Annotated in this window: 38 protein-coding genes (1 of these 38 only partly in view); 23 read left to right on the forward strand and 15 right to left on the reverse strand. The window is 52.4% G+C overall.

The annotated features are described in order from the left end of the window. Positions 1-9, reverse strand: partial view of a formate dehydrogenase accessory sulfurtransferase FdhD gene (locus tag BCS36_RS00245; RefSeq protein WP_291300927.1) — the 5' end (the start) only. 870 nt of this gene lie to the left of the window's left edge; 9 of the gene's 879 nt are visible here — the first part of the coding sequence; its start codon is at positions 7-9; its stop codon lies off the left edge, out of view. A gap of 294 nt (positions 10-303) precedes the next feature. Between BCS36_RS00245 and BCS36_RS00250 the strand changes: the two genes are divergently transcribed. From BCS36_RS00250 to BCS36_RS00265, 4 genes are all read left to right on the forward strand, one after another. Then, positions 304-804, forward strand: coding sequence for a hypothetical protein (locus BCS36_RS00250; RefSeq protein ID WP_291300928.1), 501 nt, complete (start codon positions 304-306; stop codon positions 802-804). A 39-nt stretch (positions 805-843) separates the two neighbouring features. Continuing rightward, the gene (locus BCS36_RS00255; RefSeq protein ID WP_291300929.1) at positions 844-1,848 is read left to right on the forward strand and encodes a GNAT family N-acetyltransferase; all 1,005 of its coding nucleotides are present in this window, start codon (positions 844-846) and stop codon (positions 1,846-1,848) included. A gap of 574 nt (positions 1,849-2,422) precedes the next feature. Further along, entirely contained in the window at positions 2,423-3,100 is a 678-nt protein-coding gene (locus BCS36_RS00260) for an outer membrane beta-barrel protein (protein ID WP_291300930.1), read from the forward strand. Positions 3,101-4,175: 1,075 nt separating this feature from the next. Next, positions 4,176-5,612, forward strand: a complete 1,437-nt coding sequence (locus BCS36_RS00265) for a DnaA/Hda family protein (RefSeq protein WP_291300931.1) — start codon at positions 4,176-4,178, stop codon at positions 5,610-5,612. Positions 5,613-6,066: 454 nt separating this feature from the next. Here the strand turns inward: BCS36_RS00265 and hybD are convergent, their stop codons facing one another. The 6 genes from hybD to BCS36_RS00295 all read right to left on the reverse strand — a co-directional run bounded on the left by hybD (position 6,067) and on the right by BCS36_RS00295 (position 13,175). Beyond that, positions 6,067-6,591 carry a HyaD/HybD family hydrogenase maturation endopeptidase gene (gene hybD, locus BCS36_RS00270; protein WP_291300932.1) on the reverse strand — a complete coding sequence of 175 codons (525 nt, stop codon included), beginning with the start codon at positions 6,589-6,591 and terminating at the stop codon, positions 6,067-6,069. Positions 6,592-6,680: 89 nt separating this feature from the next. Then, on the reverse strand, positions 6,681-7,385 hold the full coding sequence (gene cybH / locus BCS36_RS00275; RefSeq protein ID WP_179981223.1) for a Ni/Fe-hydrogenase, b-type cytochrome subunit: 705 nt from the start codon (positions 7,383-7,385) through the stop codon (positions 6,681-6,683). A 53-nt stretch (positions 7,386-7,438) separates the two neighbouring features. Then, entirely contained in the window at positions 7,439-9,253 is a 1,815-nt protein-coding gene (locus tag BCS36_RS00280; RefSeq protein WP_291300933.1) for a nickel-dependent hydrogenase large subunit, read from the reverse strand. Positions 9,254-9,264: 11 nt separating this feature from the next. After that, a complete protein-coding gene (locus tag BCS36_RS00285) occupies positions 9,265-10,371 on the reverse strand; it encodes a hydrogenase small subunit (RefSeq protein WP_291300934.1) in 1,107 nt (368 codons plus the stop codon). 334 nt (positions 10,372-10,705) lie between these two features. Beyond that, complete coding sequence (locus tag BCS36_RS00290; protein WP_291300935.1) at positions 10,706-12,307, reverse strand: (Fe-S)-binding protein; 1,602 nt, start codon at positions 12,305-12,307, stop codon at positions 10,706-10,708. Positions 12,308-12,320: 13 nt separating this feature from the next. Then, positions 12,321-13,175, reverse strand: a complete 855-nt coding sequence (locus BCS36_RS00295) for a respiratory nitrate reductase subunit gamma (RefSeq protein WP_291300936.1) — start codon at positions 13,173-13,175, stop codon at positions 12,321-12,323. Between the two features lie 961 nt (positions 13,176-14,136). Here BCS36_RS00295 and BCS36_RS00300 point away from each other — a divergent pair. Both BCS36_RS00300 and BCS36_RS00305 read left to right on the forward strand, forming a co-directional pair. Then, the gene (locus tag BCS36_RS00300; RefSeq protein WP_291300937.1) at positions 14,137-14,403 is read left to right on the forward strand and encodes a transposase; all 267 of its coding nucleotides are present in this window, start codon (positions 14,137-14,139) and stop codon (positions 14,401-14,403) included. Further along, positions 14,397-15,179 (forward strand): IS3 family transposase, encoded by a 783-nt coding sequence (locus BCS36_RS00305; protein WP_291300967.1) that lies wholly within the window; start codon positions 14,397-14,399, stop codon positions 15,177-15,179. The genes BCS36_RS00300 and BCS36_RS00305 overlap by 7 nt, the downstream gene beginning before the upstream one ends. A 79-nt stretch (positions 15,180-15,258) precedes the next feature. On the opposite strand, the gene BCS36_RS00310 is transcribed toward BCS36_RS00305, so the two are convergent. The 6 genes from BCS36_RS00310 to BCS36_RS00335 all read right to left on the reverse strand — a co-directional run bounded on the left by BCS36_RS00310 (position 15,259) and on the right by BCS36_RS00335 (position 23,604). Then, positions 15,259-16,533: a DVU_1553 family AMP-dependent CoA ligase gene (locus BCS36_RS00310; RefSeq protein WP_291300938.1), complete on the reverse strand. Its 1,275-nt coding sequence runs from the start codon at positions 16,531-16,533 to the stop codon at positions 15,259-15,261. After that, positions 16,533-16,934: a C-GCAxxG-C-C family protein gene (locus BCS36_RS00315; RefSeq protein ID WP_291300939.1), complete on the reverse strand. Its 402-nt coding sequence runs from the start codon at positions 16,932-16,934 to the stop codon at positions 16,533-16,535. The genes BCS36_RS00310 and BCS36_RS00315 overlap by 1 nt, the downstream gene beginning before the upstream one ends. A gap of 38 nt (positions 16,935-16,972) precedes the next feature. Further along, the gene (locus tag BCS36_RS00320) at positions 16,973-17,161 is read right to left on the reverse strand and encodes a DVU_1557 family redox protein (protein ID WP_291300940.1); all 189 of its coding nucleotides are present in this window, start codon (positions 17,159-17,161) and stop codon (positions 16,973-16,975) included. Positions 17,162-17,176: 15 nt separating this feature from the next. Further along, positions 17,177-19,432 carry a pyridine nucleotide-disulfide oxidoreductase/dicluster-binding protein gene (locus BCS36_RS00325; RefSeq protein WP_291300941.1) on the reverse strand — a complete coding sequence of 752 codons (2,256 nt, stop codon included), beginning with the start codon at positions 19,430-19,432 and terminating at the stop codon, positions 17,177-17,179. 124 nt (positions 19,433-19,556) lie between these two features. After that, on the reverse strand, positions 19,557-20,663 hold the full coding sequence (locus BCS36_RS00330) for an NAD(P)-dependent alcohol dehydrogenase (RefSeq protein WP_291300942.1): 1,107 nt from the start codon (positions 20,661-20,663) through the stop codon (positions 19,557-19,559). A 115-nt stretch (positions 20,664-20,778) separates the two neighbouring features. Beyond that, complete coding sequence (locus BCS36_RS00335; RefSeq protein ID WP_291300943.1) at positions 20,779-23,604, reverse strand: molybdopterin cofactor-binding domain-containing protein; 2,826 nt, start codon at positions 23,602-23,604, stop codon at positions 20,779-20,781. Between the two features lie 479 nt (positions 23,605-24,083). Here BCS36_RS00335 and BCS36_RS00340 point away from each other — a divergent pair, with 479 nt between their 5' ends. The 12 genes from BCS36_RS00340 to BCS36_RS00395 all read left to right on the forward strand — a co-directional run bounded on the left by BCS36_RS00340 (position 24,084) and on the right by BCS36_RS00395 (position 34,213). Next, positions 24,084-26,078: a sigma-54-dependent Fis family transcriptional regulator gene (locus tag BCS36_RS00340; protein WP_291300944.1), complete on the forward strand. Its 1,995-nt coding sequence runs from the start codon at positions 24,084-24,086 to the stop codon at positions 26,076-26,078. Between the two features lie 441 nt (positions 26,079-26,519). Continuing rightward, a complete protein-coding gene (locus BCS36_RS00345; protein ID WP_291300945.1) occupies positions 26,520-27,740 on the forward strand; it encodes a site-specific integrase in 1,221 nt (406 codons plus the stop codon). A 190-nt stretch (positions 27,741-27,930) separates the two neighbouring features. Continuing rightward, positions 27,931-28,893, forward strand: coding sequence for a hypothetical protein (locus BCS36_RS00350; RefSeq protein ID WP_291300946.1), 963 nt, complete (start codon positions 27,931-27,933; stop codon positions 28,891-28,893). Positions 28,894-29,479: 586 nt separating this feature from the next. Continuing rightward, complete coding sequence (locus BCS36_RS00355; protein WP_291300947.1) at positions 29,480-29,698, forward strand: hypothetical protein; 219 nt, start codon at positions 29,480-29,482, stop codon at positions 29,696-29,698. A gap of 125 nt (positions 29,699-29,823) precedes the next feature. Then, complete coding sequence (locus tag BCS36_RS00360) at positions 29,824-30,252, forward strand: hypothetical protein (protein ID WP_291300948.1); 429 nt, start codon at positions 29,824-29,826, stop codon at positions 30,250-30,252. After that, on the forward strand, positions 30,236-30,499 hold the full coding sequence (locus BCS36_RS00365) for a hypothetical protein (protein WP_291300949.1): 264 nt from the start codon (positions 30,236-30,238) through the stop codon (positions 30,497-30,499). The genes BCS36_RS00360 and BCS36_RS00365 overlap by 17 nt, the downstream gene beginning before the upstream one ends. 74 nt (positions 30,500-30,573) lie before the next feature. Further along, on the forward strand, positions 30,574-31,341 hold the full coding sequence (locus tag BCS36_RS00370) for a DUF3987 domain-containing protein (protein WP_291300950.1): 768 nt from the start codon (positions 30,574-30,576) through the stop codon (positions 31,339-31,341). 2 nt (positions 31,342-31,343) lie between these two features. Beyond that, positions 31,344-31,790, forward strand: a complete 447-nt coding sequence (locus BCS36_RS00375; protein ID WP_291300951.1) for a DUF3987 domain-containing protein — start codon at positions 31,344-31,346, stop codon at positions 31,788-31,790. Further along, entirely contained in the window at positions 31,790-32,401 is a 612-nt protein-coding gene (locus BCS36_RS00380) for a DUF3987 domain-containing protein (protein ID WP_291300952.1), read from the forward strand. The genes BCS36_RS00375 and BCS36_RS00380 overlap by 1 nt, the downstream gene beginning before the upstream one ends. A gap of 487 nt (positions 32,402-32,888) precedes the next feature. Beyond that, entirely contained in the window at positions 32,889-33,545 is a 657-nt protein-coding gene (locus tag BCS36_RS00385; RefSeq protein ID WP_291300953.1) for an inovirus-type Gp2 protein, read from the forward strand. 88 nt (positions 33,546-33,633) lie between these two features. Then, positions 33,634-33,912, forward strand: a complete 279-nt coding sequence (locus BCS36_RS00390) for a hypothetical protein (RefSeq protein WP_291300954.1) — start codon at positions 33,634-33,636, stop codon at positions 33,910-33,912. A 76-nt stretch (positions 33,913-33,988) separates the two neighbouring features. Then, complete coding sequence (locus tag BCS36_RS00395; protein WP_291300955.1) at positions 33,989-34,213, forward strand: hypothetical protein; 225 nt, start codon at positions 33,989-33,991, stop codon at positions 34,211-34,213. A 58-nt stretch (positions 34,214-34,271) separates the two neighbouring features. On the opposite strand, the gene BCS36_RS00400 is transcribed toward BCS36_RS00395, so the two are convergent. Then, complete coding sequence (locus BCS36_RS00400; protein ID WP_291300956.1) at positions 34,272-35,516, reverse strand: MBL fold metallo-hydrolase; 1,245 nt, start codon at positions 35,514-35,516, stop codon at positions 34,272-34,274. Then, positions 35,513-36,466, reverse strand: a complete 954-nt coding sequence (locus BCS36_RS00405; protein WP_291300957.1) for a hypothetical protein — start codon at positions 36,464-36,466, stop codon at positions 35,513-35,515. Before BCS36_RS00405 ends, BCS36_RS00400 begins: the two co-directional genes overlap by 4 nt. 615 nt (positions 36,467-37,081) lie before the next feature. Here BCS36_RS00405 and BCS36_RS00410 point away from each other — a divergent pair. From BCS36_RS00410 to BCS36_RS00430, 5 genes are all read left to right on the forward strand, one after another. Continuing rightward, on the forward strand, positions 37,082-37,357 hold the full coding sequence (locus tag BCS36_RS00410) for a type II toxin-antitoxin system Phd/YefM family antitoxin (protein WP_291300958.1): 276 nt from the start codon (positions 37,082-37,084) through the stop codon (positions 37,355-37,357). After that, positions 37,354-37,701 (forward strand): type II toxin-antitoxin system RelE/ParE family toxin, encoded by a 348-nt coding sequence (locus BCS36_RS00415; protein WP_291300959.1) that lies wholly within the window; start codon positions 37,354-37,356, stop codon positions 37,699-37,701. Before BCS36_RS00410 ends, BCS36_RS00415 begins: the two co-directional genes overlap by 4 nt. A gap of 462 nt (positions 37,702-38,163) precedes the next feature. Further along, positions 38,164-40,770 carry a type I restriction-modification system subunit M gene (locus BCS36_RS00420; RefSeq protein ID WP_291300960.1) on the forward strand — a complete coding sequence of 869 codons (2,607 nt, stop codon included), beginning with the start codon at positions 38,164-38,166 and terminating at the stop codon, positions 40,768-40,770. Continuing rightward, positions 40,763-41,983: a restriction endonuclease subunit S gene (locus BCS36_RS00425; RefSeq protein WP_291300961.1), complete on the forward strand. Its 1,221-nt coding sequence runs from the start codon at positions 40,763-40,765 to the stop codon at positions 41,981-41,983. Before BCS36_RS00420 ends, BCS36_RS00425 begins: the two co-directional genes overlap by 8 nt. 11 nt (positions 41,984-41,994) lie before the next feature. Next, on the forward strand, positions 41,995-45,132 hold the full coding sequence (locus BCS36_RS00430) for an HsdR family type I site-specific deoxyribonuclease (RefSeq protein WP_291300962.1): 3,138 nt from the start codon (positions 41,995-41,997) through the stop codon (positions 45,130-45,132). Positions 45,133-45,272: the final 140 nt, after the last annotated feature.

Genomic DNA, 45,272 nt, shown 5'->3' on the forward strand with positions numbered 1-45,272 from the left:
AACGGGCATGATGGCTGTGGTCTCCGGTAAAGATTGCAGGCGGCAGAAGGGCCTTTGTGATGGAAATGTCCTGGCCAGATTGTAATCAGCGCCTTGGTGCGGCACTTGCCAACTTTAGCCAAAATGCGTTGAAAAACAAGCGCAATGGGCCGGTTTTGACCAGTTGCGCGGTTTGCATATTTTTTGTGAGGCTGCCACAATATAGGTCATGATTTGCCGGGAATGAAGATAGCCTGAAAAAGGAAGCTTTTCATTACCCGTTTGCTCACATATACATAAATGAGTGGCACACTGGATATATGCATGCCACATCATGAAATTCTTGAAAAAGGAGACATTATCATGAAAAAACTGCTGCTCTGCCTTTTTCTTTTGCTTCTGGCCGCTCCTGTTGGCGCGGACGGAGGCGAACTGGTCTGGAAAGAGTTTGAAGCCAAATGGATGAAAGCCTTCACCCCCGGTTCCGTTACGGTTCAGGATCAGGGGCAGGTAAAAATATGCACGTTGGAAGAAGGGGTTACGGCCACATTTTTTCTGAACACGGACGACATGGTCGAGCGGGCCGTTGTGGTCAATACGGCCGCGTCTTCTGCCCGTTATTTTGAGGGCATAGCGCAGACCATCAAGGTTCTTGCCGGGCAGTATCCCCAGGCGGAGGCCGTCAGTGCTGCCTTTGCCACGGTGCAGCCCGCCACCCTCTGGCGTGCGGTGGGAAACTTCTGTTTTGAGCGCACGCAGGACTCGGATACTGGCTGGTTTTTTTACGCCAGCCGTAGTGAACAGTGCCCTACGGAAGTCAGGTAGGGTCTAACGTCATTAAGGTATTTGCGGGATATGGGCCCTATGGAACAGCTTTCGTTTCATGAGCTTGAGGGGCACGCCGGGTGGCAGCGGGCTGCCCTGTACTCAGGACAGGCAGACCCCTTCTGCTGTACGCCCGCCTGGCAGCTTTCCTTTCATGAGGTTTTTGCCCCTGAGCGCCGCCTTCTTGTGCGGCATGAGAACAGGCTCGACGCAGACAGCGTGCTGGTGTTCGCCGAACAGGCGTTTTCAGCCGAATCCCTGTTGCTGACGCCCATAGACACGTTGTGGTTTTTTAGCTCGCCTTTGCTCGGGTCCCATGCCGTGGACATGCTGGACAACCTGCTGGACGAGCTTGCAGGCAGTCACAAACCGTTCTTTCCGCGTATTGTCATCAGTGGTTTGCAGCCGGGCAGCGTTTTGCCGCGCCGCTTGCTGCGGACTTTCGGGCGCAGGTTTGATTTTTTTATGCATTCTGAAACCGTACAGTGCGCAGCGTCTCTTCAGGGCGGGCTGGACGGCTTTTTGTCTCGCAGATCCGCCAACCACAGGGCCAAAATGTCCAAGGGGCGGCGGCGCGCCCAGAACCGGGGCATTGGCTATGAGCGGCATGTGCCCGCCTCGGAGTCAGAAGCGCAGGCCGTTTTTGCGCGTATGCTGGCCGTAGAGAATAAAAGCTGGAAGGGCGAAGGGCAGTGCGGCATGGCCGAAGAACCCGCCCGCAGCTTTTATGACGCGATGTTGCGGCGGCTTGCCCCGACACGCGGTGCGCGCGTCATGTTTGCCGTGCACGAGGGCCGCGATGTGGGCTTCATTTTTGGCGGCATGGCGGGCGATGTATACCGGGGCCAGCAGTTCAGCTATGATTCTGACTGGAAGGAAGCGGGCATCGGCAACCTGCTGCAGGTCGAACAGGTGGCCTGGCTGTGCGAGCAAGGTGCGGCCCGTTACGACATGGGGCCGTTGACCGGCCCGCGCATGGGCTACAAGGCCCATTGGACAGAGGCGCGCCTGCCCATACAGACATGGCTGATGGTCAAAAAATAGCCAGCCGCACCGTATTCAACCTTTTCATCCACAACGCCTGATACCTGCCTGACGTTCCTGCACCGCTTCTACGCCCACTCTTTCCTGTGCTTGCACATGCCCAACCCTGCCCGCGTTTGTCAGCGTCAGGTTCTGCGCTGCGCAGATTTTCGTGCGCCTGGCTTCCTCACGCCCGGAGCTTCCGCCTGAGCCAGTCCGGCAAACGTGTCCGTGCAAGAGTCCTGATGCGTTACGGATACGTGTGGGCAGCGCCCGCCCGGGTCATGCCAGGGCATGTTGTTCGACGTCCGTGTTGTGGGGCGCTTGGCAAGTATGCGTGCAAGGGCGGGAACGGCAAAAACGCGCCCGAGACGTGCCTGTGCGGCCTGTGTCGCAGGCTGGGTGCGGCTTACGGCGCGGCGCGCAGATTTCATGCGTTGGGAAGGCCCCGGCCAGTGCTGACGGGCTGCAAATCCTTGCTATACGGGCCTGCGAAAGGAAAAATGTAGAAAATTTATTGACATTTTCTAATGAATGTCCGAAATTTAAGGCTGCCCTCGAATAAAAACTGAGGGTAAGTACTAGGAGGACTGTCATGAAACGTTTTATAGTTGCTATGGCACTTGCCCTTTCGTTGGCATTGCCCGGCTTGGCCGCTGCCGAAGGCACCGGCATGTACCTGGCCCCCAAATTTCTTATGAGCATCCAGAGCACCGGACAGATGGAACGCAGCAGCGGTCTGGCCGGCAGTGGTGTGGACGACTACAACCAGTTTACCCTGGGTGGCGCTCTGGCCCTTGGGTACGATTTCTGGCCCCAGCAGATGCTGCCCCTCCGTGCTGAAATCGAATTTGCCCTGCGTGGCAACAGCGAAAAAAGCTGGAGTGATGGCGGTTCGAACCTGCGTGACATCAAAGGCGTGTGGAACAATTCCACCCTGTTTGCCAACGTGTTCTGGGATTTTCATAACGACAGCGCCTTCACCCCCTACGTGGGCGGTGGTCTTGGCATGGCGTTCAACTACACCGGATACACCTTCAAGGGCAACGACGGCAGCAAGTTTGAAGCTGATGATCGCTTCACCAACTTCGCCTGGAACGCGGGCGCCGGTGTTGCTTACAACATCAATGAAAACTTTACCGTTGACGCTTCTTACCGCTTCGTGAGCCTTGGCTACAATGAAGTGAGCTCCACCATCGGCGGCGTCAAGTATGAAGTTGGCAACCGCCCCTACAACAATGAATTCCTGCTTGGCCTGCGCTACGGCTTCTAAGGCAAACCGGCGCTAACCAAGGCCGCAAGGCCTGGTAACCTGCCCCGTTTTGCAGCAGGCAGCGCTTTGTAAGGCTGAATGCCTGCATCTCTGCCGGAGGTGTAGACCGTTTTTTCAGTCGCGGCTTCTGGCCGCAATGCCACCGGTTTTGAAAGCCCCCCGGAATCTTCGGGGGGCTTTCACTTTGTACGCCCCGGGAGTACTTCGGGAACACACAAACATATCTAAAAACCTCAGGTTCGTTACGCCTCTCATCGCAACGCCCGCCAGCGCGGCTGACAGCATTGCCAGTCGTTGCACGCAGTTTTCCCTCTCCATTTCGCACGCCCCAGCGACCCAGGCAAAAGATGTGAACAGCGCAGGAACCTCGCCCACCGTGGTGAAGCGCCGTGGGCATTGCATGCCAATTCCGGACATCCGCCCGAAGTAGAGCGTATGCGGGAAAGCGCGGAGCTGCGCCGGTTCATTATCCACAGTTTGTGCGGCAAGAGCCCAGGCTGCCAGAGCGCCCTCATTACATGCATCTGCCTGTATGGGGCCTGTGTGTTTCACGCTCAGGACGCCCTGTGGAACGGACGCTTGCCTTTACCTACGCCAGTATGATTTCAAACTGAAGCTGTCTGGAATCGTTTGGGTGATGAACTAAAAAACGTCAAGAATTTCTATATAGTTTTTGTGTGTGGCGGGGTATAAAAAAGTAAAATTTCCTGTCTCAGAAGGAGTGAAAAAAAGTAAAAAAATGTTTTTTCCCCCTTGACAATCAGCCTGCCCTTATGGTTCGGAACTTTTGGTGAACATGCTAAAAAAATGGAGTATACGTAAGAAAACAAGAGTAAATTGAAAGTATAAATGTTAAAAACAATGACAGTTTTTGTTAATATAGGTTATCATATTTTTAAAACCCTTGTGGGCTAAGGCTTTTCAGCACGGCCCGAACTGACCGGTAATTATAAAAACATAAAGCATTTCTGCCGATTATCCGTCGTTGCTATTGGGGAAAGCAAATAAGCGTTCTGCCCCAAACTGCCAGTATTCATCAATTGCCCGCCAACCTCCTTTTACGCTACAAGGCCTCATGCGAGAAAAATGGGCTGAAATTTCTGAAAATCTCAAAAAAATGCTTAAATCCGGGCTTTTCAAAGTCTGGATTGCTCCTTTGCATGCCAGCGTTGACGAAAAAGGGTTGCACCTTGTGGCCCCCAATTCCTATGTGGCCAGCAGGCTGGAAAGCATGATGCTAACGACCTTGAAAGAGGCCGCTGCTCCAGTATTGGGCCTTGAACCGGGACAGGTCAGCGTGCGCATCACGGCTGCCGGTCAAGAGGCTGAAGCGCCTGCCCAGGAGTCCAAGGCTTCTGCGGCCAAACCGCAGGCTGCGCTGGCGACGCCCGAGGTCCGGCATGAACCTTCTGCGGCGGCAACGCCTGTCTTGCAGCAGGCCTCACTTCCCCTTGTTGCTCCAGCCATATTTCGCAACACGCAGAACTGGCGCTATTCCTTCGCTGATTTTGTTGTAGGCCCCACCAATAATATGGCCGTGGCCGCAGCGCAGGACGTCAGCCGCAGGCATGGCTGTGTTCGCACCCTGTTTGTAAATTCCGCATCCGGGCTTGGCAAAACACACCTTGCTCAGGCAGTGGGCCGCGCCATCAACGAAGAGGGCGGCAATGCTCGCGTGGGCTACCTCACCGCCGAGGAATTTGCCTCGCGCTTTGTCACCGCACTGCGCGCTCAGGACATTGAAGGCTTTAAAGCCCGTTTTCGCGAACTTGACGTGCTGCTTATGGAGGACGTGCACTTTTTCCAGGGTAAGGAAAAAATGCAGGACATGGCCCTGGCCGTCGTCAAAAACCTTCAGGCCAAGGGCGGCCGCGCCATATTCACATCGTCCTTTTCGCCGCGCGAGTTGCAGCGTGTGGACAGCCAGCTTGTATCGCACTTCTGTTCGGGCATTTTGACAGACATGGGCCGTCCCACCAAGGACATGCGCTGCGACATCCTTGGGCAGAAGGCCAGAAGTTTTCAGGTGCTTTTGCCGGACTCGGTTTGTGAACTGCTTGCCAGCCGCCTCAATGGCGATGTGCGCCAGATGGAATCCTGTCTCAACAGCCTTATTTTCAAGGCGCGTCTGCTCAACTGCGGCCTGAATCTTGATCTGGCCATGGAAGTGCTGAGCCAGTACGCGGACGTCGCTTGCGGCCCGGATTTCTCCATCATAGTGCGCCTTGTTTGCGAGAGTTACGGTCTCAACGAGCGTCAGCTGGCCTCCAAGTCGCGCCGCAAGGAATGCGTAACTGGCCGCAATACAGCTTTTTATCTGGCCCGTAAGCATACGGAAATGACCCTGGAAGAGATTGGCGAAAAATTCAATCGTCGTCACTCCACTGTCATCAAGGGCATTACCTCACTGGAACGCGAGCTTTCCAAACAGTCCACCGAGGGGCGGCGTATTGCCCGCGCGGTGTCGCTGATTGAGCGCAATGCCGGTCTTGCCAGCGCACGCGCCATGTAGCCACGTATAACGTGGCCACGCCTCTTAAAAATTGCGGCCCGTTCCAAAAGGAGCGGGCCGTTTTTTTACGGGTTTAGCCAGTTGACGCGTTAAGGCGCGAAGCAAAAGACCACCTGCATGACAGGTGGTCTTTTGCTTGTGAATGCAGCATGTCAGGAAACCGTGTCGCTGGTAATATATACGAACAACATATACTCGCAACGTGTGAGAATGCCGCTGCTGGGCTAAAAAGCCCGGGCAGGCTCTGCTGCGCCTTTTGACAGTGCGCTCCAAGCCGCACGAACAAGCAATAAGGGTTTTAGGGGGTGGGGGCGTGGGGGAGGAGACCCTTTTGCAAAAGGGTCTCCTCCCCCACAAAGCATTTCAACAAGTGCATCAACAAGCGTACCAGCATTGCGATAAGCGCGCCGCCGCCCCCACAAACCATTCCAAAGTAACATTGCTCAACTGCGCCCTACTGGAGCAAGGCATCCAGCGCGGAGGCCGACAGGCGGCGCGGGTCATTCCGTCGGACGGGCTCAACCCCCCAGCGCCGCAGAATTTCCAGCGCCATGTCTTCCCCTTTGTTCAGGCATTGGGCCACAGCGGGCGAAAGGGGCGCGCCCAGCGTCATGGCCGCAGGCTGCGCACCAATAAGGGCGCAGTGGTCGGGCATGTTGCCGCGCAGCGTGGCAAGACCGAGAACTTCAGAAAAACTGTTCTGATGCGGGCCGATCTTTTGGGCAGTGAGATAGGCGGGCACCTGATCCCGCAGCACCATCTGCCCCGGTTCCAGGCCAAAATCCACAGCATCCAGCACCAGCAGCTTGTCCGCACGTTCAACGTGGGTCAGCAGGGTTTGCCCCTGGGTGCCGCCATCAACTATGTCCACATGGTCGGGGAAGTCCCAGTGAGAATAGAGGTTTTGCGCCAGCCTGACGCCGTAGCCTTCGTCGCCATAGAGAATATTGCCCAGTCCGATGATTACTACCGCTTCCATGAAGTGTCCTGTTACGGTGCAGGTTGTGCCTGCAAGCAGAGGGCGGCCCCACTCGTGCGGGACCGCCCTGGTATATGGTCTTAAAGGGCTTAAGGCTTGCGCCGCTCCCTGTAGCCGCTGAACATGCCGGAAACCAGGGTGGTTTTGCCCATGATTTCTTCGCGTATGACCATGTAGATATGCACGGTCACAAAGGTGACCAGCAGCAACATGCCAAGGCGGTGCAGGCTGCGCAGCTCCTGGTCATTGCCGCCGATCCAGTAGGCGAAGTCCAGCACAAAGAGGAAGGGCCTGAAAAAGGCCTGATGGCTGCTTTCAGCGTACATGCCAAGGCCTGTAAGCATGATGACAAGCATGAAGACCATGCCCACGGCCATTCCGGCCTGGGCAAGGGGGTTGTGCCCGATATAGGCGCGTGGTTCCTTATCCAGAAAAAGGTACCAGCGTATGTCGTGCCACAGTTCGTTCCACCAGGTTTTGCGCCAGACCGGCAGGATGATCAGCTCGCGCGAGTAGCGGTTGCCGAAAAGGCCGTAGATGTAGCGCAGTACAGTGGATATGATGAGCACAAAGCCCGCGATGAAGTGCGCCATGCGGGTATAGCCCATGTAAAAGGTGTCGTAGGCGGAGGTGCCTGCCACGGAAAGCCAGGGTTTGCCAATGATATAACCCGTGACAATGAGCACGCACACGCAGATGACCATGACCCAGTGCCAGATGCGGATGGGCAGCTGGTACACATATATGCTCTTGCCCAAAGGCATTTCAGGCGGATTTTCTTTCATCTCGCTCATGATGGTTCTCCTACGCTTGGGGCGCTTGTGCGCCGGGGCGTCAAAGGGCGAAGCTACATGCCCCGATCCATGCGCACAGTGAGCAGGTCTTTGCCGTCAGGCCCGATAATGTGGGTCGAGCAGGCCAGGCACGGGTCAAAGCTGTGGAGCGTGCGCAGGATTTCCAGAGGTTGTTCCGGAATATCCATATGCGTGTTCATAAGCGAGGCCTCGTAGGCGCTCAGCTGGCCGTCGGGGCTGCGGGGCGCGCCATTCCAGGTGGTGGGCACCACGCACTGATAGTTTTCGATCTTTCTGTCCTTGATCTTGACCCAGTGGCCAAGCGCGCCGCGCGGAGCTTCAGTAAAGCCCACGCCCCGCAGTTCGGTGGCGGGCCAGGTTTCGGGCTTCCACTTGGCGGTATTGGCAGTGGTGCGTATGCCGTTCTTGAGGTTGGCAATAAGCCTGTCATAGAAATAGCGCATTTTTTCCGCAGACCAGGCCAGCTCCAGAGAGCGGGCGGCGATGCGGCCCAGGGTGGACTGCAGCACGGTGACGGGCACGCCGCCCGCACGGCCCAGAAAGTCGTCAACCAGGCCCTTGATTTCGTCATTCTTGCGGGCGTAGCCGATGAGCATACGGGCCAGAGGGCCGACTTCCATCTGGTGTCCGCGCCACAGGGGCGTCTTGAGCCAGGAGTAGCGGTCTCTTTCGTCCACCTGCTTGAGGTCAGTGGGCGTTCCCTTGATGTTGGGGCCGGGGTTGTAGTGCGGCTCGGTGATGCCTTCCCAGGGATGCAGGCCGGTCTTGCCCGCAGGATAGGTCTTGTACCAAGAGTGGTTGACCGTCTCCTGAATTTCTTCGGGATTGGTGAGGTTTACGGGAAAAACCTGATCAAAGTTGCCGTTGATGATGGCCCCTGGGGGCAAAAGCAGACTTTTATCTGTGTAATCATTGGCAATGCTGGGGATGCCGCCGTAAGCCAGTACCGAGAGCTTGGACAGCCCGCCGCCGATATTGAGCCAGTCGCCATAGAAGCTGGCCAGGGCCAGCGTGTCGGGAATCACCACCTGCTGGGCAAAGGTGCGGCAGCGTTCGATGACCTGCAGGATGAAATCCAGGCGTTCCTGATTGATGACGTCGGCAGCGCCCACGCCGTCAATGTTGAGCGAGCAGGGCACGCCGCCCACCAGCCAGTTGGGATGCGGGTTTTTGCCGCCGAAGATGGTGTGAATGTGCACCACGTCCTTCTGGAAATCCAGAGCTTCAATATAGTGGGCCACAACCATCAGGTTGGCTTCGGGCGGGAGCTTGTAGGCAGGGTGTCCCCAGTAGCCGTTGGTAAAGATGCCGAGCTGATCGGAATTGATGAGCTTGAGCAGCTTGTCCTTGACGGATTTGAAGTAGCCCGGCGAAGAGTTGGGCCAGGGCGACAGTTTTTGCGCCAGCTCCGAGGTTGCCTTGGGATCGGCGGTGGAGGCCGAAACCACGTCCACCCAGTCCAGACCGGTCAGATGGTACAGGTGCACCAGGTGGTCATGGTACATGAGGCAGAGCTGCATGAGGTTGCGGATGATATTGGCGTTATCGGGGATATCAATGCCCAGGGCGTTTTCAACGGCATGTACGGAAGCCAGGGCGTGGGTGCCCGTGCACACGCCGCAGATGCGCTCGGTAAAGGCCCATGCGTCGCGCGGGTCGCGGCCTTTAAGGATGATTTCTATGCCGCGGAAGATGGTGCCGCAGGAAACGGCATTGGTGATGACGTTGTCGTCATTGATGTTCACCTCGCAGCGCAAATGCCCTTCAATGCGGGTCACAGGGTCCACAACGAGGCGGCGGCCCGCGTCAACAACAGTATATCCTTGCGTATTGTATTCGTAGGACATGGGTGCGTTCCTTAGCTCTTGCTGGTGTCGTCGTTAGCTTCCGGGGTTTTTTTCTTGTCGCAGCAGGCATGGCGAACCATGGTCGCCGCGCCGTGAATGGCCACGCCTGCCGCCACGCCGGCCACTGCGGCAACACCCACGGTTTCGGCCGTGGAGTTGGTGCCCATGTGCGGGATGGTGGTGATGCGGTCATAGAAGGACTGCTGATCCCAGAAGTTCTGTTCCGAGCAGCCGATGCAGCCGTGCCCGGACTGGATGGGGAAGGAAACGCCGTTGTTCCAGCGGGTGGAAGGGCAGGCATTGTACGTGGTGGGCCCTTTGCAGCCCATTTTGTACAGGCACAGGCCGGAACGCGCGCCCTCGTCGTCCCACGACTCAACAAACTGCCCGGCGTCGAAGTGGGCGCGGCGGTAGCACTGGTCATGCACGCGCACGCCATAGAACATTTCGGGCCGCCCCTGTGAATCAAGGCTCGGCAGGCGGTCATAGGTGATGATGTAGGTCAGGATGGAACTCATGACCTCAGGAATGGCCGGGCAGCCGGGAACCTTGATCTGCGGTTTGTTGGGAAAAAGCTTGTGCAGGGGGGTGGCGCCGGTTGGATTGGGCGAGGCCGCCTGCACGCAGCCCCACGATGCGCACGTGCCCCAGGCCACAACGGCCTTGGCATGCTCCACACCCTGTTTGAGCTTTTCGTAAAAGGGCTTGCCGCCGTCAATGCAGTACATGCCCTGTCCGTTCAGAGGCACATTGCCTTCAAGGGCCAGAATATACTGCCCCTTGTATTTTTCGATGGCCTGCTCGTAGGCGGCGTTGGCCTGGTCGCCAGCGGCCGCCATGATGGTATCCTGGTAGTCCAGAGCGATCATTGAAAGGATGATGTCCGCCGCAAGAGGGTGGGCGGTGCGCAAAAAAGATTCGGTGCAGCAGGAACAGGAGAGTCCGTTGATCCAGAGCACCGGCAGACGAGGTTTGGTGGAAAGGGCCTGGGCAATGGCCAGATCCGCGCCGGGGCCAAGCCCCATGGCAACGGCGGTGATCGCGCAGAATTTCATAAAATCTCTGCGGCTTACGCCCTTATTTCGCAAAACCTCGGCGGTTGTTTCAAGACGAGCCATAGTTACCTCAACGCTTGCTGGTTGGAAGTGAGCCGTGAGGGTGCGTTATGCAGCAAAGGAGGGAAGCAGTCCGGCTTCCCCAGACCATAAAAGCTACTGTTAAGGTTATAGTTCCACTTGCCCAAAGGCAAGAGAAAAATGATTTTGCAGACTTGCGACCTTAATGACAGTTTTTGCCAAAGAGTATGCCGCGATAAATAAGTAAGTATTTAGCTGTATATAGATAAAGCTATTTAGTGCGGGCTGTTGTTTGCGGCGTAAAAAAAGGGGGGCCAACGCCCCCCTCTGATCAGCACAGGCAAGCGTGGCTGCCTGTCGCGAATCCTTTCAATTATTACTCAGCGCCTTCTTCACCTTCAAACTTGATGAATCCGGGTTCCACGTTGGTCATGGCGTTGACAATCAGTTCCACCAGACCGCCATAGGCGAAGTTGTTCTTGGTGTACAGATCATTGTGCTCAAGGATTTCGCGAATCTGGCCCTTGCAGTTGGAGCAGGGGGCGCAGATGTACTTGCGAGTTTCGGGGCCAAGGCAATCCTTGAAGGCTTCGCTGATCTGCCACATCTTTTTGCGGCCGGAGATGTTGCCGCGCCATTGCTCGATGTTGTTGCGGGTCATGATGGCAAAGCCGGAACCGCCGCCGCAGCAGTAGTTGTCCACACCGTGGTGGGGCATTTCACGGAACTGGGGCGCGATTTTGCGGATGATTTCGCGCTGGGGCTCAACAATGCCCATGAGGCGCACCACGTTGCAGGGGTCGTGCAGGGTCACGGGAAAGTCATTGCGCGAGGGGTCAAGCTTGAGGCGACCGCTCATGACGATGTCACGCAGGGTGACGTAGCAGCTTTCGCGCGGAACCTGGTATTCAAAAGGAATAACGCGGTCGGCAATAACCGTAAGGGCTTTGTGGGCATGGCCGCACTCGCCGATGACGATTTTTTTCACGCCAAGTTCCTTGGCGGCCATCATGTGTTGCAGGGCGATACGGGCGGTCTGCGCGTCGTCGTAGAATACGCCGTAGTTCACGCCGTCATAGGCAAGAGCCTTGCTGGAAAGCGTCCATGAAAGGCCCGCTTCCTGAAAGATGAGGGAGAAGGAAGCGATGTTTTCAGGCCAGGCCATGATTTCACCGGCATTGTGCAGCAGCATGATGTCCGCGCCCTGCACGTCAAAGGGCGTGTGGATGCCCACGCCGGTGATTTCTGTGTAGTCTTCATCAATGAATTCGACGTTTTCTTTCACCACTTCGGACGTCATGCCCGTGGAAGAACCGGCCTTCATGTGATTCATGGTGCCGCGGTCGTGCAGTTCGCGGGGGTAGATGCCCAGTTCCTGGCTGAACAGCTTGCGGATCTCGCGGGCCAGCAGGCCGTTGTCAACGCCGATGGGACAGGTCTGGGCGCAGCGGCGGCACAGGTTGCAGCGGTAGGCCAGTTCGCCCAGACGCGCCACGGTCTTCCAGTTCAGGTTCATGTCGCCGTAGCGCCATTTTGCCAGAGGTTCCTTCTTCACATACTGCTTGTAGATGCGGCGGAAGATTTCGGAACGGAAGTTGGGGCGGTACATTTCGTTCTCGCCCGACATTTCATAGAGATGGCAGGCTTCAGAGCAGGAGTTGCACTGGGCGCAGTAGTCCATGCTGGTTTCAAGCATGGGCAGGAAGGTCCAGTTGTTTTCCTTGGTGAACAGCTTGCGCATGCCGTCGAGGAACTTGTTGACCAGCTCTTCCTCTTCTTCACGGTTCTTGGGCTTGGGGATGTTCAGCACACAGACTTCATCAAGAATACAGGCCGTGTTTTCCTTCTGCTCATCGGTGAAGGGTTTCCAGGGCATGGTATGCATATCCACAGCCAGATCGGGGATTTCCTTCAGGTCAATGCTGACCATCTGCCCGTCGACGGTGGAAACGTCAGTCAAACGGAGGTTGTCTTTCATGTCTGGACTCTCCCTAGTCTTCTTTCTTTTCTGTGGGGTTGGTCGTGGCGACGTCTACCCAGCTCTTGGGGGCGCCATCACCTGAAATATGCTTGGCCGACCAGGTCACATTGAACTTGAGGGCCTCAAGGATTTTCTGCTTGTTCTTCTCGCTGCAGCTGGTGGGCTCATCGCCCCAGCGGATGTCATGATAGGTGAAGTACTTCATGAAAACGTGCCCCATGTGCGTCATGGGAATCCAGATGAGCAGGAAGAAGCCCACCAGCAATTGCAGGCTGAACAGCATGCTGGTCTGCGGGGCGAAGTTGAGGGTGATCAGGTTGTAAATAAAGGTGCGGGCCAGTTCGAAATACGAGGGAGAGAAGGCCCAGGCGGCCAGGCCAAGAAGGCCGAAAACGATGAAAATGATCAGGTTGAAGTAATGCTCGGGCGTGCTGTAGCGGCGCAGGCCGTCATCGTTGCGGCGCCTTTCGATAAGGCCGATGCCGCCAATGATGATGCACAGCGTGCCGACAAGCACCATGGCATTGATGACGTTGCCCACAAAGATCATCACTCCGCCCTGCGGGTTCAGGCCGAAAAGCTGGGCAAAAGCAGCGCAAAGCACGACTATCGTGCCGCCCATGAGCATGTACATGCCCACATGGAAGGGATACGAGCGCACCCACAACTTGATGTTGTGTTCAAATGTGGCATGCAGAAAAAGCACTTCAGTGAGCAGTGCCTTGATGTCGCCCCAATGTGAAATGTGGCGCGGCTTGGTCCACCAGTCCTTTTCTTCCATAAAGCTGCCGCCGTAGACGGTTTTGCTGCCTTCATGCGGGACGGGGTAAAGTTCCCAGCGCACATGCAACGGGCTGGCGGCCATATAGGACCTGATTTTCAAGTATGCCATGCAAATAAAGCCGGCTACCGCCAAATAGCCCAAGATGTAAAACAAAATGGTCATGCGTTTTCTCCCGTAGGGTCAAGATGCCGCTGAAACGTGGGTTCGACGGGCCCGGCCCAGCCGTGCGCCGCTAAAAGCCCGGCATGCGTCTGCTTGCCTGCAACCTCTCCTTAAAAGGTACCGGGTATGCGATTATGGCGGACAGCCTCTGTTGAGAACTGATCACAATAAGCCATGAAGTCAAGTTTCCCGGTGGCACTCCTGATACCTTAAATCAAAAAAAATGCAAAGATTTCATAAGGATTGATCATGACAATTTTAATCAAGATTAAGATAATTTTATTTAAGTAAATCAACAAGATTAAGCCCAAAATTTTGTTTTAGGCAAGCAGAAATTTTTTTTTCTGTGGCAAGAGTAAAAGCAGCAATTGCGGATGCTGTCTGACTGCTGAAATAGTACTAAAAAACTATGAAATAAGTTGAATGAATGATCAATCCATGTAAATTGCCTGCCAATAGAGTCGGTTAAAGAGACGGGGTTAACCAAGCACTATGATAAGAAAAGACAGTAGACAATAATAACCAATGTTTTCTTTTGCTTGGCAAAATGGCCCTACAATGATGGTAAGCGGTAGGCAGGATGTCCAGCCGGGATTGGGGAGCCTTTGTTGGTTGCTTGAGAGGCAGATCAAGAAGCGTCACGCAAGCGTGACGCTCAAAGGGGGGCTGGCGTAGTGCCCGGACTTCATGCGCAGCACGGGCAGGGGAACGGAAGAGGTTGGGGCAGAACAGGTGTGGCGGCCAGACTGGAGGGCTGGGCGTAGGGTACAAGGGAGCGGCGCGAGGAGGTTCAAGAAGGAATCAGGGTGGTGGCTGTATACTGCCCCCCATTAACAAGGCAGCCCTGTTAAGGTAGTTTTCTTCAAGCTCTGGAGGAAACATGAAACGCCGTATCTGGGACAGCAAAAGTAAAGCCCGCATCGTGCTTGAAGGCTTGCAGGGGCGCTCTGTGGCAAGCCTTTGCAGTGAATATCAAATCACTCAGAGCATGTACTACCGCTGGCGAGATACGTTTTTGGCCAATGCCGCCCAGGCATTCGAAGCCGGCACGACCAACCGCCGAGAAGAACGCCTTTCGGCAGAGAACCAAAAGCTTAAGCAAGCCGTTGGCGAGTTGACGCTGGAATTAAAAAAAACCGACTGGTAAGCGGGAGGCGTCGAACCGCCCAGGTTCAGCTTCAGCGCGATGCCGAGCTCTTGCCGTTGATCGAAGCCCTTAAAATGGAGCATCCTTTTTGGGGCTACCGCCGCGTGTGGGCTACCCTTCGGCATAAAAACGGCATGAACGTCAACGCCAAACGGGTGGGACGCTTAATGCATCTGCATGGACTGGGAGTTAGGAGAGCAGTTTTGCGGGCAAAGCGCACTCCCACTGGAAGCAAAACGCGTGCTGTTCGGCCCTGCCAATGGTGGGACGTCGATATGACCAAGGTCATGACGGAAAGTGGCTGGGTGTATGTTGTACTGGTAGTGGACTGGTTTTCTAAAAAGATCGTCGGCCACCATGCTGCCTACCAAAGTCGAAGTCACGAGTGGCTACAAGCCTTGGAAATGGGCATTCAAGCGCACTTTCCCGAAGGCGTCCGAGAACAGGGTTTGAGCCTGATGAGTGATAACGGCTGCCAACCAACGGGAAAGGCTTTTGTACGTGAGTGCGCGATACTAGGCATCTCACAGGCATTCACTAGCTATAACAATCCCAAAGGAAACGCGGATACTGAACGGACAATGCGCACGATTAAGGAAGAACTTTTCTGGCTGCATGAATGGCGCAGCCTTGAGCACTTGGTCGACGCACTTTCCAGCTGGATAGAAATCTTTAATACCACATACCTGTACTCGGCGCTTGGCTGGAAGACCCCGAAATGCGTGCATCAGCAGGCTGGTAAAAAACGGAAGGATACTCCCTTAAAGGCCGCTTGATTCATGGGGGGCATTACAAGCGCACTGCCAGGAGTTCTCTGAGTGTTATTAATTTTTCGTTTTTTTGAGTTCTCGACTCTTACACGGCGTGATTGCGCTGGATAACCCTTTTGGCCGGAGAAAGAGGCAGACACGTGTTCTGATGCAGTGTGAAGGGCTTGGGAATAGCCCCGCATTCTTCAAGGGCATCCCGGACTTTCTGAAAGCTGGCGTCGGGCCTCGTACAGACTGAAAGCTCAAGGGTAAAATCATCACGCAGAACTGCTGTATAATCCAGAACTTCCGGCAGAGCGAACAGGATTTCATCCAGCATATGAATGGACAATCTGCCGCCGCCGGAAAAATGCAGATCATTGTCAAAGCGTCCCGCGATGCGGTCAAGCCGGGGCAGGTCACAACCGCAGGGGCACGGGGTGTTCAAAAGGCGGCCCCGGTCGCCCGTACGGTACCGTATAAGCGGCATGGCTTTGCGTCGCAGTGTGGTAATGACCACCTCCCCCCACTGGCCTGGCGGTAAGGCCGCGCCTGTCAGTGGATCTACGATCTCAAGCAGGAGGTCGTCATGTCGCCAGTGGTACCCTTGGCGCGCGCAACATTCCACCCCTCCGCCCAAACCGCTTTCAGTGCTGCCGTAATGAGTGAATACCTCGCTGCCCCACATCCTTTCAATACGGGCAATAATTGAAAGCGGCACATAATCCGCACACAGCAGTACTCTGGTGGGGCGCAGCCCGGGATGCGCATGGGCTACACGCAGAATAGCCACAGGCTGCCCCAAAAGGCAGTCAGGGTGTTCTTTCGGAAGCGCGGGCAAAGCAAAAAAATCAATTTTTTCCGGCTGGCGTGGAAAGCCATGCAGCGCTACCCTAACGCCATCCCGGCCCAGAGCGTTATGGAGCAGGTCTACTGTTCCGCCTTCCGTATTGCCGGGCAGAAGGATATGAACCAACCCACCGGGGCTGACCATATCGCGCATGCCTTGGGCAAAAAAATCCATGCATCGTGCCAGATCGTGTTCGCTAAAAAAAATTCTTTTGTGGCGTCCGCTGGTGCCGGATGTGGCGAGTGTAATGATACGGGCCACTTCCCCTTGTGAGACGCAGACAAGGCTTGCAGGCGCATGGCGCAAGTGTTCCGCTGTGGTGAAGGGCAGCCGGGGCAGATCCTCTGTCGTTTTCAAGTCGCAGCCCTGAATGTGACGCAGCGTTTGCCTGTAGTGCGGAGCTCGTTGCGCCCAGGCAATCTGCTCACGCAGTCTGTCCATCTGCCAACGTGCAAGACTTTGCGGCGACAGTGCGCCTCCAAGTCCGGTGGAGCGGGCCACAAGTTCTCGAACCGAGGAAGTGCGCATCATCAGGACTCAAACCCAAATTCCGCCAGAATTTCTCTGACAGCCTGCCATGTCTCTACAACCAGGGGCATGCATATGTCCGGCCGCAATACGCCCCCCGTGATTTCCATACAGGTTTGGCCTGAAAATTTTTCGCGACTGATTTGATCGTACCATTCCAGCAGTTGTGGAATCATCAGCGGAGCATTCCGGGGGCCTCCCACGAGAGCCAAAACCTGGGCAGCGGACGTAATGCAGCCACATGCCTCCCCTGCGTACATACCCTGGCACAGGCCGGATGCCGCCGCCACCATAGAAGGATTTTCTTCATCACGTAAACGCAGGCCCATAGTCACGATGGCCTGGCTGCAGCATAGACCTTCCTGAAGAAGCGCCTGTATGTCCTTTGCATCACTGTCGCTCATATGGCGTTGTCTCCCATATTGTTTTTGGCCCGAGTGCCTCATTTGTCCTCAAGAAGCTGTTCAACGGGGATCATGCGGTCGCGGACGAGATTCTCCGGCAGGTATACCATGCCGCATTTCGGACATCGCGGAACCTCAGCCGAAAACGTATGCTTAAGGTAGCTGAAGTTGGTTTTTACCATCTGCAGCGGCAAGTTGCAGCTATGGCACAAAAGCTTGTCAGACATGAACGCTCCCTGGTCTTACAGGCTGTCTTCAATGGTCATGCGGTGGTTGTACACGTTATAGACAATAATAGCGCCGTCTTGCGTGCCGTATTCCACCCAGCAGGTCGTCAGTCCCAATGATTTGTGTCCTGTGAAACGGCCTGTAGCGGGATTGAACACTTTTTTTCCGGTACGTTCACAGTAATCGATCACCTGGGCCACTTCTTCTTCAAGAATGAGCAGCCATTGCATTTTTTCCTTGAGCTGTTGGGTAAAGGTTATTTGCATGTCTGGGCCGCCTTGTGGCTGTGGGGTACGGGGCTGCCCCCCTATATTTTCATAGTAATTTCTGAGCCATATCCTGTTGCGACGCCGTTCGCTGATTGTGGGCGGTCTGCGGAAAGGGGAGTTGCCCGTGAAGAGCAGGTCGAGAATATGCCTGCAGGGCTTGCCGCTTAAGGCAAAACTATCGCGACAGTTGGTGCAGTAAGTGATGTATTCCCGCTCAGCCAATGCGGCCCGCTGCGCTGCGACTTCACGCACGAATTCCGGCCTGACGGCATGTACCTGCCCGCCGAATCCGCAACAGCGGGCCAGCGGGCCGCCTACAGGAAGTTCGTGCACCGTAAGTCCCATTTGCACGACCAGCTCTCTGATATCCTTTTGCAAACCGGGATCATCGCGGCTGGAGCAGGGGTCATACACGGATATATCATGCCCCCTGCAAGGCTGATCGCTGCTGCGCGGCAGGTCTGGCATACCGGCTAACAGCTGAAAAAGAGAAATGCTCCGTGCCTCAGGAAAATAGCGTGAAAATGTTTTACGGCAGGTAGGGCATGCCAGCACCAACTGGGGCTTGCCAAGGCTGAGCCAGGTTTCGCGCACTAAATCCAGAGCCGTATCGCGGAGACTTTCGTTGCCCGCCCATTCGGCAGGGACGCCACAACAGCCCAGCAACAGAGCCGTGCGGGGGTATCGCGTCAGCAGAGCCGTACAGCTTGCCGTGACATAGGCCGGGTCTGAAGCGCCAAGCTGGCAGCCAGGGAAAAACAGATACTCAACCGAATGGCCGGTATATGGCTTGTACAACAGAGCCGCAGGGCCATTGGAAAACTCCATATCCCTGAGCCAGAAATCATGATAGGCCGGGGGCAGAGCCTTATCCAGGTGAAGGCTGCGCCGCGCTTCCAGAAGGCACTGCTCCATATCCACATTCTCCGGGCAGACTTTTTTGCAAAGACCGCATTGGAGACAGGAATTCAGCATCTTCATCCCCACGCGCTGGGTGATGTTTTCTCTGGGCCCCATAGAAGATATGGTATCCTGCACCATTTTAGGGGGATAGGAGCGGAAAGTCTGCATCAGATCGCACTGGTCATGACACAGGGAACAGTTGCAGCGCAGACAGCGCAGGCTTTCGGCCTGCACCGCCTCGGGGCAGGTTTCTCCTTCTTCCATAGCTGTAGGCGCAAACGGCAGGGGCATCTGGTAAAAAGCCTGGCGTACCTGGGGCTTCATATAGGTTTCAGGCATGCCGTCCATAGCTCCGCCCTGAAGAAATTTTTCAATGGAATAGGAAGCGCGGATGCCGTGTTCAATGGCCTCGATGGGATTACAGCCCAATATTTCTCCCCCCACGAAAATTCCTGTTTGCGCAGACCCCAGTGAATTGACGTCAAGACCTTCAAGCAAACCGAAATCTTCCCCCCCCTTGCCTGTAGCCACATATGTGGCGTCGGCCTTCAGTGAGTCCAGTCTCTTTACCTCCGTGGAAAAATGCATACTGCACTCCACCTCTGAAAACTGCCCGGCGATTTCCTTCAGGTAAACTTCTTCGGGCATGCGATGGCGCAGGCTCCCTCCTGGCTGTTCTTCCCTGTCATACAGCAGAACGCCGTAATTGCGCGAAGCCAGCTTCAGGGCGCAGCTCAACCCGCTCAGCCCGGCGCCGATCACTGCCACGGTGTACGGCTTGGCAGGAACATTGAAAGAAATGGGAGCGGCGTTTTTTGTATGCGCCACACAGGCTGCCTCGACGGACCTGAGCAGAATTTCCTGCCCAGCGCCGCGCCGCACGCAGGCTTCGCGGCAGGGTTCATGACAGATGGCGCTGACGATGGCAGGAAAAAGCACATGATTGCGGTAAAGCCTGTAGGCGCTGGTAAAGTTTTTTTTCTGCACCTTGTCCATAACTGCCCGAACATCCACGCCAAGCGGGCAGGCGCAGGAACAGGGGGGAGGGCAGTCGCGGAAACAGGCCTGCGAAAAAGCCTTGAAATTTTCTATGCTCATAAGCGCCGTCCGTTTGGCATGGCGAAAATACAGGGGGCACGTTGTGTCTGTGGCGCTCCGCGCCCTCCGCAAACCTTCGGAGGGCCTTGCCGGGAGTCGCGTCCGGCCGGAGCAGCCTTTTTGGTCAGGACATTTTGACAACGGCCTTTATGGCGCGGCCTTTTTCGCTGTCTTCAATGGCCTGGTTGATTTGCTCAAAGGGATAGAAGGTAATCAGCTTGTCCAGAGGAAAGCGTCCCTGATGGAACAGGGCTATAAGTCTGGGCAAAAAGCGTTTGGGCACGCAGTTGCCTTCAACGGCGCCCATGATGGTTTTGCCCTGGTTCATAAAGGTCACGGCATCCAGATTGATGCGTGTGCCTTGCGGCGAAGCGCCCACGATGACGGCCTTGCCCCTGATGTCCAGACAGTCCACCTGGGCATTGAGCAGGGCTTCCCTGGCTGTGGTGTCGAGGCTGTAGTTCACGCCCCTGCCGCCGGTGGCCTCGCGCACTGCAGTGACCAGATCGTCAACCTTGGCGCTGTTGATGGTGTGCGTGGCGCCCAGCTCTTTCGCAAGGGCGAGCCTTTGCTCATTACGGTCCACGGCCACTATGACAGTGGCGCCGCACACCCGGGCAGCCATCACCGCGCTGAGGCCGACAGACCCAGTGCCGAAAACCGCCACGCTATCTCCTGGACGGGCGCGCATGACATTCATGACCGCACCGGCCCCCGTCTGTATGCCGCAGCCAAGCGGGCCGAGACAGTCCATATTTTCCGTGGTCTCTAGCTTTACAAGATTGTCCGGGCGGGTAAGGGCGTATGTGGCGAAAGAGGACTGCCCGAAAAAGTGGCTGTGAATTTCTTCATGCCCGTTGCGGAGCGCGGTGCTGCCGTCCAGTCTCCGGGAGGCGAAGTTGTAATCCCAATAGTGATGGCACAGGCCGGACGCGGCGTCCAGGCAGGTGGGGCAAACGCCACAGGAACTATAGGATATGATGACAGGGTCGCCAGGGGCGAAGCCGCTTACGCTCTGGCCGATTTTTTCAACAAACCCTGCTCCTTCGTGTCCCAGCACAACAGGCTGCGGTACGGGATACACCTGATCGCGCATGGCCATGTCAGTGTGGCATACGCCGCAACTGGTCACTCTGACGAGCACCTCATTGTCGCGCGGTTCTTCAATGTCCAGTTGCTCGAAGCTCAGGGGATGCTGGGGGGCGCGGCAGACGGCGGCAGTGATTTTCATTGCTGTGTCCTCGTGGTAAAAGGTGAAGACTGCGAAGCGACCATTTTGGCAAAAAGATGTTATTCACACCGCTGTCTGGTCCCCGCCGAAGCACGGCGGGAACCAGACAGAGCCTTTACACCGGGTTTTCGGCGATATCGTCCAGGGCGTCGTAAAGGTCAGAGCCAAGAAAGTACTTTTTGGGCTTGAGGGACTTTCCCGCAGCCTTGGCTTCCAGCGCGGCCTTGACTTTTTCAGGCCGTGCCGGGAGCTCATAGATGCGCACCCCTGTTGCGTCATAGATGGCATTTATGACCGCCATATGGCTGGATGACTGGAAAAGCTCGGAGCAGCCCGAAGAGCCGAAGGGGCCGTCGGCACGCGGCGTTTCAAGGAACATAAGCTCCATATTGTCGGGGATGTCCTTGATGTAGGGAACGCCCGCCCCGGCAAGCGTCGCGTGGCGCTTGAAGTCGGAGTAGTCCTCGGAAAGGGCGTAACCGATGGTGTGGGACAGGCCGCCATAGCCCTGTCCCTCCACAGCCAGCAGATTGCCGATCTTGCCCACGTCGCCGGCGCAGCGCATGCTGAGCACTGTGGTCTTGCCCGTTTCCACCTCCACCTCCACCTCGGCGAGGAAAACGCCGTAGGTCAGGGCCTGTGTTGGATCACCTACCCCCGTATTGGGGTCGAGAGCACTGAGGCCGGTGCCGGTGACGTCAAATACGCCCACATATTTTACGGGAATGTTATCCGCCAGCATCTCCGCGTAGCTTCTGTAGCTGCCATCCGGCTTGCGCATGGCGGAAAGCAGCTGATTGGCCGCGTGGATAGTGGCATTGCCCACCATATAGTGCAGGCGGCTGCCTGCGGCGATGCCAGAATCCGGGCAGACATGGCTGTCGTTCTGCACCAGAGTTATCTGGCCGGGAGCAAGCCCCAGAGGTTTCAAAGCCTCGTGCGTATGGGTGAGCGTGCCGATATCGCCGCCCTGCCCCTGGTCCTCCCACGTATTATAATGGGTAACAGTGCCATCAGGGTTCAGTTCCAGCGCCACCTCGCAGTGGTCGTGGGGGCCGAGGGTGCAGGAGAATCCGCCGCACACAAGACCGACGCCGCGTTTTCTGCTTTCGGTGCTGCACGTCCTGGCATCTTCAATGGCCTTGTCGTAGTAGGGCTTGATCATATCCATGAGCGTCTGCATGGGATATTCCCTGAAAGGCACGCTGTTTATGTTCAGGTCGCCTTCACGGGCTATGTTTTTGTATCTGAATGCAAAGCGGTCCATCCCCATTTTTTCGGCCAGCATATCCACAAGCGCTTCGGAGCAGGTGTATGCCTGCGGCGAACCAAAGCCCCGGTAGGCAGTGCCGTAATTATGGTTGCTGTGCGCTATGCGGCACAGGCCCGACACATTGGGAATCGCGTAAGGGAAGCCCATAAAGCGGGCCACTTTTTCGATGATATGATCCGACACCTCGGTGTAGGGGCCGTGGTCTATGCCGGTATCGAATTCCAGCGCGGTGAGCAGGCCGTTTTCATCACAGGCCATGCGTCCATTGGTGTACGAGGCTGTGCGTTTGCCGCTGAAATGCTGGTGTTCTTCATAGGACATGGTAAGCGTGAGGGGATTGTCCACAAGCATCAGGCAGGCCCCCATTATGGCGTAACTGCCGGGGGACGCGGCCCAGCCAAAGCTGGCTCCCGTGGGGTTTTCAATGATGCGCACGCGCTCCACATCCATGCCGATGCCGCCGGCAATGCCCGCCCGGTGCCAGCCCACGGCCTGGGTCTTGCAATGAATGGTCAGGTTGCCTTCCGTATCCCAGTAGCCCTGGAGGGTGTCGCCCTCAATACTCAGGTGGGGTTCGCGCTGACTGTGAAAACTTCCTTCCACTGAGCAGAATGCTTCATCAATGGCGTCTTCGGCTCTTTGCCCTTTGAGTACAGGCTGCATCAGGTAAGTGTTTGGGCCGGTGTGGATACGCAGGGCGTCGGGGGCAACGGCGTCCAGAAAGCTGAGGTATTCAGGCAGCGGCTCAATTTCCACCTTGACGGCTTTGGCGGCTTCGCGGGCTTTTTTTTCTGTAGCGGCGATGACCACGGCCACCACGTCGCCGTAGCGGAAGATTTTTTCATCGGCGATAATCGGGCGTTCCGTACCCGGCTCAGTGGAGCGCGGATGCACGACCGGAACTACAATGCGGTTGGTCCCCTTAATGTCTTTGGCGGTTACAATCTTGACTACGCCATCCATTTTTTCTGCCGCAGAAGTGTCAATGGCGATGATTTTGGCATGGGAGGCCACCTTGGGCTGCACAATGGCGAGGTGCAGGGTGCTGTCGGGCATCTTCAGCTTGATGTCGTCGCCGTAGTCGCACAGGCCAGTGACCTTGGCCAGGGCCGCCGGGCGGGGATATCTACTCCCGTAGATGGATGCGCCCTCTTCTTCACGATACGTGATGTCCTCAATGGCGGCCTCGCCGCGCATGACCCTGGCTGCGGCCATTACCGCGTCCACCAGAGGCTTGTAGCCAGTACAACGGCAAAGGTTGCGGTGTTTCTGAAACCAGTCGCGAACTTCTTCACGCGAAGGGTCGGGATTTTTATCCAGAAGCCCCTTGGCGGAAACAATGAAGCCGGGCGAACAAAAACCACACTGAACACCGCCGTAGGTTATCCAGGCCTGCTGGAGCGGGTGCAGACATGTGGGCGTGCCAATGCCCTCAATGGTTTCAATTACACTGAACTCTTTGACGTTTTTCATCTTGCGTATGCATGAACGGATGACTTCGCCGTTCAATATGACAGAGCACGCGCCGCACTGACCTGCCTTACAGCCGATCTTGGTTCCTGTGAGGCCAAGCCTGCGCAGCATGTCCGCCAGAGAGTCCTTTTCTGGATCACAAACAACCATGCGCCGTGCGCCATTGATGGTTAAAAAGAGTCTTGCAAGTTTCATATGGCCTGTCCCTGTTATGGTTGGAGCAGATTGTTGGCTTATACGGCCCGGGTTGACGTGGATTCTGCCGCGTCGCGCCAGCTCCGCATGAGGAAGTCAGATGGGGATGAACCCGTTTGACACGACCATAGGTTGCAATAACATTGCCAATTTGCATGTATTGGCGCTAATTATATGTAACATGCAGTTTTTATAGGGAGTAATTTGTTTTTATGGTTGTTTTAGTAAAAAATATTTTTGCCTTATTGACTGTTTGTGGTATGCCAAATTATGCTGTTTTACATGAAACGACGCATCTATGTTGCAAAATGCAACATAGAACTAGTGTAATTTATTTAAAATTTTTTAAATAATGCATCATGCAACATGCTTTTTAGCGGCAATATTGCTTTGTGCAACATGAATGCTGAGTCTGTTGCAGTTTTCAAGCTCGGACGGCGTGAAATAATTTCAAGTGCAGCTTTACCACCGGTGCAGTTATGACAAGTCAAATCGAGAAAAAGATGGGGCAGCGCGCTTCATTGGCGCGCATTAGAGAAGCCTGGAAAGCACTTGCCGTGAACCGGGAAGTGCAGACAACTTTTTTGCGTCCGGAAATAGCGGCCTCGTGGCAGCGTTGTCTTAATCTTGCGGTAAACCCCTATGACTCCTCCTGCTCTTTCGTGCAGGAGGCAGAAAGCGTCGTGGCAAAGAATAAACTTTTGCTGTCAGTTGCCACCAGCCATTTGCGGCAACTGCATGATCTGCTGTTCGGCAAGGGGTGTCTGGTCATGCTGTACAGCAATGACGGCTATATTCTTGACCTTCTGGGCGCGAGAGGACCAAAGCGGCTCGCTGAGCAGCTCTGTGTCTTTCCAGGGGCAAAGCATTCTGAGGTGGGCATAGGCACATTCGCACCGGGCATCTGCCTGGCCGAGAAACGTCCCGTCCAGGTTCGCATGTGTGAACACTACCGGGAAGTGTACCACGACTGGAGCTGTACCGCCGCACCCATATTCAGCCCGCAAGGGGACCTGCAGGGTGTGCTTGATATCACTACAGTGGGGGGAGGCAGGCATCCATCCCAACTTTTGAGTCTGGTTCAGCTAACCGCCGGAGCCATCGGAGCTGAGTTGGGCTATCGCGCGCAAAGTGACGCCAACCGGAAACTCCGCACCCAGTTTTCCACAGTGCTGAAAAGCAGCACGGAAGCATTTTTTATAGTGGACAATAAAGATGTGCTGACGCATGTCAGCCCGCGAGGCTTGAAACTGCTGGGCGTCAAGGATGACAAAGTGATCGGGCGTGACATACACACCCTTGTTTCCAATTATGCCTCTGTAAGGCAGGGGGTAAAAATCGGTCGTGACCTGGCAGAATTGCACTTCTTTTCAGCTTCTTCCAGTCCTCTTGTGGTTGAAGCGTGTTTGCGCAGCGCCGGGGATGCCAATGGAGAATGCGAGGGAATTGTCGGGGTGTTGCGAAGGAAGGTAGACGAGCCGAATCAGGGCGGGAAAGGCCGTTATGGCTTTCAGGATATCATCTGGCAAAGTGAGATCATGCGTGGCCTTATTGACGATGCCAGAAAAATTGCCGCCACGGAACATACAGTCCTGATCCAGGGTGAAAGCGGCACTGGAAAAGAAATGCTGGCCCAGGCCATGCATCAGGCCAGTGGACGGCGTTCGGGCCCGTTTGTCGCTGTAAACTGCGCGGCCCTTTCGCCCGAATTACTGCAAAGTGAACTGTTCGGTTATGAGGGCGGGGCCTTTACCGGTGCGGACAAGGCCGGGAAAAAAGGCAAGTTCGAGCAGGCCCAGGGCGGCACCATATTCCTTGATGAAATTGGAGATATGCCCTTAACGGCCCAGGTTAACCTCTTGCGAGTATTACAGGAAAAAAGCGTGACAAGAGTGGGGGGCGAGCGCGCAAGGCCACTTGACATACGCGTCATAGCCGCGACCAACGTGCCTCTGATGCAGGCTGTGGAAAGCGGCCGCTTTAGAAATGATCTTTATTACCGCCTTTCCGTCATCAGCCTGCAGGTTCCGCCTTTGCGCAGTCGCATGGATGACCTCGTTCCACTGCTGGAATTTATGGTAGATAACTATGCTAACGAACACGGCCTGCCTGGCGGCATAGCCTTTGGCCCTGAAGTCATGGCAGCGCTGTATGCGCATGATTGGCCAGGCAACGTGCGTGAACTCGAAAATGTGGTTATCAGCACGCTGACGAAGATGCACGGTAGTGCGCCGACCCTCGTCGACCTGCCGCAAAGCCTGCGAGGCGGGGCAGAAACAGCTTCCAGCAGCGCGAGTTGTGCGAAGTCTCCAGCCTTGGATTTGCGCGCGCTTGAGTTTGAAACCATAGGGGCAGCGCTGGACAAATGCGGCGGACACATGGGGAAAGCTGCGGCATTGTTGGGGATAAATCGAGTAACCTTGTACCGTAAACTGAAAAAAAGCGGGATGCAGGCAACACAGCACCCTGTTTGATCAACATGCCGAAGCTCAGTGTAATAACGGTAAAGGCGCGCATCAATATCTACACGTGAGCACCCAAATGGGCCCGTTGCTTCATGTGCGGTCAGGTTCACATATTCTTTTCTGAATTCCAGAGTGCAGATGGTTTCCACATCCAACTTCTGCTGCCGAACTGTCCGGGGCGGTCAAGTAGCCCGTGGTAGCCCAACGAAAAAAGCCCTTGCAGCGATTAACTGCAAGGGCTTACTTTCTTTTGGCTCCCCGAGACGGACTTGAACCGCCAACCTAGTGATTAACAGTCCATAAGTAAATAGTTACCAGGACTTACTAAAGTTTACTAAACGTGCTGATAACACAGGAAAATTGCCATTATTTGCTTACCATTTTATACTAGGTTATACCGTTACTTCTGCTATGATAGCGGGATAAGGGCGGGATAAGCAGGAGGCGTCTATGGCAGTTGCTTGGCATAAAACAAATTTCCTCGGAGTGCGCTATCGGGAACATGCAACACGCAAGCATGGTGTCCGTCTCGATCGCTGTTTCTCCATTCGATACAAGTTGAATGGCAAGGACAAAGAGGAAGTCGCGGGGTGGGCCTCTGAAAAGATGACTGCTGAAAAAGCGTTCGGTTTGCTATCTGAATTGCGCGAAGCCATTCGCACTGGAAGAGGGCCGCAGACCTTGGCAGAAATGAAAATTTCCAATGAAGCAAAAATAATGCAAGAGAGGGAATCTGCGCATGCAGCTTCCTTGGCTGCAACAACCTTTTTGGAGTTTTGGGATGCGGAATATTTACCGTATGCCGAGGCAAGCAAAAAAAGAATGAGCATACACAGCGAAAAGCATCTTTTTAAAAATTGGATTCGTCCAATATTGGGCGAGATCCCTTTGCAGATGGTTACAAGTGCACTGGTAGAGAAGATCGCCATGAACATGCAACAGATGGGTAAAAGCGCCGCTAGTATCCGTTATGCGTTAGCTGTTGTTTCTCAAGTATGGAACTATGCTTCGGTGCGCGATTTTGTTCAAGGGGATAGTCCTACACGACGAATTAAGAAACCCAAAGTGGATAACCGGCGTGTTCGATTCCTGACGCGAGAGGAAGCTCGTATGCTACTTGATGGCTTAAAGTCGCGTTCTCAAGATGTGCACGACACTGCGTTGCTGTCTCTGTTCGCTGGATTAAGGGCAGGGGAAATTCATGCTTTGACATGGGGCGATGTGGATTTTGAACACGGAAATTTGTACATCCGTGACCCTAAAAATACTAATAGTCGCCATGCTTATATGACACAAGAAGTCCGAGAAATGCTATGCAGTAGAAATAAAGGTCAACATAAAACAGCTCTTGTATTTCCTTCTGTAACGGGTAAGCGGAGAGTGCAAGTGTCGGATTCTTTTCAGAATACGGTGCGTGAATTAGGCTTGAATGATACTGGAGAGTTTGACGCTGAAGGCAAAGCCATTGAGATAGATGATGCCCGGCAGCGTGTGGTATTTCATACGCTTAGGCATACATTTGCATCTTGGCTTGCCCAAGCAGGCACACCCATGTTTACGTTGGCACAGCTTATGGGGCATCGTGATATGAAGATGACGCAGCGTTATAGTCATCTTACTCCCGACAATATGCAAGCAGCCACGTTAGTGCTGCAGGGTGTGTTGGGATAACGTATAGCGCAAAAATGACTGGGCTAAGAAATGGCACAGGTTAATTTTTTTGCTTGGAGCGGAATTTCAACGGAGGATGTCACACCTTTAATATGATTTATTTGAATGCCTGGCTAAAGGGTTGGGCATTAAGTCGTAAATACATTTTCACAGATTTTTAAAATAAGCGGGTATTTAAGGGGGAAGGGCAATGAACACTGATGATGTTATTTATTGCTATGATGATAGTTGTATAAACCATACAAATATATTGCCAGGATGGGATGCTGAACGTTTGAATGATATATATATGTTTGTGACTACATCTGATGTAAAATTAAGAAAAGCTGGAATGGGTGTTATTCCAGATGATATTCCTCAGATATACCCATCAAAAAATTATTTTGAAATAGAAGAACGTTGGAATGCTGCCACAAGGTGTATTGATTCGAGATTTTTTCGCAGATTTAGATTCTCAAAAAATAGAATACCATTTAGAAATTTTGATGCTATGGAAAAATGGCAATCTTGGCTCCAGTACGAAACGTGGACGACAGAATTAACATGTAAACTGTTGTGGTATGGCCCATGGCATCCCATTGATAGTAGTATATATGAATCTAAGAAATCACGCTGTATTGATGAATTTTCATTGGTTAAATCAATTGTCAAAAAAAATAATAGTCCATATTTTATCATGAATGCGATAGTAAATAAGTATAACGGGCCTGGACTGACTTTTTCAGTTCCACTTGATATGGTAAAAATGTCAAATTGTTTTCCTGAAGTTATAAAAAGTGATCGTTGTAATGTCACTATGAATATATTAAATTTTCAGAGTAATAAATTTGAAATAGAAAACGTTAGTATAAATAATAGCATTAATTTGAATGCTGATATTATTAGAAAGTTTGATGAGCGCCGTTGTGGAGATGCTGCAACCATTCATGAAAAATGGGAGCGGGGGATCTGTGGTGCGCATGGTCAAGATCAAACAAGACTTTGTTGCTACTATGTATGTTACGGTAAGGATCTTTCACAAAAAATGAGAGAAAAGTATCTTAAAGAAAAGTATGGCATTGAATACTCATATAAAACGATAGAAAGGGCTGCTAAAAAAGTTATAGAGGATGAATTATATAGTAAATATGGACTTGATCGGCTTCATGAATAAGGAAATTGTTAATATAAGTATTTATGCTGCATACATTCAACAATCATAATTTTTTTTAAGTTATATTTTTGCTTAAACTTCAAATTTTTTATTATGAGTGAGGCACTAACGGCCACGTTCTCCTCTCAGGCTGTGTCCGCCAGCAGAATGTCTGGCTGGCAAGAATAAACGTCCTTTAGTCGGTGATCGGTTATTAGTGCCTGGTTACGTCCAATTTAGTGGCCCAATGTTGCAAGTCTTGTCTCGTCTGCGTGATCCGCGAAATGGAATCAAAAACAGCTCGTTTATGCCCACGTCAACTCCAGATCCGGATATTTCCAGTCTGGTCGTTGCGTGGAATTTTCTCCATAAATTCCAGTTATTAATTCCGTTAGCTGGGCATCGAAAACCGTCCTTCTTCGTCTATGTCTGCAGCAATAGTCGGTCCATTCTTCGCGACCACCTCAATAATGAGGTCTCCCTTCCTAGATACTTGTCCCAGATTGTCTCGGTTTGTACTAATTTTTCTCTATAATTTTAGTGTGTTAGCGTTGATTTTCCCTCTGGTCGTGAGTTATGGTTGACCCATCTCAACAAGGAGGAACCTATGACCACAACTAATGAAATCATCTCTGAATTTAGACGCACACTGCCTGTGGCCTTCAAGCGGAAGGATGTCCCGGCCTTAATCGGCGGGATCATCAAAGCTCAGACTTTGGCAAACTTGCAGTGCCAGCAGCAAGGGCCCCCAGCGGCTAAATGCAATGGTCGTGTGGTATTCTTTCGAGACAGTTTTTGTGACTGGCTGGAAAGTAGGATGAGCTAATGGTGGGCTGCCTCTTCGGCCGAGGGCCCCCTATTCCATGGGTCTATGCGGCAAAGGAGGGTCAAATGAACAATCCAGCGCGCTCCTGACAGCAAGGGCTGTCAGGAGTGCAAAGAGGAGGGGGTATGGACGGATTTAATCATAAGGTGACGCTCTCGACAGAAGTCGAAGCTGCCACATTCCAAGCGGGCGAAGACCTAAAAGACTCTTCGCGTAAAAGTTCGAAAAATCGCAACCGTCTTTCAGCCAAGGATAAAAAGGCAAAACGTGAAGCCGTAGCGGCTGATTGCCGCGCAGGGCATCCACGACGCGCAATTATGCTGCGGCATCACCTCAGCAAGTCCCAGCTAAATGACTTTCTTGCGCAGCTGCTCATGGCTGGAGAGCTCACCCCTATTGTCCCTTCGTACGAACTGGCTCTGGCATCTACGCCAATACGGTCAGTGCTCCCAGTTGCTGACGATTCTGTTGAATACATTCGTGTGGAGCATACCGAGCGTGGCACGCTCTTAACCCCTTACCGGACTGGAGATGAAAATGAACTCACCTGCTAAAGCTGGAAACATCGCTTTCCCCAAAAAAGAAACTATTGATGTGGAAATTCTTTCCCCGGAAGTTTGCGAAACGCAAGATATAGGCGATGTTGTCCGCATGGCGACGGAAAATCTAATCAATACTACTCTAACTACGGTAGCCAACTTAGATTCAACCAGGGAAATAAAAGTTAAAGCGATCACTTTACAGCAGCATTTTGCTGTAATGCCAACACGTATTACCTGCAGTGTAGAACTGAAGGATTAACGCAAACCAGAATAAACTTTTTGCCAAGCGGGGGATTCTCCCCGCTTGGCATGCAAGCCAGTTAGGAAGTAGCCATGGATCACTTCAATATTAACCAGCTCGTTGACAAAACGGAACGTGAAGGCAGGAGGATTTCTCAAACCATTTCCATTTCGCACACTATAGGGCTTAAGAAAAAAGAAATGCTAGAACAAAGCCACGTTAGTACCTCTGGATTTAAAGATTCAACTACGAGGTCTTCATCTCTAGCGAAATACATTACCCCGATTGAGTTTGATGTTATCAACGATAGCGATGACCTACTTTGGAGGTTAGAAAAAGAAAATCGGCTGGTTAAGGCTCTGAAGGAAAGTAAGAAAAATCGTGAAGAAAGGATTCGCAGGCTAAATATTGCTTGGGCGCGGCGAAAACTTGCACGGCATAAGATTAAGCCGCTTTTACAACCAAGATTTGATTCACGCGCCATTAAATATCTGCCGGATAATCTCGTTAACATTGCTAAATATTTAGCAACAATTACAGGGCTAGATCCTCTAGGTATATGTTTAGCAATACTTGGGTCCGTTTCAATCGCAACCTGGGGCCGTGTTTCGATAACATTGACACCAGAGTGGTCGGAACCCGCCATCGACATGTTGCTTCAAGTCTCAGGCTCCGGAACTAGGAAATCATCACTTGCGTCGCATCTGCGCATGCCCTTTGACCAATACTGCGCTCAAGTCAATGGCGGTGCTGAAATTCGTATGAGGCAGAAAAAAAGGGAAATGACGTTGCTGAAGAAGGCTGCGGAGAAACGTGCCCACCAAAAAATTGTAACTGTCCTAAACGACGAGAAGGAATAATTATGAGCTCGATTATAGATCAAGATGTTGAACGCATACGTGAAGCGGTCAAAGAGTCATTAGAATTTGAAAAAAAACTTCTTCAAGACGTTGAAGAAAGCATTCTTCATCCTGTTCAGTTGCTGGTTGATAAGGCAACACCATTTCAACTTGCAGTCACAATGCAAAATCAGGGAGAGTGCCAGGGATCTATAACCGCTGAAGGTAGCATGATTAAGAGTAATCTTATTAGCTCTTCAGACGCCGTTAATATTTTCCTCCGGGGGCACACTCAAGAACCCTTTGTTTACGAAAATGCTCGGAAGCCAATTTGCTTGGCGCATCCGGCACTGCCGATGGTTAACTTGGTACAGCCTACGATTGCCAGCAAGTTTTATTGCAATGAAAACTTGAACGAAGTTGGTGTGACCGCACGGTTTGTGCCATTCTTTCATGGGGGATCACTGTAATGGGCGTAACCAACTTGGCTACTGATGACTACAATCGAAAAATCACTAAGTTGCTGGGATTATTCCATACACAAGATAAGAATGCTCAACGGTTTCAGGTTAGTGTCACACCTGAAGCCCTGCAGCTTATCAGGCGGTTTGAGGACGAAATTCGTTGGGATGTCATCCAAAAAATGCCAGCGGCAGCACAGCCGTGTTTATTAAAAGCACATGGGCAAGCCGTGCGGTTTGCTTGGGATATTCATGCTTGGAATCATGACTATCCACACCTATGCCCAATTACAAAAGCTGAAATGCAGCATGGGATTGATCTGATTTGTGCGTCTTTTCCGCATATCCAGTATGCTTATGATCCCTGCGGATTAACTGCTTTCAGTACCGCGAAAATGATCCTTGAGAGCGTTAAAAAAATTACCGACAGATGGGAGCAGGATAAAATTCTTGATGATGGGATAGATTCGACAACTATCCAGCAGCGCATCGGTGTTAAATCTAAGGAGGTCAATAACGCCTTGCAGCTTCTTGATAAGCATAATTATCTGGCTGTCTACGACGATGCAACTAGTAACCTTAAGATTGCGTTGCACCCTGATTTCTTCGCTTATGCCTAAGCTTAGAAAAAGGCAGAAAATCCCGATTTGAGCATCAAAAAAGCGTCTAGGATGACCTTCTAGGCGCTTTTTCTATCTTCTTTCACGGCAAAATGGGAGTTTTCTTGTCTTAGCTTGATAAACTCCATCATATTTACAAACTCCCTGTAACTTAGATCTGCTGCATAAGGTTATAATCATTTTTATTTTTGAGAATGATATGTAAAGTTAATTCCCTCAAATTCATATTTTAAAAACATGAAGTTTGCCTGGGGTTATTTTATTTATCTCCAGGTTTTTCCTGTGTATAATTTAAAGGTATGATTGTAGTACTTATATAAGACTTATTAATAGTAAGACTATTAGCATTATCATTACAATGTTTGCAACAATAAGTCTTGTAACGATTATTGTTAATCTAAATAAATGATATATTTTTCAAATTAAACAGAGTGTCACAATTAAATAGAAATAAAATTAATCACACAACTACAAGCTGAGAAGGAAAATGAACAGCATCAATTTTTCACAGATGATCAAAGATTACGATCCTACCATGTACAGAGATTCTATTTCACAAAAGCTATTCGAACTGCTTGAAGAATATACTAGGACATTTAGCAAAACCATGGTTGTTCGTTTTGATGTAACCTACCCCAAAGGGTTCATAGCTGTTGAAGATAACAGTGACATATCAGATCTCATGAAACTGCTTATTCAACAGTGTTCACGTAATGGGGTATCTCCAGCATATTTTTGGGTAAGAGAGCAATCCCTCAGAAGCGACAACCAACATTATCACTGTATGCTCTTGCTAGATGGCAACAAGACTTGCAGATACTATCCCTACATCGAGTTGGCAGAAAAGATATGGGGCAGGATGCTTGGTGTAAACCCTAAAGGGTTGGTCCACTATTGTGACAGAGGTCCTGATGGCAACAGGCAAGCTAATGGCATCATCCTACGCAGTGATGACCCCTACTACGAAGACAAGATTGATACCGTTGTACGACAGGCTATGTACTTGGCTAAAGACCACACCAAGGGGATTTATAACGATGGCGTTCGTGATTTCGGCATGACACGTTTGGCGAATGTTTCACGCCGTAGATCTCATCGTGCACGCTGTAAACAGGATTGTGCAGATAGCTTCAGCTACGCATAAACGGGGACGGCTACGCTACAGGAGGCTCTAATACTATGCATTCCTTCCGCTGCCATTATCGGCCCACAGCACATCGCAAGGGGTACCCATGCAACAAAAATTCCCACACATCGATTCAGTATTTGCCCAAGGTTTCGTTACGGAAGACTTTTTCAAAGCTCTTGAACGCGAGCTGCCCCCTATGGTCTCGCGAGCTGAAGCGTCACGTGCCACTGGCGGGCTTATCTCTGCCAAAACGCTCAGCAACAACGACGCCCTTCATATCGGCCCATGCGGTAAAATACGGGTTGGTTCCAAGGTCGGCTATACACGTGAGTCGTTCATTGCCTATCTGCGAAACAAACTGCAAACATATACGCTGCAATAGCCCCTAGAGGGGTATCGCCCCATAGCGATACCCCTCTGCTAAACAAACTCAATGCACATACGGAAAGGGTTCGACAATGAGCAGCCTTAACAAACCACACAAAGCATCCCCTCAATTGTTATCCTACGTGTTCAGCCTGGCTGTGCAGTATGGTGTTGACGCAGAAGCATTATCGTCGATGCATTTCAGCAAAGACATGGCTGATCTGTCTGAGATCGAAGCAGGTGCCCTTATTGAAATAATCAAGAGCGACGATGTGACCTACAGTGCAGAAGAACCCCTTGCTGAATGCCATTGGTAGATGTCTAACGAAATAGGAAATTCTCATGCTGCAGGAAAATGGGGGGGATGGTCAGCCGTCAAATTGAGAATTCTTGCCCATCATCTAGCTTGGCAATGTTAGGGAAGCCATCCATACCCGGTATCCAGGCTGTCCCATGCACGGGTAACAACACTTTGGCGTTCATCTTCTGCGCGAATTCTTTAAGGTCCGCAGTTGAGGCATGACCGCTGGTGTGCAAATGGGTGGAAGGCGTACCAAAACCATCAAACCATGCCTTAACTCCTTGCCCTGGTGCTTTTTCAAGATACCCGCCCCACATGGACCACACCCAGGCATCGTTAGCATCCGGGATCACGCCTTTGCGCTCGTAATCGCCTAAAAGCGAATGTCGTGTCATGACAACCCATTGCCCAGGCGTCTCAACAAGCCTTTGGGCGGACATGCCATACTTGACCATACGTTTCGTCACATCTTCACGCCCTTTTCGCCGATAGAATTCAGACAGTCTGCTGGTGATAACTACCTTGAGGTTTGGCCATCCAGGCTGGGGGATTTTTGCATGCTCGCCAAGCATTTCGAGTACTTCTGCTGTGTAGAGATCGACTACAAGCGTGCGGCCTGTCTTCTTGCAAGCACGATAGAGCGAGACGGTTCGGTCAAGATTTTGCGCGGACCATGCAACGAACACTCTACCCGTGGTTTTTTGAAAAAGGTCAACGAACTGCTCCTCAAGGGCTGATTCACTTATGCAGGGCTTATCACTACCGAGGTTTGTCCCCTCCATGATGAGCGCATCAAGTTTCTTTGGGGGTAACGACATCATACGCTCAACCAGCACCTTCTTGCGACCGTGCGCTCGAAAATCTCCAGAGTAGAGGATCTTCTTTCCAGCTATTTCGACCTGAATCATGTAGGCATCGAACGCGGAATGGTCTGTCAGCATAGGCGTTATACGGAACGGCCCAGCCTGAAATGGGCTACCGCTGAGCCATGGCGAGATCGAGCGGGTGATTGGTTCGTGTATGATCTCAGAGGTCAGTTTGATGAGCTTAGCAGCGGCTTTTCCAGAAAAGACCGGCCACGAGGTTGGCAGCTGTTGGAGAAGTCCATAGTGATCTTGATGCGGATGAGAGAGCAGAACCCCTTCAACAGGTTTCGAAAGATCAAGGCTGGCTGGGAGCTGTGGCTCTAAACCTTCTGGTGCGTCCAAGGGCCTGCCAGCATCGAGAATAAGGCGAGCCCCATCTCCATTGGTGATCTCGATGCAATTGCCACCAATCTCTGAAGCCGCACGATGAATGGTTATGCGAACGTCGCTCATGCGATGTTCTCAGGTAGGCGACGCTGATGGGCGTCAGATACTTCAAAATAGATGGGGTCGATTCCGTGCTGCTTGAGCTTTGCTTCGTGCGTAGACCAATTCGCTCGTTCACCATTTGCGGAGTCATTCAAGATGACCAGGTGCAAGCCCGGATGGATGGTGAGATCTGATGTCCCTTTCGCAGCACGGGTGACAGCTTCCGGTAGAACAACACCGGGGTGACCGCATCGTTCCGCCATGCCCTTGAACTGCACTAGGAGCTTACAAGTTTCGCAGTATGCGGTTTTGACATGTTCACGATGGGTCTGCACATTGAGAAAGTCTTTATAGCTCTGTATTTGCCGTAGAACTTTAGGTTCAGTTTCAGAGACGAGACGAGCGTCGCTCAAGAGTTTTGCTTCCCAGCAGGTAATACGAGCCTCACAAGATTTGTGCGTTAGTGTAACAAAATCCATCCGCAGGGCTGAGGTACGCTCTCCCCATGCTGTCAAAGCCATTTCAACATCAATAACGGATTCATTGGCCGCCACAATTTCATCTACAAAACGCTTTTCATTGTGTGTGTATTGGGAAGCTCGGTCTATCCATTCATGCATAGTGCGCACCCCATTATAAGGCAGTACCGTGTCACTGTGTGGTAGGGAAATCTGATTTCCTACCAATTTTGCATGATCTTGGACCGGTTGTCCCTCGGCCACATATTTTACATGGGTTTCTATGCGTGGAACTCCACCGTGGCCGAAGCACACTTTGGCGATCGACTGTCCATGGAAGTAAAAATTCAAATAGCCGTCGCGAATGGCTAGGCGAAGGCCATCCTTTCCGCAGGGCTGGCCGCTGGGACGCCAGAGTGAAAGTAAATCTTTCCACCAGTTTTCACCGGCATCGTTCGCCATTGCATGGAGAGCCTTTAACCCTGCAGTGGAGATGCGTCTTTTGAAAATACTCATCTTTGTTCCCCTCTATCCTCATGCAAGTGCACTGGTTGCATGAGATCAAGTTCGTTGCAGGTTAAAAGCGCTGTTCAATCCCCCCCACCGCTGCTAGCGTCGACAACCTCAAGCCAAATAGTGGGCTCGGGTTCATACTCAGCCAAGTCCCTAACCTTCGAAGTGATCCAGCCACGCTAAAGCGTATCCCGATCACGTTTTCGCAAAGGCCGGAGGCACTTCACGATCCGATGGTGATCTGTGTGAACCTCCCGCAAGCCTGAAAGCCTATGGTCAATGCAAAAGGAATCGCCCGTGAGTAACTAGCCGCTTTCATTGCATACCCTGCTCGGGCTTGAAATACAAGCCTCGAGTAGCCGCAATGCACTAATCCGTAGGTGGAAATTCCGCAGCGGCCACATTCCCGAGTCCGGCATAGCAGCTAGCTGGATAATTGAGAGATCGAGGAGAGAGGGCCGGGAAAAGCCCCGGCCCTCTCTATTCTGGCAGGCTACTTTCTGATGAACAAGGACAAGCCGTCACCGATTGGCAAGCACAATCCAGGGCACGATGCCGCGAAGCCAGCTTGACCCAAAGAACCATATTCGGTATTTATTTAGTCAAAGGAGCGTCAATATGCAACTCAGCACCGCAGTACGACCAATTAGTGAGGTCAAGGCGCAGGCCGCAGAGATCATTCGCACTTTTAGCGAAGAAGCTGCACCGCCAGTTGTGATCACCCAGAATGGCGAGGCGAAGGCCGTACTCATGGGCATCCATGAATATGAGCGCATGCAGGAAACGCTTGCCATGCTCAAGGCTCTCAGCCTTTCCGGCAAGAGCTTTGAGGCGGGCAAGGGACGCCCCGCTCGGGAAGTTTTCGCAAGCCTGCGCGCAAAGGGTAAACGATGACCCTTCCCACTGGGACGCCACTTCTGGAGGTCTTGCTCTCCCCAGAGGCCGAACAAGACTTGCTGGAGATATACACCTATACAGCAGCCAATGTGGGGCAGGAGCAAGCTGATACGATTCTGGGCAAGCTTGAGCAGGCCATCCTCTCTCTGGAAAGTTTACCTCTGCGTGGCAATGTTCCCCCTGAGCTAGAAATAGTGGGCATTACCCGCTACCGTGAAATACATGTCCACCCATGGCGCATAATCTACGAGGCGCTTGAGGCTGTGGTGCATGTCCATTGGGTATTCGATTCTCGACGTGATGTGGCTGGGCAGCTTGCGCACAAGGTGCTGCGGGGGTAATCGGCTACTGGCTGCCAGTGGGCGCAATCCGATCAACCATAACTGTGCATACAGGATAATGAGGCAGAATAACCTGTTGATGGCACAGGTTACTGGTAGCCGACATGACAAAACGCACTACGGGGAGCGCGCGCGATATTTTTTGCCCTATATGTAACTAGAAAAACGGTAGCCTTTGCCGGTGCTTTGAGGATGTGAGCCGGAGTAAACCGGCTAACAATGCCCAACGCACCGGCATGACTGAAGCTCTCGCTAAATATTCAAAGGGGTTTACGTTCTCTGCAATGATTGACCTGATACCGAAACAGTGATGGCGTTGCTCCTCGGAATGAAAACGCCCCGCACAAGTACGGATACTTTCACCTTGTGAATTCATCCGTTCTTTGAAAAACATGGGTGTCCGGCTTAACGGGGCAACTCCAGAAAAACACATTACAATCGAATAGCTAACTTGGTGAGATAATGAACAAGCAGCAATTGGCGTCAAAAATTTGGGAATCCGCAAACAAAATGCGTTCCAAGATTGAGGCGAATGAATATAAAGACTATATTCTTGGATTTATCTTCTACAAATATCTTTCTGATACTGAAGTAAAGTACGTCCGCAATGTTCTGAAGGGCACCACTGAAGACATCAAGGCCCTGTCGGAAGAAGACACTGGTATCGTCAAGACCATACAGCAGAACATTGGCTACTTCATCGCCTACGAAAACCTGTTCTCCACCTGGCTTGAAATGGGCAGAGACTTTGACGTGTCCAATGTACGCGACGCGCTCTCTGCCTTCAGCCGCCTCATTAACCCCACGCACAAAAAAGTCTTCCACCGCATTCTTGATACCCTGCAAACCGGGCTTTCCAAGCTTGGCGACAGCTCCGGCACGCAAACAAAGTCCATCAGCAATCTTATCCAGCTGATAGATGTCATCCCCATGGACGGCAGGCAGGACTACGACGTTTTGGGGTTCATTTACGAATACCTCATCAGCATGTTTGCCGCCAATGCCGGAAAAAAGGCGGGCGAGTTCTACACGCCCCACGAGGTTTCGCTGCTCATGTCCGAAATAGTGGCCGACCATTTGAAAGACCGCAACGAAATCAAGATTTACGACCCCACCAGCGGCTCCGGCTCACTGCTCATCAACATCGGCAAATCAGTAGCCAAGCACATCGCCAGCGAAAACAACATCAAATACTACGCCCAAGAGCTGAAAGAAAACACCTACAACCTCACGCGCATGAACCTTGTGATGCGCGGCATCCTGCCAGACAACATCGTCACAAGAAACGGCGATACCCTTGAAGACGACTGGCCGTACTTTGACGACAGCGACCCCGCAGGCTCGTACAATCCGCTTTATGTGGATGCGGTGGTATCCAACCCCCCTTACTCTCAGGCGTGGGAGCCCACCCACAAGGATGCGGACGCCCGTTTTGCGGCCTTTGGGCTGGCACCCAAGACCAAGGCCGACTTTGCCTTTCTGCTCCACGACCTGTTTCACCTGAAGCCAGACGGCATAATGACCATCGTGCTGCCGCACGGGGTGCTGTTTCGTGGCGGCGAGGAAGGTACGATCCGCAAGAACCTTATTGAGCAAAACCATATCGACACCATTATCGGCCTGCCCGCCAACATCTTTTTTGGCACAGGCATACCGACAATTATCATGGTGCTGAAAAAAACGCGGGCAAGCACAGACGTGCTTGTTATCGACGCTTCCAGGGGCTTTGCCAAGGTCGGCAAAAACAACGTGCTGCGCGCCTCGGACATCAAAAAAATTGTCGATACCGGAACCCAGCGCATTACAGTGGACAAGTTTTCCCGCGTGGTCAGCCAGCAAGAGATTCGCGACAACGAGTACAATCTCAATATCCCCCGCTATGTCGATGCATCAGACAGTGCCGAAACGTGGGACATTTACGCCTCCATGTTCGGCGGCATACCCATGAACGAGATAGCGGCACTGGATGCGTACTGGCAGACCTTTGGCGGCCTGAAAGAAACCCTGTTCGCTCACAACGGCACCCCCTACGCAACACTTGCGGTGGAGGACGTGGCGGCTGCCATACATGGCAATGCCGCCGTACTCGCCTGGCAGCAAAAATACACTGCGGCTTTCGCAGACTTTGCCGCGTATTTAAAGACCGAACTTATCGACAACTGGGCAACGCTCAACATCGGCAAAGAAGAATCCGCCATTGCGGATGCAATATTCAGGCGGCTTGAGCAGATCGCCCTTGTGGACAGGTACAGTGCCTACCAGACCCTTGACGACCAATGGACAAAAATTGCCGTGGATCTGGAAATTCTGCAGACCGAGGGTTTCGAGGCCGCAAAAAAGGTCGATCCCAACATTGTGCTGAAAAAGAAGGACGGCAAGGACACTGAAGTACAGGATGGCTGGCTTGGGCATGTCATTCCTTTTGAACTGGTGCAGACCTCCTTGCTGCACGTGCAGCACCATGCCCTGAAGCAGAAAGAAGAAGGCCTTGCGGAGATTCAGTCCACCTACGACGAGATTCTTGATTCCCTGGCGGAGGAAGACAAGGAAAGCAGCGTGGTCAACGAGGCCAAGGACGCCTTTGTCGTTGCAGAGGTAGGCAAGCAGATCAAACAGTTGTTTGGCTCGCTTGCAAAGGCCAAAACCGCCGTGCTTGCCTATGATGAAGATTCACTGGAGCGCAAGCTCGTACAGGTTCAGGAACTGGTAGACAAGGAAAAAAGCCTAAAAAAACAGATCAAGGTCGACGCGGATGCACTGCACAATGCGACCAAGACCATGATTGAGGGCATGACGGACGCACAGGTTGCAGCCATGCTGGAAGCCAAGTGGATTCAGCCGCTGATTGCCGCGCTGCACAGCTTACCGGGCAGCATCATTGCCGACCTTGTTTCCCGCGTGCGGGCATTGGCAGAAAAATACGCCACCACCTATGCGGAACTGGCCGGGCAGATCGCGGAAACAAAGTCGTCACTCGCCACCTTGATCGACGAACTGACAGGCAACGAATACGACATGAAGGGGCTTGGCGAATTTCAGGCACTCCTGAAGGGTGAAAGATATGAATAGCCCCGCCATCCGTTTCGCCGGATTTACTGAGGATTGGGAGCAGAGGAAGCTAGCGGATTATATCGAACCATCCTCGGAAAAAAATATTGAGGGCGCTTACACTATTGCTGATGTTTTATCAGTTTCTGGTGATTCTGGTGTAGTCAACCAAATAGAATTTCAAGGCCGCTCATTTGCAGGAGCTTCCATTGCTAATTATAGTGTTTTACACAGAGAGGACGTCGTTTATACAAAGTCACCTTTGAAATCTTGTCCTTACGGAATCATCAAGACAAATAAAGGGAAAACAGGGATAGTTTCGGTACTCTACGGTGTTTATCATCCGAAGCAAAATCTCCATGCAGATATTGTCCAAATTTACTTTGAACAAAATGCACGTCTGAACAACTATTTACGCCCACTTGTCAATAAGGGCGCGAAAAATACACTTTTGATAAGCGATGATGATGCATTGCAAGGTGATGTACGCTTTCCCCCAACCGTTTGCGAACAGCAACAGATAAGCGCTCTTTTTTGTAAACTCGATCGCCTTATCACCCTTCACCAGCGTGAACATGACAAGACGGTCAACATCAAAAAAGCCCTGCTTGAAAAGATGTTCCCAAAGGATGGCGAGGATAAACCCGAAATCCGTTTCGCTGGCTTTACTGGCGCCTGGGAACAGCGGAAGTTGGGGAACTTGGTTGAATTCTTCTCCGGGTTGACATATTCCCCCCATAATGTTGTCAGCGATGGCACTCTTGTCTTACGTTCTTCAAACGTCAAGGAGGGAGCGATAATTAACGCTGACAACGTCTTTGTCGAAGCAGAGTGTGTGAATGTATCCAACGTACAGGTTGGCGATATTGTCGTCGTTGTTCGAAACGGATCGAGAAATCTAATCGGAAAACACGCGCTAATCAAACGATCTATGCCTAATACCGTCATTGGCGCGTTTATGACAGGACTTCGTTGCCACATCCCGGAGTTCACAAATGCGCTTTTGGATACTCATCATTTCGACAATGAAATCAAGAAGAATCTCGGCGCGACAATCAACCAAATCACAACAGGTGAGTTCAAGAAAATGACGTTTTTCGTGCCTGAGCAATCGGAGCAGAAGAAAATCGGACGAATCTTTACTCTCCTTGACAATCTTATCGCCCAGCACCAGCGCGAATTGACCAAGCTCCAAAACATCAAGAAAGCTCTGCTTGAAAAAATGTTCGTATAGGGGACTGCACAATGGCGTTCAACAAAGAATCCGAATTTGAAGAAGCCCTCATCAAGGTGCTCACCACGCAATACGGATGGGAAGCGGCAGTCATCAAAAACCCCACAGAGCAGCAGCTTATCGAAAACTGGGCTGGCATTCTCTTTAACAACAACCGCAGTGTCGACCGCCTCAACAACCAGCCGCTCACACCGGGCGAGATGCAGCAGATTATCGAGCAGATACATTCCCTCAATACTCCGCTCAATCTCAACGGCTTTATCAACGGCAAGACCGTAGCAATCATACGCGACAACCCGGATGACGCGGCCCATTTTGGCACGGAAGTTTCGCTCAAGATCTATGACAGGCAAGAGATTGCCGCAGGCCAGAGCCGCTACCAGATTGTGCAGCAGCCCAAGTTTCCCACGCACGGCATTTTGAACGACCGGCGGGGCGACATCATGCTGCTCATCAACGGCATGCCGCTCATCCATCTTGAGCTGAAAAAAAGCGGCGTTTCCGTTATGCAGGCCGCCAACCAGATTGAAAAATATTCCCGCGAGGGTGTGTTTAGCGGGCTGTTTTCGCTGGTGCAGATTTTTGTGGCAATGGAGCCAGCAGAAGCCCTGTATTTTGCCAACCCCGGCAGAGACGGCAAGTTTAACCCCGATTTCTACTTCCACTGGGCAAATACCAACAACGAGCCCATCAACAACTGGAAGGAAGTGGCAGAAAAGCTGCTCTCCATACCCATGGCGCATCAGCTTATCGGCTTTTACACCGTGCCGGACGACTCGGACGGCATCCTTAAAGTCATGCGCAGCTACCAGTACTACGCTGCAAGCGCCATCTCTGACCGCGTAGCAAACACAAAGTGGGGAGAAAAAAACCAGCGCGGCGGCTACATCTGGCACACCACTGGCTCCGGCAAAACCATGACAAGCTTCAAGTCTGCCCAGCTTATTGCCAACTCCAAGGATGCCGACAAGGTTATCTTTCTTATTGACCGCATCGAGCTTGGCACGCAATCGCTCAAAGAATATCAGGGCTTTGCCGATGACAACGACGAGGTGCAGGCCACAGAAAGCACGCACGCACTTGTCGCCAAATTAAAAAGCAATGACCCTGCCCATACGCTCATCGTCACTTCCATACAAAAAATGAGCAACATCAGCCAAGAAAACGGCATGAATGCCGCAGACATCAAACAGATGGCCGACAAGCGCATAGTCTTCATCGTGGATGAGGCGCACCGCTCCACCTTTGGCGACATGCTGCATGACGTGAAGCAGAACTTTCCCAACGCGATATTTTTTGGCTTTACCGGCACGCCCATACACATTGAAAACCAGATCAAGGGCAGCACAACAGCCGACGTTTTTGGCAACGAGCTGCACAGATACAGCATTGCCGACGGCATACGCGATGAAAACGTGCTGGGATTTGACCCCTACAAGGTGCTCACATACAGGGACAAGGACGTGCGCAAGGCTGTTGCGCTCGATGAGGCAAAGGCCGCCACAGAGCAAGAAGCCATTGCCGACCCGCACAAGAGCAAAATCTACTACAGATTCATGAACAGAGATGTTGTTCCAATGGCCGGGTACGTTGACAAGACCGGCAAATATGTGAAGGGCATTGAAGACTACCTTCCCAAAAGCCAGTACACCCGCGACGAACACACAGAACAGGTTGTTGCAGATATTCTTGATAACTGGGTGACGCTCTCGCACGCGGGCAAATTCCACGCACTGTTTGCCACAAGCAGCATACCAGAGGCCATTGCCTATTACCGGCTTTTCAAAACGAAAAAGCCGGAGCTGAAAATCACGGCGCTCTTTGATCCGCATATCGACAACGGCGACGGTGCCACAACGGCGTTCAAGGAAGCCGGACTGGTGGAAATCATCACCGACTACAACGCCCGCTACAACCAGACCTTTGAGCTTGGAACACACGCCAGATTCAAAAAGGACATAGCAGCGCGCCTTGCCCACAAAGCGCCCCACCAGCGCATAAAGGCAAGCGAGCAGATTGACCTGCTTATTGTGGTTGATCAGATGCTCACGGGCTTTGATTCCAAGTGGATAAACACGCTCTACATGGACAAGAAGCTGGAATACCAGAACATCATTCAGGCATTCTCGCGCACCAACCGCCTGTTTGGGCATGACAAACCGTTTGGAACCATACGCTACTACCGCATGCCGCACACCATGGAGCGGAATATTGCAGAGGCCGTTAAGCTCTATTCTGGCGACAAGCCTATTGGCCTGTTTGTGCAGAAGCTTCAGACAAATCTCGAAACCATGAACAATCTGTTTGCCCGCATCAAACAGGTGTTTGTTGATGCCGGTGTGCCGGATTTCACCAAAAATCCGTCAGACAAAAGTGCTTGCGGCAAGTTCGCCGCTCTCTTCAAAGAATTCAATGCGGTTCTTGAGGCAGCCAGAATTCAGGGTTTCACCTGGAGCAAGCGGGAGTACACCTTTCAGAGCAAACCGGGCGCAAAAAAGACCATCATCAAGACCGTTTTTGACGAGAACGACTATCGTGTGTTCGCGCAACGCTATAAGGAGTTGTTTGCCGGTGGCGGTGGAGACGGCGGTAGCGAGGGTGGCGAAGAAATCCCTTATGCCCTTGACGGACACCTGACCGAGATTGATACCGGGAAAATTGATGCCGACTACATGAACTCGCGCTTCGACAAGTATCTAAGGGCGTTGCAGGCAAAAGAAGAAGTGGAGCAGGTCAAAAGCGACCTGCACAAAACCTTTGCCCTGCTGACTCAGGAAGAACAGAAATACGCGGGTATCTTTTTGCGCGACATAGAACGCGGCGATGTTATTGTAGAAGACGGCAAGACCCTGCGCGACTATATTACCGAGTATCAGGCACGGGCAAAAGCCGACCAGATTCACCACGCAGCGGTGGCGCTTGGTTTGGACGAGGCAAAGCTCAGGGACATGATGGGCCTTAAGCTGACAGAAGCAAATATCAACGAATACGGCCGCTTTGATGCGCTGAAAGCAACGGTTGATATGGAAAAGGCCCGTACTTTTTTTGCTGCCCAGCAAGGGGCAGACGTTAGCCTGTTTAAGGCACTCAGCCTGCTTGATGGATTTTTGCGCAGGTTCCTGCTCGAAGGCGGCTTTGATATAGAGTAGCACAGATAAAAGGCGCGGTTTCAAGTTCAAAGTGCAACACCCAGTCCTTGGGTATTGGCGTCTTCTAAAAAAACTTCATAGGGTGTCTTAAACCCAAGGCATTTTCTAGGCCGCCAGTTCAAGCGGCACATTGCCGCTAT

The sequence above is a fragment of the Desulfovibrio sp. MES5 genome (assembly GCF_002237645.1).
In the GTDB taxonomy this organism is placed as follows: domain Bacteria; phylum Desulfobacterota; class Desulfovibrionia; order Desulfovibrionales; family Desulfovibrionaceae; genus Desulfovibrio.

Bases quoted from the DNA above. Each gene is read 5' to 3' on its own strand.
- BCS36_RS00295 (WP_291300936.1), bottom strand. From the start codon at position 13,175: ATGGCCGCCAGCCCGTTGCATGTGCGCTGGGAACTTTACCCCGTCCCG.
- BCS36_RS00300 (WP_291300937.1), top strand. From the start codon at position 14,137: ATGAAACGCCGTATCTGGGACAGCAAAAGTAAAGCCCGCATCGTGCTT.
- BCS36_RS00350 (WP_291300946.1), top strand. From the start codon at position 27,931: ATGAACACTGATGATGTTATTTATTGCTATGATGATAGTTGTATAAAC.
- BCS36_RS00420 (WP_291300960.1), top strand. From the start codon at position 38,164: ATGAACAAGCAGCAATTGGCGTCAAAAATTTGGGAATCCGCAAACAAA.
- BCS36_RS00370 (WP_291300950.1), top strand. From the start codon at position 30,574: ATGGATCACTTCAATATTAACCAGCTCGTTGACAAAACGGAACGTGAA.
- BCS36_RS00335 (WP_291300943.1), bottom strand. From the start codon at position 23,604: ATGAAACTTGCAAGACTCTTTTTAACCATCAATGGCGCACGGCGCATG.
- BCS36_RS00355 (WP_291300947.1), top strand. From the start codon at position 29,480: ATGACCACAACTAATGAAATCATCTCTGAATTTAGACGCACACTGCCT.
- BCS36_RS00365 (WP_291300949.1), top strand. From the start codon at position 30,236: ATGAACTCACCTGCTAAAGCTGGAAACATCGCTTTCCCCAAAAAAGAA.
- BCS36_RS00280 (WP_291300933.1), bottom strand. From the start codon at position 9,253: ATGTCCTACGAATACAATACGCAAGGATATACTGTTGTTGACGCGGGC.
- BCS36_RS00315 (WP_291300939.1), bottom strand. From the start codon at position 16,934: ATGAGCGACAGTGATGCAAAGGACATACAGGCGCTTCTTCAGGAAGGT.
- BCS36_RS00425 (WP_291300961.1), top strand. From the start codon at position 40,763: ATGAATAGCCCCGCCATCCGTTTCGCCGGATTTACTGAGGATTGGGAG.
- BCS36_RS00360 (WP_291300948.1), top strand. From the start codon at position 29,824: ATGGACGGATTTAATCATAAGGTGACGCTCTCGACAGAAGTCGAAGCT.
- BCS36_RS00325 (WP_291300941.1), bottom strand. From the start codon at position 19,432: ATGAGCATAGAAAATTTCAAGGCTTTTTCGCAGGCCTGTTTCCGCGAC.
- BCS36_RS00260 (WP_291300930.1), top strand. From the start codon at position 2,423: ATGAAACGTTTTATAGTTGCTATGGCACTTGCCCTTTCGTTGGCATTG.
- BCS36_RS00400 (WP_291300956.1), bottom strand. From the start codon at position 35,516: ATGAGCGACGTTCGCATAACCATTCATCGTGCGGCTTCAGAGATTGGT.
- hybD (WP_291300932.1), bottom strand. From the start codon at position 6,591: ATGGAAGCGGTAGTAATCATCGGACTGGGCAATATTCTCTATGGCGAC.
- BCS36_RS00430 (WP_291300962.1), top strand. From the start codon at position 41,995: ATGGCGTTCAACAAAGAATCCGAATTTGAAGAAGCCCTCATCAAGGTG.
- BCS36_RS00410 (WP_291300958.1), top strand. From the start codon at position 37,082: ATGCAACTCAGCACCGCAGTACGACCAATTAGTGAGGTCAAGGCGCAG.
- BCS36_RS00265 (WP_291300931.1), top strand. From the start codon at position 4,176: ATGCGAGAAAAATGGGCTGAAATTTCTGAAAATCTCAAAAAAATGCTT.
- BCS36_RS00390 (WP_291300954.1), top strand. From the start codon at position 33,634: ATGCAACAAAAATTCCCACACATCGATTCAGTATTTGCCCAAGGTTTC.
- BCS36_RS00385 (WP_291300953.1), top strand. From the start codon at position 32,889: ATGAACAGCATCAATTTTTCACAGATGATCAAAGATTACGATCCTACC.
- cybH (WP_179981223.1), bottom strand. From the start codon at position 7,385: ATGAGCGAGATGAAAGAAAATCCGCCTGAAATGCCTTTGGGCAAGAGC.
- BCS36_RS00290 (WP_291300935.1), bottom strand. From the start codon at position 12,307: ATGAAAGACAACCTCCGTTTGACTGACGTTTCCACCGTCGACGGGCAG.
- BCS36_RS00405 (WP_291300957.1), bottom strand. From the start codon at position 36,466: ATGAGTATTTTCAAAAGACGCATCTCCACTGCAGGGTTAAAGGCTCTC.
- BCS36_RS00320 (WP_291300940.1), bottom strand. From the start codon at position 17,161: ATGTCTGACAAGCTTTTGTGCCATAGCTGCAACTTGCCGCTGCAGATG.
- BCS36_RS00310 (WP_291300938.1), bottom strand. From the start codon at position 16,533: ATGATGCGCACTTCCTCGGTTCGAGAACTTGTGGCCCGCTCCACCGGA.
- BCS36_RS00340 (WP_291300944.1), top strand. From the start codon at position 24,084: ATGACAAGTCAAATCGAGAAAAAGATGGGGCAGCGCGCTTCATTGGCG.
- BCS36_RS00395 (WP_291300955.1), top strand. From the start codon at position 33,989: ATGAGCAGCCTTAACAAACCACACAAAGCATCCCCTCAATTGTTATCC.
- BCS36_RS00345 (WP_291300945.1), top strand. From the start codon at position 26,520: ATGGCAGTTGCTTGGCATAAAACAAATTTCCTCGGAGTGCGCTATCGG.
- BCS36_RS00250 (WP_291300928.1), top strand. From the start codon at position 304: ATGCCACATCATGAAATTCTTGAAAAAGGAGACATTATCATGAAAAAA.
- BCS36_RS00415 (WP_291300959.1), top strand. From the start codon at position 37,354: ATGACCCTTCCCACTGGGACGCCACTTCTGGAGGTCTTGCTCTCCCCA.
- BCS36_RS00330 (WP_291300942.1), bottom strand. From the start codon at position 20,663: ATGAAAATCACTGCCGCCGTCTGCCGCGCCCCCCAGCATCCCCTGAGC.
- BCS36_RS00255 (WP_291300929.1), top strand. From the start codon at position 844: ATGGAACAGCTTTCGTTTCATGAGCTTGAGGGGCACGCCGGGTGGCAG.
- BCS36_RS00285 (WP_291300934.1), bottom strand. From the start codon at position 10,371: ATGGCTCGTCTTGAAACAACCGCCGAGGTTTTGCGAAATAAGGGCGTA.
- BCS36_RS00380 (WP_291300952.1), top strand. From the start codon at position 31,790: ATGGGCGTAACCAACTTGGCTACTGATGACTACAATCGAAAAATCACT.
- BCS36_RS00375 (WP_291300951.1), top strand. From the start codon at position 31,344: ATGAGCTCGATTATAGATCAAGATGTTGAACGCATACGTGAAGCGGTC.